General features: G+C 67.2%; 54 protein-coding genes (2 of these 54 cut by a window edge). 27 read left to right on the forward strand and 27 right to left on the reverse strand.

What is annotated here, in order from left to right; translation table 11 throughout:
- Positions 1-109, forward strand: the end of a protein-coding gene (locus tag ACSUZC_RS03895) for an anthrone oxygenase family protein (RefSeq protein WP_439031608.1). 365 nt of this gene lie to the left of the window's left edge; 109 of the gene's 474 nt are visible here — the last part of the coding sequence; its start codon lies off the left edge, out of view; it ends in the stop codon at positions 107-109.
- 7 nt (positions 110-116) lie between these two features.
- Here ACSUZC_RS03895 and ACSUZC_RS03900 read toward each other — a convergent pair whose 3' ends face one another.
- The 3 genes from ACSUZC_RS03900 to ACSUZC_RS03910 all read right to left on the reverse strand — a co-directional run bounded on the left by ACSUZC_RS03900 (position 117) and on the right by ACSUZC_RS03910 (position 2,974).
- A complete protein-coding gene (locus ACSUZC_RS03900; RefSeq protein WP_439031609.1) occupies positions 117-1,451 on the reverse strand; it encodes a VOC family protein in 1,335 nt (444 codons plus the stop codon).
- The gene (locus ACSUZC_RS03905) at positions 1,448-1,963 is read right to left on the reverse strand and encodes an RNA polymerase sigma factor (protein ID WP_439032986.1); all 516 of its coding nucleotides are present in this window, start codon (positions 1,961-1,963) and stop codon (positions 1,448-1,450) included. Before ACSUZC_RS03905 ends, ACSUZC_RS03900 begins: the two co-directional genes overlap by 4 nt.
- A 102-nt stretch (positions 1,964-2,065) precedes the next feature.
- On the reverse strand, positions 2,066-2,974 hold the full coding sequence (locus ACSUZC_RS03910) for an alpha/beta fold hydrolase (RefSeq protein WP_439031610.1): 909 nt from the start codon (positions 2,972-2,974) through the stop codon (positions 2,066-2,068).
- Between the two features lie 69 nt (positions 2,975-3,043).
- Here ACSUZC_RS03910 and ACSUZC_RS03915 point away from each other — a divergent pair, with 69 nt between their 5' ends.
- Entirely contained in the window at positions 3,044-3,640 is a 597-nt protein-coding gene (locus tag ACSUZC_RS03915) for a TetR/AcrR family transcriptional regulator (RefSeq protein WP_439031611.1), read from the forward strand.
- 3 nt (positions 3,641-3,643) lie between these two features.
- On the opposite strand, the gene ACSUZC_RS03920 is transcribed toward ACSUZC_RS03915, so the two are convergent.
- Genes ACSUZC_RS03920 through betT form a run of 3 tightly spaced genes read right to left on the reverse strand, consistent with a single transcriptional unit; the run spans position 3,644 to position 8,924 of the window.
- Entirely contained in the window at positions 3,644-5,224 is a 1,581-nt protein-coding gene (locus tag ACSUZC_RS03920; protein WP_439031612.1) for a GMC family oxidoreductase, read from the reverse strand.
- Positions 5,221-6,735, reverse strand: a complete 1,515-nt coding sequence (locus ACSUZC_RS03925) for an aldehyde dehydrogenase family protein (RefSeq protein ID WP_439031613.1) — start codon at positions 6,733-6,735, stop codon at positions 5,221-5,223. The genes ACSUZC_RS03920 and ACSUZC_RS03925 overlap by 4 nt, the downstream gene beginning before the upstream one ends.
- Entirely contained in the window at positions 6,732-8,924 is a 2,193-nt protein-coding gene (gene betT, locus ACSUZC_RS03930; RefSeq protein ID WP_439031614.1) for a choline BCCT transporter BetT, read from the reverse strand. Before betT ends, ACSUZC_RS03925 begins: the two co-directional genes overlap by 4 nt.
- Before the next feature lie 541 nt (positions 8,925-9,465).
- On the opposite strand from betT, the gene ACSUZC_RS03935 reads away from it, so the two are divergent.
- Positions 9,466-12,006: an ATP-dependent Clp protease ATP-binding subunit gene (locus ACSUZC_RS03935; protein WP_439031615.1), complete on the forward strand. Its 2,541-nt coding sequence runs from the start codon at positions 9,466-9,468 to the stop codon at positions 12,004-12,006.
- Between the two features lie 136 nt (positions 12,007-12,142).
- Complete coding sequence (locus tag ACSUZC_RS03940) at positions 12,143-13,009, forward strand: enoyl-CoA hydratase-related protein (RefSeq protein WP_439031616.1); 867 nt, start codon at positions 12,143-12,145, stop codon at positions 13,007-13,009.
- Between the two features lie 4 nt (positions 13,010-13,013).
- Here the strand turns inward: ACSUZC_RS03940 and ACSUZC_RS03945 are convergent, their stop codons facing one another.
- Positions 13,014-13,385, reverse strand: coding sequence for a hypothetical protein (locus tag ACSUZC_RS03945; RefSeq protein ID WP_439031617.1), 372 nt, complete (start codon positions 13,383-13,385; stop codon positions 13,014-13,016).
- Positions 13,386-13,754: 369 nt separating this feature from the next.
- On the opposite strand from ACSUZC_RS03945, the gene ACSUZC_RS03950 reads away from it, so the two are divergent.
- Positions 13,755-14,252: an HNH endonuclease gene (locus ACSUZC_RS03950; protein ID WP_238422178.1), complete on the forward strand. Its 498-nt coding sequence runs from the start codon at positions 13,755-13,757 to the stop codon at positions 14,250-14,252.
- A gap of 14 nt (positions 14,253-14,266) precedes the next feature.
- On the opposite strand, the gene ACSUZC_RS03955 is transcribed toward ACSUZC_RS03950, so the two are convergent.
- Together ACSUZC_RS03955 and ACSUZC_RS03960 are read right to left on the reverse strand one after the other, a co-directional pair.
- Positions 14,267-14,938 carry a DUF305 domain-containing protein gene (locus tag ACSUZC_RS03955; protein ID WP_439031618.1) on the reverse strand — a complete coding sequence of 224 codons (672 nt, stop codon included), beginning with the start codon at positions 14,936-14,938 and terminating at the stop codon, positions 14,267-14,269.
- The gene (locus tag ACSUZC_RS03960; RefSeq protein ID WP_439031619.1) at positions 14,935-16,521 is read right to left on the reverse strand and encodes an LVIVD repeat-containing protein; all 1,587 of its coding nucleotides are present in this window, start codon (positions 16,519-16,521) and stop codon (positions 14,935-14,937) included. The genes ACSUZC_RS03955 and ACSUZC_RS03960 overlap by 4 nt, the downstream gene beginning before the upstream one ends.
- 158 nt (positions 16,522-16,679) lie before the next feature.
- Between ACSUZC_RS03960 and ACSUZC_RS03965 the strand changes: the two genes are divergently transcribed.
- Entirely contained in the window at positions 16,680-17,525 is an 846-nt protein-coding gene (locus ACSUZC_RS03965; protein WP_439031620.1) for a 3-hydroxybutyryl-CoA dehydrogenase, read from the forward strand.
- A 150-nt stretch (positions 17,526-17,675) separates the two neighbouring features.
- Positions 17,676-18,542 carry an oxygenase MpaB family protein gene (locus tag ACSUZC_RS03970; RefSeq protein WP_439031621.1) on the forward strand — a complete coding sequence of 289 codons (867 nt, stop codon included), beginning with the start codon at positions 17,676-17,678 and terminating at the stop codon, positions 18,540-18,542.
- Here the strand turns inward: ACSUZC_RS03970 and ACSUZC_RS03975 are convergent.
- Entirely contained in the window at positions 18,539-19,825 is a 1,287-nt protein-coding gene (locus ACSUZC_RS03975; RefSeq protein WP_439031622.1) for an MFS transporter, read from the reverse strand. The two genes, ACSUZC_RS03970 and ACSUZC_RS03975, sit on opposite strands and share 4 nt — an antisense overlap.
- A 116-nt stretch (positions 19,826-19,941) precedes the next feature.
- On the opposite strand from ACSUZC_RS03975, the gene ACSUZC_RS03980 reads away from it, so the two are divergent.
- Positions 19,942-20,634: an SDR family NAD(P)-dependent oxidoreductase gene (locus ACSUZC_RS03980; RefSeq protein ID WP_439031623.1), complete on the forward strand. Its 693-nt coding sequence runs from the start codon at positions 19,942-19,944 to the stop codon at positions 20,632-20,634.
- Between the two features lie 40 nt (positions 20,635-20,674).
- Here the strand turns inward: ACSUZC_RS03980 and ACSUZC_RS03985 are convergent, their stop codons facing one another.
- The 3 genes from ACSUZC_RS03985 to kstR all read right to left on the reverse strand — a co-directional run bounded on the left by ACSUZC_RS03985 (position 20,675) and on the right by kstR (position 22,969).
- On the reverse strand, positions 20,675-21,100 hold the full coding sequence (locus tag ACSUZC_RS03985) for a MaoC/PaaZ C-terminal domain-containing protein (RefSeq protein WP_439031624.1): 426 nt from the start codon (positions 21,098-21,100) through the stop codon (positions 20,675-20,677).
- A 38-nt stretch (positions 21,101-21,138) separates the two neighbouring features.
- Positions 21,139-22,149: an alpha/beta hydrolase gene (locus ACSUZC_RS03990; protein WP_439031625.1), complete on the reverse strand. Its 1,011-nt coding sequence runs from the start codon at positions 22,147-22,149 to the stop codon at positions 21,139-21,141.
- 169 nt (positions 22,150-22,318) lie between these two features.
- Complete coding sequence (kstR, locus tag ACSUZC_RS03995; protein ID WP_238422186.1) at positions 22,319-22,969, reverse strand: cholesterol catabolism transcriptional regulator KstR; 651 nt, start codon at positions 22,967-22,969, stop codon at positions 22,319-22,321.
- A 132-nt stretch (positions 22,970-23,101) separates the two neighbouring features.
- Here kstR and ACSUZC_RS04000 point away from each other — a divergent pair, with 132 nt between their 5' ends.
- The 7 genes from ACSUZC_RS04000 to ACSUZC_RS04030 all read left to right on the forward strand — a co-directional run bounded on the left by ACSUZC_RS04000 (position 23,102) and on the right by ACSUZC_RS04030 (position 32,041).
- Entirely contained in the window at positions 23,102-25,294 is a 2,193-nt protein-coding gene (locus ACSUZC_RS04000) for an acyl-CoA dehydrogenase family protein (RefSeq protein WP_439031626.1), read from the forward strand.
- A 118-nt stretch (positions 25,295-25,412) separates the two neighbouring features.
- Complete coding sequence (locus ACSUZC_RS04005) at positions 25,413-26,540, forward strand: acyl-CoA dehydrogenase family protein (protein ID WP_439031627.1); 1,128 nt, start codon at positions 25,413-25,415, stop codon at positions 26,538-26,540.
- The gene (locus ACSUZC_RS04010) at positions 26,530-27,693 is read left to right on the forward strand and encodes an acyl-CoA dehydrogenase family protein (RefSeq protein WP_439031628.1); all 1,164 of its coding nucleotides are present in this window, start codon (positions 26,530-26,532) and stop codon (positions 27,691-27,693) included. Before ACSUZC_RS04005 ends, ACSUZC_RS04010 begins: the two co-directional genes overlap by 11 nt.
- On the forward strand, positions 27,690-28,739 hold the full coding sequence (locus ACSUZC_RS04015) for a bifunctional MaoC family dehydratase N-terminal/OB-fold nucleic acid binding domain-containing protein (protein ID WP_439031629.1): 1,050 nt from the start codon (positions 27,690-27,692) through the stop codon (positions 28,737-28,739). The genes ACSUZC_RS04010 and ACSUZC_RS04015 overlap by 4 nt, the downstream gene beginning before the upstream one ends.
- The gene (locus ACSUZC_RS04020) at positions 28,736-29,176 is read left to right on the forward strand and encodes a MaoC family dehydratase (protein WP_439031630.1); all 441 of its coding nucleotides are present in this window, start codon (positions 28,736-28,738) and stop codon (positions 29,174-29,176) included. The genes ACSUZC_RS04015 and ACSUZC_RS04020 overlap by 4 nt, the downstream gene beginning before the upstream one ends.
- A complete protein-coding gene (locus ACSUZC_RS04025; protein ID WP_439031631.1) occupies positions 29,176-30,348 on the forward strand; it encodes a lipid-transfer protein in 1,173 nt (390 codons plus the stop codon). The genes ACSUZC_RS04020 and ACSUZC_RS04025 overlap by 1 nt, the downstream gene beginning before the upstream one ends.
- A 58-nt stretch (positions 30,349-30,406) precedes the next feature.
- Positions 30,407-32,041: an acyl-CoA synthetase gene (locus ACSUZC_RS04030; RefSeq protein WP_439031632.1), complete on the forward strand. Its 1,635-nt coding sequence runs from the start codon at positions 30,407-30,409 to the stop codon at positions 32,039-32,041.
- Here ACSUZC_RS04030 and ACSUZC_RS04035 read toward each other — a convergent pair whose 3' ends face one another.
- The gene (locus ACSUZC_RS04035; protein WP_439031633.1) at positions 32,042-32,683 is read right to left on the reverse strand and encodes a LysE family translocator; all 642 of its coding nucleotides are present in this window, start codon (positions 32,681-32,683) and stop codon (positions 32,042-32,044) included.
- A 172-nt stretch (positions 32,684-32,855) separates the two neighbouring features.
- Between ACSUZC_RS04035 and ACSUZC_RS04040 the strand changes: the two genes are divergently transcribed.
- The 3 genes from ACSUZC_RS04040 (at position 32,856) to ACSUZC_RS04050 (ending at position 35,965) form a co-directional block, all read left to right on the forward strand.
- The gene (locus ACSUZC_RS04040; RefSeq protein WP_439031634.1) at positions 32,856-33,356 is read left to right on the forward strand and encodes a CGNR zinc finger domain-containing protein; all 501 of its coding nucleotides are present in this window, start codon (positions 32,856-32,858) and stop codon (positions 33,354-33,356) included.
- 131 nt (positions 33,357-33,487) lie between these two features.
- Positions 33,488-34,288 carry an EamA family transporter gene (locus tag ACSUZC_RS04045; protein ID WP_439031635.1) on the forward strand — a complete coding sequence of 267 codons (801 nt, stop codon included), beginning with the start codon at positions 33,488-33,490 and terminating at the stop codon, positions 34,286-34,288.
- Between the two features lie 87 nt (positions 34,289-34,375).
- On the forward strand, positions 34,376-35,965 hold the full coding sequence (locus tag ACSUZC_RS04050; protein ID WP_439031636.1) for a DUF222 domain-containing protein: 1,590 nt from the start codon (positions 34,376-34,378) through the stop codon (positions 35,963-35,965).
- Between the two features lie 53 nt (positions 35,966-36,018).
- Here the strand turns inward: ACSUZC_RS04050 and ACSUZC_RS04055 are convergent, their stop codons facing one another.
- Both ACSUZC_RS04055 and ACSUZC_RS04060 read right to left on the reverse strand, forming a co-directional pair.
- A complete protein-coding gene (locus tag ACSUZC_RS04055; RefSeq protein ID WP_439031637.1) occupies positions 36,019-37,311 on the reverse strand; it encodes an SLC13 family permease in 1,293 nt (430 codons plus the stop codon).
- A gap of 38 nt (positions 37,312-37,349) precedes the next feature.
- On the reverse strand, positions 37,350-39,005 hold the full coding sequence (locus ACSUZC_RS04060; RefSeq protein WP_439031638.1) for an MFS transporter: 1,656 nt from the start codon (positions 39,003-39,005) through the stop codon (positions 37,350-37,352).
- A 224-nt stretch (positions 39,006-39,229) separates the two neighbouring features.
- Between ACSUZC_RS04060 and ACSUZC_RS04065 the strand changes: the two genes are divergently transcribed.
- A complete protein-coding gene (locus tag ACSUZC_RS04065) occupies positions 39,230-39,415 on the forward strand; it encodes a hypothetical protein (RefSeq protein WP_439031639.1) in 186 nt (61 codons plus the stop codon).
- A 34-nt stretch (positions 39,416-39,449) separates the two neighbouring features.
- On the opposite strand, the gene ACSUZC_RS04070 is transcribed toward ACSUZC_RS04065, so the two are convergent.
- From ACSUZC_RS04070 to kstD, 3 genes are all read right to left on the reverse strand, one after another.
- Complete coding sequence (locus tag ACSUZC_RS04070) at positions 39,450-39,881, reverse strand: DUF6918 family protein (RefSeq protein WP_439031640.1); 432 nt, start codon at positions 39,879-39,881, stop codon at positions 39,450-39,452.
- 131 nt (positions 39,882-40,012) lie between these two features.
- The gene (locus ACSUZC_RS04075; RefSeq protein ID WP_439031641.1) at positions 40,013-40,873 is read right to left on the reverse strand and encodes a MaoC/PaaZ C-terminal domain-containing protein; all 861 of its coding nucleotides are present in this window, start codon (positions 40,871-40,873) and stop codon (positions 40,013-40,015) included.
- 3 nt (positions 40,874-40,876) lie between these two features.
- Positions 40,877-42,595 (reverse strand): 3-oxosteroid 1-dehydrogenase, encoded by a 1,719-nt coding sequence (kstD, locus tag ACSUZC_RS04080; protein ID WP_439031642.1) that lies wholly within the window; start codon positions 42,593-42,595, stop codon positions 40,877-40,879.
- Positions 42,596-42,902: 307 nt separating this feature from the next.
- Between kstD and ACSUZC_RS04085 the strand changes: the two genes are divergently transcribed.
- Together ACSUZC_RS04085 and ACSUZC_RS04090 are read left to right on the forward strand one after the other, a co-directional pair.
- Entirely contained in the window at positions 42,903-43,283 is a 381-nt protein-coding gene (locus ACSUZC_RS04085) for a nuclear transport factor 2 family protein (protein WP_439031643.1), read from the forward strand.
- A gap of 33 nt (positions 43,284-43,316) precedes the next feature.
- Positions 43,317-43,703, forward strand: coding sequence for an MMPL family transporter (locus tag ACSUZC_RS04090; RefSeq protein ID WP_439031644.1), 387 nt, complete (start codon positions 43,317-43,319; stop codon positions 43,701-43,703).
- Positions 43,704-43,760: 57 nt separating this feature from the next.
- Here the strand turns inward: ACSUZC_RS04090 and ACSUZC_RS04095 are convergent, their stop codons facing one another.
- From ACSUZC_RS04095 to ACSUZC_RS04105, 3 genes are read right to left on the reverse strand one after another with little or no spacing between them, the layout of a single operon-like run.
- Positions 43,761-44,564: a MaoC/PaaZ C-terminal domain-containing protein gene (locus ACSUZC_RS04095; protein WP_439031645.1), complete on the reverse strand. Its 804-nt coding sequence runs from the start codon at positions 44,562-44,564 to the stop codon at positions 43,761-43,763.
- 56 nt (positions 44,565-44,620) lie between these two features.
- The gene (locus ACSUZC_RS04100) at positions 44,621-45,073 is read right to left on the reverse strand and encodes a MaoC family dehydratase (protein ID WP_439031646.1); all 453 of its coding nucleotides are present in this window, start codon (positions 45,071-45,073) and stop codon (positions 44,621-44,623) included.
- 35 nt (positions 45,074-45,108) lie between these two features.
- A complete protein-coding gene (locus ACSUZC_RS04105) occupies positions 45,109-46,608 on the reverse strand; it encodes an MFS transporter (RefSeq protein ID WP_439031647.1) in 1,500 nt (499 codons plus the stop codon).
- A 214-nt stretch (positions 46,609-46,822) separates the two neighbouring features.
- Between ACSUZC_RS04105 and ACSUZC_RS04110 the strand changes: the two genes are divergently transcribed.
- The 6 genes from ACSUZC_RS04110 to ACSUZC_RS04135 all read left to right on the forward strand — a co-directional run bounded on the left by ACSUZC_RS04110 (position 46,823) and on the right by ACSUZC_RS04135 (position 52,464).
- Positions 46,823-47,338, forward strand: coding sequence for a nuclear transport factor 2 family protein (locus tag ACSUZC_RS04110; RefSeq protein ID WP_439031648.1), 516 nt, complete (start codon positions 46,823-46,825; stop codon positions 47,336-47,338).
- Between the two features lie 288 nt (positions 47,339-47,626).
- The gene (locus ACSUZC_RS04115) at positions 47,627-48,574 is read left to right on the forward strand and encodes an SMP-30/gluconolactonase/LRE family protein (RefSeq protein WP_388053778.1); all 948 of its coding nucleotides are present in this window, start codon (positions 47,627-47,629) and stop codon (positions 48,572-48,574) included.
- Between the two features lie 78 nt (positions 48,575-48,652).
- Positions 48,653-49,561 (forward strand): SDR family NAD(P)-dependent oxidoreductase, encoded by a 909-nt coding sequence (locus ACSUZC_RS04120; RefSeq protein ID WP_439031649.1) that lies wholly within the window; start codon positions 48,653-48,655, stop codon positions 49,559-49,561.
- A gap of 34 nt (positions 49,562-49,595) precedes the next feature.
- Positions 49,596-50,846: a cytochrome P450 gene (locus tag ACSUZC_RS04125; RefSeq protein WP_439031650.1), complete on the forward strand. Its 1,251-nt coding sequence runs from the start codon at positions 49,596-49,598 to the stop codon at positions 50,844-50,846.
- Between the two features lie 9 nt (positions 50,847-50,855).
- Positions 50,856-51,176, forward strand: a complete 321-nt coding sequence (locus ACSUZC_RS04130; protein WP_388053784.1) for a 2Fe-2S iron-sulfur cluster-binding protein — start codon at positions 50,856-50,858, stop codon at positions 51,174-51,176.
- Position 51,177: 1 nt separating this feature from the next.
- On the forward strand, positions 51,178-52,464 hold the full coding sequence (locus ACSUZC_RS04135) for an NAD(P)/FAD-dependent oxidoreductase (RefSeq protein WP_439031651.1): 1,287 nt from the start codon (positions 51,178-51,180) through the stop codon (positions 52,462-52,464).
- A gap of 49 nt (positions 52,465-52,513) precedes the next feature.
- Here the strand turns inward: ACSUZC_RS04135 and ACSUZC_RS04140 are convergent, their stop codons facing one another.
- The 5 genes from ACSUZC_RS04140 to ACSUZC_RS04160 form a co-directional block, all read right to left on the reverse strand.
- Positions 52,514-53,485 (reverse strand): alpha/beta hydrolase, encoded by a 972-nt coding sequence (locus ACSUZC_RS04140; RefSeq protein WP_439031652.1) that lies wholly within the window; start codon positions 53,483-53,485, stop codon positions 52,514-52,516.
- A gap of 79 nt (positions 53,486-53,564) precedes the next feature.
- Positions 53,565-54,275: a GntR family transcriptional regulator gene (locus ACSUZC_RS04145; protein ID WP_439031653.1), complete on the reverse strand. Its 711-nt coding sequence runs from the start codon at positions 54,273-54,275 to the stop codon at positions 53,565-53,567.
- Entirely contained in the window at positions 54,272-55,555 is a 1,284-nt protein-coding gene (locus ACSUZC_RS04150) for a CaiB/BaiF CoA transferase family protein (protein WP_439031654.1), read from the reverse strand. Before ACSUZC_RS04150 ends, ACSUZC_RS04145 begins: the two co-directional genes overlap by 4 nt.
- A complete protein-coding gene (locus ACSUZC_RS04155; protein ID WP_439031655.1) occupies positions 55,555-56,652 on the reverse strand; it encodes an acyl-CoA dehydrogenase family protein in 1,098 nt (365 codons plus the stop codon). Before ACSUZC_RS04155 ends, ACSUZC_RS04150 begins: the two co-directional genes overlap by 1 nt.
- Positions 56,649-57,053, reverse strand: partial view of an acyl-CoA dehydrogenase family protein gene (locus tag ACSUZC_RS04160; protein ID WP_439031656.1) — the 3' end only. 753 nt of this gene lie beyond the right edge of the window; only the last 405 of its 1,158 coding nucleotides appear in the window; the start codon falls outside the window, past its right edge; its stop codon occupies positions 56,649-56,651. Before ACSUZC_RS04160 ends, ACSUZC_RS04155 begins: the two co-directional genes overlap by 4 nt.

Consider the following 57,053-nt stretch of genomic DNA (forward strand, 5'->3'; position numbering starts at 1 on the left):
GCGCGTGTGGTCGCAGTTCACCGGGGTCTGGGTCCCGTGGAACGTCGTGCGGTCGGTTTTGACGACCGCCGCGGCCGTGGTGCTCGTCGTCGGGTTGCTGTCGGCCTGACCGACCCTCAGAACAGCTGACCGAGGTAGAACTCCGCGCCTTGGTCGTCGGTGCAGCGTGCCGAGATACCGTACGGCGCGGTTGTCGGCTCCTCGAGCACGGTGCCGCCTGCGGCACGCACCCGCTCGACGGCGGCCATCACATCGGCGGTGACCCACATCGGTACCGACACCGAGGCCTCGGCTCCGCCCGCGACACCGACCTGGGGGCGACTGTCGTCGACCTCCCAGCCGTCGTCGATGCGCCCGCCGTGGAACGACCACCCGAGCACGGCGCCGTAGAACTCGCGGAACCGGCCGCTGTCGGGGGTGAGCACCGTGAGGTAGGTCATCGCACCGGCCGCACGGGCATGTTGGTCCGGCCGGATGTCCGACGACCGCGCTTCGTACACCGCGAAGCGGACCCCCTGGTCGTCGACGGCGTCGACGACGCGGTGCCCGTCGGGACTCGACCCGAACTCGCCCCGCCCGCCCGCGGCGACGATGCGCTCGTGTGCGGCCTGCAGATCGTCGACCGCGTACGCGCAGAACATCGTCGGGGCGCCCTCGGTCTCGAAGATGCCGAGCCGGTGTCCGACATTCGTCACGCGACGGCCGTCGGCGTCGAACTCCCAGCCGAGGACGTCGCCGTAGAAGCGTCGGGCCCGCGAGGCGTCGGGGACGTTGAGCGACATGTAGCCGATGTCCCCCTGGTGCACACGCTCGGGCGCCGGTGCCGTCGACGGACCGCTCAGCATCCAGCGGTGTCCGAAGGGATCGACGATGACGGCGGTCCGTGAGCCGTGTGCCTCGTACGGCTCGCGGGTCACCGCCGCGCCGGCACGGGCTGCGGTCGCGACTGCGGCATCGGTGTCGTCGACGCCGAGCATCAGGCTCACCGAGACGTGTCCGGGAGCGGGTGCACGGAGTCCGAGGTCGCCGAATTCGGCCGCGAGATAGATTGCGCCGCCGCCCACTTCGAGTTCGGCGTGGCCGATCACCCCGTCCTCCATGACGACGGGCTGCCCGCGCAGCCGGGCACCGAACGCGTCGGTGTACCAGTCGATCGCCGCCTGTGGCTGTGCGACGACGAGATAGGGGAGTGCGCCGGGGCGTTCGACCGTGGCGGGTGTGGTTCGGGACACCGCGGAGGTCTCGGTGGTGGCCGGTTCGTCGAGCTGGGTGGCGGTGGACATGATGACTCCTTCGGGTAGTGACACCCCGCGTTCGAGACGGTCACGCAAGACGGCGGCGAAACCGCGGTCGGGAGCGACAGGGGCGTCGAAGCCGGGTGTCTCGGCAGCGCGCAGGGCGTGCAACGGATCCCGTGACGCGCCGACGTCGGTGCTGTTCCGGGTGTTCATGCGTGACCTCCTCTCCCGCTGGTCTGGGGTTGTGGTTCGGGATAGGCCGCGCGGAATGCGCGCTTGGCCCGCGTCAGCAGTGCCTCGGTGGCACCGACCGTGCGGCCGAGGATCTGCGCACAGTCGCCGACGGGAAGGTCGTCGACGTAGCGCAGTGTCAGGACCGCGCGGTGGATCGGCGAGAGCTGGCCGAGGGTGTGATGGGCGACCATCCGGTCGAGTTCGGTGTCCCACGGGTCGGTTCCCTGGTCGGGCACATCATCGACCGGTTCGGGCACGCGTTGGGCACGGCGCCAGTGGTCGGCGAGTTTGTGCCGGGCGATCCCGATGAGCCACGGCGTCGTCGGCTCGGTGTCACGCCGACGACGGACGGAGTCCATCGCGGCCAGAAACGTCTCCGAGGTGACGTCCTCGGCGGTCCGGCGATCAGTGCAGCGGCGGACCACGAATCCGTACACCTGGGGCAGTGCCTCGTCGTAGACCGCCAGCAATCCCTCAGGTCCCCGGGCCATCGAAACCGGTTGGTCGCTGCTCACGTCTCTATCGTCGTGTGCGGCCCGCGGAATCCGACGCCCAACGGCGAAGAATTCTCGGCGAGTTCTCGCCGGCCCCGGTCAGTCCTGTCCGTGCGCGGGTTCTTCCGGCGATGACGTCGCCGTGCGGCCCGGCGATGTGAGCGCGATGATCTCCTCGGCCAGCGCGGCCGGTTGATCCAGCGACACGAACGTCCGGGCATCGTCGATGCCGACGAACGGCGCACCGGAACCGTCGCCGAACACCGCGGCGAACCGACGCCCGTGGGCCGGCGTGAAGCAACGGTCGTCGCGTCCCCACACCACCCGGACCGGAAGGTCGAGACGAGCCATGCGCGGGGTCACCGCGGCCAGTTCGGCGGGACTGATGTTCCGGAGGAACGTTCTGAAGTCGTCGCGGATACGGGGATCGCGCTGTAGAGGCTCGAAGACCGAGCCGGTGAGGCCGGGGTCGGGCTCGTTGAGCAACAGGCCGACACCGAGCGGCGAGTGTCGCAGGACGCGCAACCGCATCGCCTCGACCAGTGGCTTCAGCAGGGCGCGCCGCTGCATCATCGCGAAATACAGCCGAAACGGCTGTGGGGGAAACAGATCGAATGCGTCGCAGTTGGTGAAGACCAGACGGCTCACGAACCGCGGGTCGTCGTCGAGGGCGAACTGGGTGACGGCGCCGCCGGTGTCGTTGGCCACGAGTGTCGCGGCCGACAGGTCGAACCGGTCGACGAACTCGCGCAGCAGACGGCTCGCGCCGCGTGGCGAACGATCGGCCTCCGGCCCCCAGGGGATGCGATGCGACCCGAGGGGGAGCAGCGGTACGTGGCACCGGTACCCGCGGTCGGCGAGCATCAAGGCCACGGGCTCCCACAGGCGGTGGTCGACGACGGCGCCGTGCACGAAGACGATGGGTGGGAGAGCGGAATCGGCCGGCCCGTACGTGGCGTGTTCCACCACTCCGGAGGGCAGGTCGACGGTCGGCAGTGCTGGTGTCATGGCGAGGTCCGCTTCTCGTAGACTGGTCGAACTTACGAACACTGAGTATGAAAGTTACGTGCAACCTGTATGAAAGTCAACCGTCGCACCCAGGCCGAGCGGACCGCGGCCACCCGCGCCGCGCTGATCGCCGCCGGCCGAACGCTCTTCGGCGCGCGCGGTTTCGCCGAGGTGGGCACACAGGAGATCGTGACGGAGGCCGGGGTCACGCGTGGCGCGCTGTACCACCAGTTCGGCGACAAGAAGGGCCTGTTCGTCGCGGTGTACGACGACACCGAACAGCGGGTCGTCGAGCAGATCGCGAATGCGGTGGCCGGTGTCGTCGACGACGATCCGATCGCCGCTCTCAAGGCGGGGATGCGCCTGTTCCTGGACCTGTGCACCGAACCCGAGGTCCACCGGATCACCCTCGTCGAGGCGCCCTCGGTAATGGGGTGGAGTGAATGGCGCGCTCGCGGCGAGGAATTCGGATTCTCGCTCGTCGAGGGACTGCTGGGCGCGGCCATGGCCGCCGGTCAGGTCACCGAGCAGCCGACCCGCCCTCTCGCACACGTCGCCATCGGCGCGCTCGACGAGGCGGCGCTGTATGCCGCCGCCGCGGAGGATCGCGGGACCGCCACCGAGCAGGTCGCCGCGGTCCTCGACCGGATCATCGACTCGTTCTGAGTCCTAGCGGTCGGCGGCGACCAGCTCGGCGCACCGCTCGCCGACGAGCATCACGGTGATGTTCGGGTTCACGGTCGTGTGTTCGGGGAACACCGACGCATCGGCGACCCGAAGTCCCACAATGCCTTTGACCCTCAATTCGGGATCGAGCGGCGACATGTCGTCGTCGGGGGGTCCCATGCGCACGGTGCCCACGGGGTGGTAGACGGTGTTGTGGGTGCGGGTGATGTAGTCGGCCAACTCGGCGTCGGATGTGGTGTCGGGACCCGGATACAACTCCCGCGCAATCCATTCCGCGAGCGGTGCGGCGGTGGCGATGTCGCGCGCCCGGCGCAGGCCCGCGATCATGATCCGCATGTCGTAACCCTCGGCGTCGGTGAAGTAGCGCGGATCCACCCGCGGTTTGTCGCGGAAGTCGCGGGAGCGCAGGCGGACCGTCCCGCGGGAACGCGCGTGGGTCACGTTCGGCGTCAGGCAGAAGGTGTTGTCGCTGGTCGGGTAACCCTGCCGCAGCGTGTGCATGTCGAACGGAACACTGCCGTAATGCATCATGAGATCCGGGCGGTCCAGGCCGTCGTCGATCGTGGTGAAGATGCCTGCCTCCCACCACTGGGTGGATTGCCGCGTCATTGGTCGCGTCGTCTCGAAGCCGATGACCCCTTCGGGATGGTCCTGGAGATGTTCGCCGACCCCGGGTGCGTCCACGAGAACGTCGATCTCGTGCCGGCGGAGGTCGTCGGCCGGGCCGATCCCGGAGAGCATGAGCAACTTCGGGGAGTCGATGGCCCCGGCCGAGACGATCACCTCTCGCGCGGCGCCGATCCTGGTGGTCCGTCCGAAGGCGTTGTCGGTGATGTCCACACCGACCGCGCGCAGCTCCCCGTCGACCTTCTCGACGGCCACTCGCTTGGCCCACGAACCCGTGCGAACCGTCAGGTTCGGTCGATCGAGGTGAGGGTGCAGGTAGCTGACCGACGACGACGCCCGCGTACCGTCGGGGCGCCGGTTGATCTGGAAGAAGTTCGCGCCGTTGACGACCGTCGAACCGCTGTTGAACTCGGCGCGTGGGATGCCGACCGCCTCGCAGGCGTCGAGTACCGCGACGCCGCAGGGGTCGTTCGGGGGCACCGTCATGATGTGGACGGGCCCGCTGCGACCGTGATGATCGCCCGGGGCGTCATTCGTCTCGATCTGCGGGTAGAGGCGATACAGTTCCTCGGAACCCCATCCGGCACAACCGAAATCGCGCTCCCAGGCATCGAGGTCCTGCCGGGGCGCCCAGAAGGCGATGCAACTGTTGTGCGAACTGCACCCGCCCAGGACCTTGGCGCGCGCATGCCGCATGAAGTCGTTGCCGTTCTCCTGCGACTCGATGGGATAGTCCCAGTCATAACCGGATTCGAGTAGCTCCATCCAGCGGTCGAGCCGCAGGATCGCGTCGTCGCCGACATCCGACGGTCCCGCCTCCAGCAGGCACACCGTCACCGAGGCGTCCTCGGAGAGTCGCGACGCCACCGCAGCACCGGCCGAGCCTCCGCCGACCACCACATAGTCGTAGACCTCGGTGTCGTGGGTCCCGGTCACCGCTGATCCTCCCGGTCGGCGAACCAGCCGGTGACGCCCGGCCGGAGGTTCTCGTACACGTGCTTGGCCTCGCGGTACTCGGCCAGGCCCGTCGGACCGAGCTCGCGGCCGAAGCCCGACTGGCCGTAACCACCCCACTCGGCTTCGGGGAGGTACGGACCGAAGTCGTTGACCCACACGGTGCCTGCCCGGATGCGTCGAGCGATGCGGCGGGCGCGGGCGGCGTCGGCCGACCACACCGCACCGGCCAGGCCGTAGACGGTGTCGTTGGCGAGGGTCACCGCCTCGTCCTCGGAGGTGAACGTCTCGACGGTGACCGTGGGGCCGAACGCCTCGTCGTGCACACAGGCCATCGAACGATCGGCGCGGTCGATGACGGTCGGCAGATAGAACCAGCCGTCATCGAGGCTGCCCGACCCGTGGTCGCCGGTCGCGAATGCGCCGCCGGTCACGACGACCGCCCCATCCGAGCGCGCCTGTTCCACATACGCATGCACCTTGTCGCGGTGCGCGCTCGAGATCAGAGGCCCCGTCTCGGTCCCCTCGGCGTAGGGGAGACCCAGACGGATCTGCTCGGCACGGCGAACCAGTTCGTCCACGAACCGGTCATGTGCCGACTCCTCGACGATGAGCCGCGCCCCGGCCGAACAGACCTGCCCCGAATGCAGAAATGCCGCGTTCAAGGCGTTGTCGACGGCCGCCGCGAGCAGGTCCTCGGTGGCGCACGCATCGGCGAACACCACATTGGGGTTCTTGCCGCCGAGTTCGAGGGCCACCTTCTTCACGGTCGCGGCCGCCTCGCGGGCGATGATCCGTCCGGTCACCAGGCCGCCCGTGAACGAGACCAGGTCGACATCGGGATGCGACGACAGTGGGGCCCCGGCGTCGGCGCCCGCGCCGAGGACGAGGTTGGCGACGCCCGCGGGCAGTCCGAGGTCGTGCAGGACCTCCATCAGCAGGATCGACGTGTGCGGGGTCAGCTCGGCCGGTTTGAGGACGAAGGTGTTGCCCGCGGCCAGGGCGGGGGCGACCTTCCACGCCGCCTGCAGAAGCGGGTAGTTCCACGGTGTGACGAGTCCACACACGCCGACCGGTTCGTACACGATCCGTGAGTCGGCGTCCGGCGAGCCGGTGTCGACGACACGTCCGGCGTCGGCGGCCGCGAGCTTCCCGAAGTAGCGGAAGCAGTTCGCGATGTCGGTCATGTCGATGTCCGACTCGTAGGGCCGTTTACCGGTGTCGAGGGTTTCAGCGCGGACGAACTCCTCTCGGCGCGAGTCGATCTGATCGGCGATGCGCAGTAAGAGGTCGCCGCGCCGGGCGGCCGGGGTCTCGCTCCACTGTCCGGAGTCGAAGGCGCGGCGCGCGGCGGCGATGGCGGTCTCGGTGTCGGCGGCGGTCGCCTCGGCCACCGTGCCCACCACCGAATTGTCGGCCGGACAATGAATCTCACGTGTGCCGCCCGCGATCGCCGAACACCATCGGCCGTCGATGTAGAGGGTGTCGCTCATCGAGCGGGAGCTCCTTCGGGGTCGATGTCGGGGATGTCCGTGTCGCTGTCGGGCACGGTACCGTCGCCGGCGCCCGGCTCGGGGGCGGGGTCGTGGTGGTCCGCGGCGGCGTCTCGGAGATGGAGGTAGCCGAGGTGTCGCTCGTACTGGTCGAGGATGTCCCCGATGATCTGATCGCGGGTGTAGCCGACGAGCGAATACCCCTGGGAGCCTTCGGTGAGATAGACCTCGCATCGGAAGTACCGGTCATCGGATCGTTGTGTCCGGACCGCGTAGGTCGGCGTCGGCGCGGACACCGGCCACACGCAGTAGTCGAAACATGCGACATCCGCGAGCTCGACCCGCAGACGCGGCGAAGGCAGACCCTCGTTGGTCCCCGACTCGTCGACCGTCGCGGTGATTCCCTCCCGGGTGAACTGGTCGGCGACCTCGGACATCGCGGGGATCACCGTCGTGGTGATGAATTTCCGCGTGGCGACCGGGCCGGGGAAGCGCAGGGTCCCGATGAGTCGCTGCCGCCAGCTGCCGTGTTCGGTGGGCCCGCGCCCGACGGCGATCACCTTCGGCAGGGTGGTCCGGAAGCTGTCGAGTTTCACCGACTCGTTGCGGACCGCGCGTAGCAGCGAGATGCCGATCAGCCCCAGGACGAAGGAGAACGGCAGGCCCATGATCACCGTCGCGGCCTGCAGGGTGAGGATGGACCCGTCGCCGCCCCCGGCGAACAGCATCGACAGGGTCAGCAGGCCGATGGCCACCGACCAGAAGATACGAAGGGAGCGAGCGCAATCGGCCATCGGGTCGTCGAGGCGACTGGTGAAGTTGCCCATGACCAGAGAGCCGGAGTCGGCACTGGTCACATAGAACAGCAGGCCGGTGATCGTCGCGATCCCGATGAGGAGCGTCGAACCCGGATATTGCTCGAGCAGGGAATAGAAGCCGGCTTCGGGTGTGGAGGCGGTGGTCTCGGCGAAATCCTTGTCACCGCGGGCCACCTGGAGGGCGCTGTTGCCGAAGATCGAGATCCACACCAGGATGAAGCTGAACGGGACGACCAGGACGCCGAAGATGAACTGCCGCAACGTACGTCCGCGCGAGATGCGCGCGAGGAACAGTCCGACGAACGGCGCCCAGGCCACCCACCAGGCCCAGAAGAACAGGGTCCAACCGTCGACGAAGCCGCGGGCGTCGTTGCCCGGCTGCGGATTCACCTGATCCCAGGCGAAGGTGTCGAGAGTGCGGTCGGCGAACGTGGAGACGTAATCGCCTGCGTTCTGGACGAGACCGTTGAGCAGGAAGTCCGCATCCTTGGCGACCGTGATGTAGACCAGCAGGCAGATCGCCAGGATCACGTTGATCTCGGAGAGTCGGCGGATCCCCTTGTCCACACCCGATGTCGCCGATGCGGTGGCGATGACGACCGCCAGCACGATCAGGCCGATCTGGGCGGCCTTGCCCTGCTGGATGCCGAAGATCTCGTTCAGGCCGAAGTTGAGTTGCACCACGCCGATGCCCAGGGACGTCGCGATACCGAAGATCGTGCCGAGAACCGCGGCGACGTCGATCGCGTCACCCCAGCGTCCTTCCACACGCTTGCCGAAGATCGGGTAGAGCGCGGCGCGGATGGTGAGCGGGAGGTTGTGCCGGAAGGCGAAGTAGGCGAGTGCGCCACCCATCAGCGCGTACATGGCCCAGCCCGTGACGCCGTAGTGGAAGACGGTCCATGTCACCGCTTCCCGCGCCGCCGCGTTGGTCTCCGCCGCACCGGACGGCGGGTTCAGGAAGTGCGTGACCGGCTCGGCGACGGAGAAGAACATCAGGTCGATACCGATGCCGGCGGCGAACAGCATCGAGGTCCACGTGAAGAGGCTGTACTCCGGACGCGACTCCTCCGGCCCCAGTCGGTAGCGCCCGTACTTGCTGAGGCCGAGGAACACCACGAGACCGACGATCGCGGTGGCGAGGACGAAGTACCACCAACCGAACCAGCGGCTGATGAAATCGCGTACGTCGTTGATCGTCGACTCGGCCGCCGCCGGAGTCGCCAGCGCCCAGACGGCGAAGGCGACCACGATGACAGCCGAGGCGATGAAGACCGTCAGGTTGACCCTGCCTGAGCGGGGCGATGGCTCGCTCACCGAGTCGGGGTCGGCCGGAGCGGAGAAGGACAGACGACGGGCGCCGTGACTCATGGGCTACGACGCTAGTCCGATCACTGGTGAAGCGGGCGGTTTGGGCGAATCACCGGACGTGGCGATGAGTTCGTGATCCGCGCCCGGTCTGTATCGGCAGGGCCACCGCAACCAGCAGTTCGGTACTTCTGTCCGGCGACGACCCGGGACGCCGACGGCAACTGGGTCCAGATCATCTGGCTCTCCGACGAGGAAGAGATCGGGATGGGCCCTCCGGCGCCTGGTTCACCGATCCCTCCGGCAACATCCTCTCCGTGCTGCGGTCATGACGAGGGAATGCCGCTGGAGACGGGGTTGCCGGGCCTGTTCGCTCTCGGCGTAGCGACCCGGGAACACAGCCCCGGCCAGCGCAGTTGTACAGGGCACATCCCCGCCGCATCGGTGGATCCATGCACTCTGCGCAGGCGTTAACTGCAGGTGCACCCGAGACGACCTCTAGAGTGGAAGCAGGCTGGTCGTCGTCTATCCGCACCGGTTGTCCTCCGGGACCTCCGTGGTGGTCTCCGCGGCGGCCGGGGCGCTAGCAATGTGAGGGAGAACAATGTTCGAACGGTTCACCGACCGCGCGCGTCGGGTTGTGGTTCTGGCCCAAGAAGAAGCGCGCATGCTCAACCACAACTACATCGGTACCGAGCACATCCTCCTCGGCCTCATCCACGAGGGCGAGGGCGTGGCCGCCAAGGCACTCGAGTCGCTCGGGATCTCCCTGGAAGGTGTCCGCAGTCAGGTCGAAGAGATCATCGGCCAGGGACAGCAGGCACCGTCGGGGCACATCCCGTTCACCCCGCGCGCCAAGAAGGTGCTGGAGCTCTCGCTGCGCGAGGCCCTGCAGCTCGGCCACAACTACATCGGCACCGAGCACATCCTGCTCGGCCTCATCCGCGAGGGCGAGGGCGTTGCCGCCCAGGTGCTGGTCAAGCTCGGCGCCGACCTCAACCGGGTCCGCCAGCAGGTCATCCAGCTGCTCAGCGGATACCAGGGCAAGGAGCCGCAGGAAGCCGGCACCGGCGGCCGGAGCAGCGAGTCCGGTACGCCGTCGACCTCGCTCGTCCTCGACCAGTTCGGCCGCAACCTGACGGCCGCTGCCTCCGAGGGCAAGCTCGACCCGGTCATCGGGCGCGAGAAGGAAATCGAGCGGGTCATGCAGGTCCTGAGCCGTCGCACCAAGAACAACCCGGTGCTGATCGGCGAGCCCGGCGTGGGTAAGACCGCCGTGGTCGAGGGCCTCGCGCAGGCCATCGTCAACGGTCAGGTCCCCGAGACGCTCAAGGACAAGCAGCTCTACACCCTCGACCTCGGTTCGCTGGTCGCGGGCAGCCGCTACCGCGGTGATTTCGAGGAACGCCTGAAGAAGGTGCTCAAGGAGATCAACACCCGCGGCGACATCATCCTGTTCATCGACGAGCTGCACACGCTCGTCGGCGCAGGTGCGGCCGAGGGCGCGATCGACGCCGCCAGCATCCTCAAGCCGAAGCTGGCCCGTGGAGAGCTGCAGACCATCGGTGCGACGACCCTCGACGAGTACCGCAAGTACATCGAGAAGGACGCCGCCCTCGAGCGTCGTTTCCAGCCCGTGCAGGTGGGCGAGCCGTCGGTCGAGCACACCATCGAGATCCTCAAGGGTCTGCGCGACCGCTACGAGTCGCACCACCGCGTGTCGATCACCGACGGTGCGCTGGTCGCGGCTGCCACGCTGGCCGACCGCTACATCAATGACCGGTTCCTGCCGGACAAGGCGATCGACCTCATCGACGAGGCCGGTGCGCGCATGCGCATCCGTCGCATGACCGCACCGCCAGACCTGCGCGAGTTCGACGAGCGCATCGCCGACGCCCGCAAGGAGAAGGAAAGCGCGATCGACGCGCAGGACTTCGAGAAGGCCGCCAGCCTCCGCGACAAGGAGAAGCAGCTGGTCGCCGAGCGGGCCGAGCGTGAGAAGCAATGGCGCAGCGGCGACATGGACGTCGTGGCCGAGGTCGACGACGAGCAGATCGCCGAGGTCCTGGGTAACTGGACCGGCATCCCGGTGTTCAAGCTCACCGAGGAGGAGACCACCCGTCTGCTCCGCATGGAGGACGAGCTGCACAAGCGGATCATCGGCCAGGAAGACGCCGTCAGGGCGGTGTCCAAGGCGATCCGCCGCACCCGTGCTGGTTTGAAGGATCCGAAGCGTCCGTCGGGCTCGTTCATCTTCGCCGGCCCGTCCGGTGTCGGTAAGACCGAGCTCTCCAAGGCGCTGGCGAACTTCCTGTTCGGCGAGGACGACGCCCTGATCCAGATCGACATGGGTGAGTTCCACGACCGCTTCACCGCCTCGCGTCTGTTCGGTGCCCCTCCCGGGTACGTCGGGTACGAAGAGGGTGGCCAGCTCACCGAGAAGGTGCGCCGCAAGCCGTTCTCCGTGGTGCTGTTCGACGAGATCGAGAAGGCCCACTCGGAGATCTACAACACCCTGTTGCAGGTCCTCGAAGACGGTCGGCTCACCGACGGTCAGGGTCGCACGGTCGACTTCAAGAACACCGTGCTGATCTTCACCTCGAACCTCGGCACGAGCGACATCTCGAAGGCCGTGGGCATGGGCTTCTCGTCGAGCGACGGCACCAAGTCGAACTACGACCGGATGAAGCAGAAGGTCAACGACGAGCTCAAGAAGCACTTCCGCCCCGAGTTCCTCAACCGCATCGACGACATCGTCGTCTTCCACCAGCTGACGCGAGAGGAGATCATCCAGATGGTCGACCTCATGCTCACGCGCGTGGAGGGTGCACTGAAGAACAAGGACATGGCACTCGAGGTGACCGACCGGGCGAAGTCGCTGCTGGCCAAGCGCGGATTCGATCCGGTGCTCGGTGCACGTCCGCTGCGTCGTACGATCCAGCGCGAGATCGAGGACCAGCTGTCGGAGAAGATCCTGTTCGGCGACATCGCTCCCGGACAGATCGTGCTCGTCGACGTGGAGAACTGGGACGGCGAGGGTGAGGGCGAGGACGCCAAGTTCACCTTCGCGGGTTCGGAGAAGCCTCGTATGGTTCCCGACGCCCCGATCGAGCTCACCAAGGCCGGCGAGGCCGACGCGAGTTGAGAAACAAGCCCGTCTGAGCTGATCTGACACCACGGCGGCGTCACCCGATGAGGGTGGCGCCGCCGTTGTCGTCGTGGCCGCCCGAGGAGTGACACAGTCGACGCGGAGTGTCCCAGCGCCGGATAGCATCGGTCCTGTGACGAGCGATACATCAGAGGTCGGGCGCAAGTCCCGACAGGACCAGCCCACCATCACCGTCGAGCGGGACGGGGAGATCGCGATCTTCCGGCTCGACCGGCCCGATCGGCTCAACGCCTTCACCCTGCAGATGGGGGAAGAGCTGCGAGCCGCGTTCGACGACACCGACGCCGACGATTCCGTGCGCGCCGTGGTGATCACGGGCAACGGACGCGCGTTCTGTGCGGGCGCTGATCTCGAGGCGGGCGGGTCGTCGTTCGATGCCTCGTCTGCAGTCACCTCCGGTGAGGTGCCCGCGGACGAGGGCGGCAAGTTGACGCTGCGGATGTTCGCCTCGCTCAAACCGATCGTGGTGGCCGTGAACGGACCGTCGGCCGGTGTCGGGGTGACGATGACGCTGCCCGCCGACGTCCGGATCGCCTCGGAGGATGCGAAGTTCGGGTTCGTCTTCGCGGCGCGAGGCCTCGTTCCCGAAGCCGCGTCGAGCTGGTTCCTCCCGCGTCTGGTCGGACTGCCGACGGCCCTGCAGTGGACGATCGGAGCCAAGATGGTGCAGGCCGACGAGGCCCTGGAGCGCGGGCTGATCCAGCAGATCGTTCCCAAGGACCAGGTCGTCGACGCCGCCATCGCCATCGCGCGCGAGATGACCGCGAACAGCGCACCGGTGTCGGCGGCTCTCACGCGACAGCTGTTGTGGCGTATGGCCGGGGCGCCCAGCCCACTGGAGGCCCATCACGCCGACTCGAAAGCGATCTTCTACCGCGGTCAGTCCGGCGACGTCTACGAAGGCGTCATGTCGTTCCTCGAGAAGCGACCTGCGACATACCCGAACACGGTGTCGCAGGATCTGCCGGAGATCTTCTGAGCGGTCAGTCGAGAGTGCCGGCCTGACCGCCGATGGCCAGCACGATCGGGATCATCACGAGCTGGGCAAAGCAGCCCCAGGCGGCGATCGGCAGCGCCGGCCGCCGCCGTCTCATCCGACGGATGCCGACGACCACCGAGCCCACGAGGAGTACGCACCCCGACGCCATCGCGGTGACGATGGCGACCTCGACCCACTCGGGGTTGCCGCACGCCTCATAGGCGCACACGTCGGTGCCGAAAGCGGTCAGCATGGCGGCGACGAACGTGGCGAACCCCAAGGCGGCATGCACGAGCCACAGGAGGATCGCCAGAGCGATGTCGCCGTCTCGAACCGCAGGAGGCGGTTCGTCGTGCGGGGCGTGCTGGGTGGACACCGTCCGACGGTAGCGCGCGACGGCGTCCGCCCGGCGGTGCCCGACAGCGATTACGACGAACGGTGGACGTGGAAACGGCCCGTGTGAACTGGGTGAACTTCCGAACACGCCGCGGATAAACGGTGGCAGGGTGTGCTGCACGCGGTTATCGTGGCGAAAGAGCAGGCCAGAGAGAACGTGAGGAGGTGACGCAGATGTCGATGGGTGTCAGGGCATTCGCTTGCGAGTGGCGGATGACCGAATCCGACTACCGATACGGGCCACGGGCCCTTGGTCGGTCGGGACCGATCACATCCAGCGTCACCAGTTCCTGAGGTCATGAACCTCGATGGTCGGCGCATTCACTCGCCAACGCATCGAGGAGCTGCCATGACCATCTTCGTCACCAATGCCGGACTACAGATACTGGCGCGCGTCACCTGGCGCCGCGCCGCGGTGCTGTTGACCACCGAGGTCGCGCGGAACGTCGAGGGCACCCCGCTGGTTCGTGTCGTGCATTCGCCGACGGTGTCGCTGCCCATCCACAAGGTGGTGGCGATCAAACGCGACGCCTACCGCCCGTTCGCGGGCAAGACGATGGACTCCTATGCCTCGAACGCGACGATCCTGCGCCGCGACCAGTGGATCTGTGCCTATTGCGACGGCCCGGCCGACACGGTCGACCACATCGTGCCGGTGTCTCAGGGCGGGCCGAGCACATTCGGGAACCAGGTCGCGGCGTGCAAGTCCTGCAACGGTTTCAAGGCCGATCGCACACCGCGGAAGGCCGGGATGGCCATGCGGCACGCCCCGTTCGTCTATGACCCGTGGGCAGCCGACCAGAAAGAGGTCTGGGAGATGTTCATGCTGCATCCGAAGACCGACTAGCGTCGAACGGTCGGTCAGGTCGGCAGTGGCTCGGCCCCGCGCTCTTTGAGCAGCATCGTCATCTGGCCGATCTCGTCTCCCTGGTCGCCGATCATCATGAGTGCGAGATCCTTTGTCGTGGAACGGGTCCGCGCGTCGTTGTATGCAGACCGGGCCATCTCCATCCCGCCGCGGTGGTGCCGGATCATCAGCTGTAGGAACAGGATTTCTGCCTCGGCAGGCGGCAGGGCGCTCAAGCGGCCGATCTCGTCGACACTCGCCATGCCCGGCATCGGCGGGTCGGCATGGTCGACTCCGCCTCCGCGATGGCCGTCACCGTGGGTGTCGCCGCCGGGCATCCAGGCCATCGGTTGCGCCGGGGTCATCGGCTCGTCGAAGAACTGCAGCCAGCCGCGCATGGTGGCGGTCTCGGCGGTCTGCGTGTGGACGATCCGGTCGGCGACACCGCGGATCTGCGGGGAGACGCCGGGTATCGCGCCGATCGTCCGCGACATGAGGATCGCCTGGTCGTGGTGGGTCGACATGTCCTGCGCGAATCCGATGTCGGAGACACTCATCGACGGCGAGTCCGGACCGCGACCCTGCCACACCGCGCCCGCGACGAAGCCCATGACGACGAGCAAGGCCGCGGTCACGGTGAGAACGGCGACCCGGACCAGCGGAGCGCCGGGGCGGAGCACGCTCACCCGATCGTCGAATCCTGGTCCGGGGGCGGGGTGTACACCGCCGAACTCAATCGCAAGACCTGGAAACCGCCGTCGGAACAGGTGACCCGCAGCTCGTTGCCCCGGAACTCCGGCGGGGACATGCACCAGTCCGTCGACATGTCGCCGCCGACGACCATTCCGCTTCGGGGGCCGACCATCTCGTTCAACCTGACCTTGCCGTTCGCGATCGACATCCCCAGACTGAGGAATTCGACGGCGGGCACGCCCAGCAGCGAGCCGACGACATGCGGTGAGTTGGGTGTCTCCAGCAAGGTGGTGCCCGTGCGCGCCGGTGGGTTGTAGTAGGCGACCTCGCGGATTCGATCGAGATCGCGGATGTCGAACACGCGGATGCCCGAGGACTCCCAGCCGCAGGCGAGCGCAGTGGGATCGTTCGGCCGGTCGACTGCGCAGTAGTGCGGATTGCTGCTGAACAACGACCCGCCGGTCGACGACCGCACGTTGGTGTCGAGATGCTCGGGCAGATTGATCTCGAGCTTGATCTGCGCTGCGTAGCGGGGTTGGTTGACCCTTGTCACGTCGAAGATCTTGACCCCGCCCGAACCCGCTTCGTCGGAGGTGACGATGTGGGGCCGTCCGCGATAGGTGATCGGGATCGAGTGCTGGTTGAGCTGGCCGTCGGGCCACAGGTAGGCGGCGACATGCGGGACCTGGGGGTGCGGGCGACGCTTCTGGACGTCGCTGATGTCGAGCACCGTGACACCCGCCATGTTCGACAGGTACATCCGGTTGCCGTCCGGTGAGACGCCGAATCCGTGCCCGAGGAAGGAGTGCAGCCCCTGCCAGATCACCCGGGGTGACCGGGGATCGGAGATGTCGATGGCACTGAGGTGCCCCGGGAACACCCCGGAGGCCCAGTAGGTGCGGCCGTCGGGTGAGAAGCCGCCCTCATGCGAGGTGAACGGCAGCGGGGTCGAGGTGCCCGGGCCCTTGTTGAGGAGCTTGGGGCGGGCGCAGTCGGAGATGTCGTACACGGCGAAGAAGCCGCCACCCCACAGCAACGGGACCGACGTGGCGGCCAGGAGCTTTCGCTCCTTGTTGACCTTCAACGTCTCCCATGTGCCGCCGCGCATCGCCGGATCGGTCAGCGAACCGACCACTCGCGGCGCGCGCGGGTTCGAGGCGTCGATCACCTGAACCCCGGGCGGGTTCACCCAGTTGTTGCCGGGGAACAGACTGCCGGTGTAGCTGCAGTGTTCGAAGCTCGCCGACACGATGCCGCCGCCCGCCCCGCGAACGCCGCCGAGTCGGGTGATGTTGCACCGGTAGCCGCGCATGCTGCGTCCGGACAGGCGATCCTCGGCGCTGACATCGCCCTGCAGTCCGGGTTCGGGCAGCGACCCGGGACCACATTCCGCCTGGGGCACGGACACCTCGGAGATGTCGGGGAACAGATGGTTGGCGGCGCCGGCGGGTGCCGCCACCAGCATTGTCGAGGCGAGCGTGGCACCGGCGGCCAGGCACACGGCGACACGGAATCGTCGGCGCCATCGCGGTCCTGGACCGGCCGCTCGTGACACATCGAACCCAGGTGGCATCATCGCATCCCCCGATCGTGATCTGAGTCACGCTAGCGGGCGGCGTGATGCGGCACGGCTCAATCCGCGAAATCGCCTTTCACGGCGACCACCGGCCCGGGTTCGCGGCTCGGCCGCGACCGACTACCGTTTGTCGTATCACTCGAATCGGAGGTTTCACTGTGCAACAGATCGGCGTCATCGGCGGAGGCACCATGGGAGCGGGCATCGCGGAGGTGTGCGCCAAGGCCGGTAGCGATGTGGTGATCGTCGAGGTCAAGCTGGAGTTCGCCGATGCCGCGCGCTCCCGCGTGGAGAAGTCGTTGGCGAAGGCCGTCAGCAAGAACAAGCTCGGTCAGGACGACGCGGACGCGGCCCTCGCCCGTCTGCGGGTGACCACCGACTATGCCGACCTCGCCGACCGTGAGCTCGTCATCGAGGCCGCCCCGGAGATCGAGGAGCTCAAGCGCCAGATCTTCGCCGACCTCGAAGCGGCGACAGGCCCGAACACGATCTTGGCGACCAATACGTCATCGATCCCGATCATCAAGGTCGCGACCGCCACCAAGACCCCCGAGCGCGTCGTGGGTGTGCACTTCTTCAACCCGGTGCCGGTGATGCCGCTGGTCGAGATCATCTCCACACTCACCACCGCTCCCGAGACAGCCGACGCGGTCACCGCGTACGTCCGCGACACCCTGGGCAAGAACCCGGTGAACGCGGGGGACCGGTCGGGTTTCATCGTCAATGCGCTGCTCATCCCATACCTGTGCCAGGCCATCCGCATGTTCGACTCGGGCTACGCCTCCGCCGAGGACATCGACACCGCGATGAAGGGTGGCTGCGGTTACCCGATGGGACCGCTGACCCTGCTGGACACGATCGGCCTCGACGTCACGCTGTCGGCGGCGGAATCTCTCTACGAGGAGTTCGCCGAGCCGCACTACGCACCGCCGGCCCTGCTGCGTCGCATGGTCGACGCCGGCCGCCTCGGTCGCAAGACCGGTCGCGGGTTCTACACCTACTGACCCCTGCGGGACGTCCGCTGCCGAACCCCGGCTCACCGTCGTGTGAGCCGGGGTTCGTCGTGTCGGGCGAGGCCGCTCCGCCCATGTTGTCGACCGGCGCGGCGACTCGCGCTAAGCTGATGCGAATATCAGACAACGTGCGTTATCAGAATGGGGCGGGTCATGACGCAACGCGAGAACCGGATGTCGCGAGCCGAGATGGACAATCTCGACAGCAGCTTCTTCGCGAGGTCGCTGCTGTCGATGGGGCAGACGATGAGTACGACCAACGTCATCATGCAGCTCGCCAACCCGGCGGTCGGGTACGGCGTGGCACACAGCAAGGTGGAGAACGGCCGGCTGGACAAGCACCCGGTCAAGCGGGCCCGAACCACCGCCTCGTATCTCGCGGTGGCCATGCTCGGCAACGCCGACGATCGGCGCCGCTACCGTCAGGCGGTCAACGGCCAGCATGCGCAGGTGCGCTCCGACGAGAACAGTCCCGTGCAGTACAACGCGATGAATCCCGACCTCCAACTCTGGGTGGCGGCATGCCTCTACTACGGCTGGGAAGACATCTACGAGCGCGTCCACGGACCGCTTCGCGGCACCGACCGGGAGACGTTCTACCAGCAGGGCAAGGTGTGCGGCACCACGCTGCAGATGCCCGCGGAGGCATGGCCCGCGACCCGCGACGAGTTCACGGCCTACTGGGACGATCAGGTCTCCCGCATCGAGATCAGTGACGAGATCAGGGATTTCCTGCTCGACATCGCGAACTTCGGCTACGCGCCCACCGCGATCCAGGAGAAGTACGGACCGGTCAAGCTACGACGGACCATCGGGTACCTGCCCGAGCCGTTCCGTGTCGCGCTGCGAGTGGAGTGGACCGACGACGACCAGCGCTGGTTCGACGACTACGTCGGGCGTCTGGTCGAGCAGGAACGTCGAAAGCCCCTGTGGCTGTCCCAGATCGGCTTCCGGATGCTGCTCTGGGATGTCCGGGCGAGGGTGCGGACGGGCCGCCCGCTCGTCTAGGCGGCGCGCTCACGGGTGCGCCGGCTCGCGACGAAGGCGAGCAGGGCCGCGAGGAAGCACGCCACCGAGCCCACCGCGAGACCCACACGCGCGTCGGATGTCTCGATGATCGCGCCGATGATGGGACCGCCGATGGGCGTCGATCCCATGAACGCCACCGACCAGAGCGCCATGACCCGGCCCCGCATGTGTGGTTCGGAGTTGAGCTGCAGCGTGGCGTTGCCGGTCGACATGAACGCGACGCTGAGCCAGCCGACGAGAAACAGGGCACAGATCACCGTCGGTAGGTTCGGCGCGAGCGCCGCGGCCGCAACGGTGACACCGAAACCGAACGCCGCCAACGTGAGTGGTCGTAGGCCGGTGGTGCCGCGGGCTGCGACCACCAGTCCGCCGACGACCGCGCCGACGCCCATCGCGGAGGTCATGAAGCCGAGGGCCTGCGGGCCGCCGTCGAACACGAAGTCGGCCGCGGCGGGCAGGGTGACCGGGAAGTTGTAGGTGAGCGTGCCGACCAGCGCCATCGTGACCAGCGGGATCCACAGCGCGGGGTGCGCGCGGACGTATCGGAGACCCTCGCGTAGTTGGCCTCTGGCACGCGGAATCGGTGTCTCGGAGGTGATCCCGGCGGCGTCCAGGGCGACGAGAGCGGCGACCACGGCCACAAAACTCACTGCGTTGATCGCGAAGCACAGGCCGGACCCGACGAGGCCGAGGACGACCCCGGCGACCGCGGGACCCACCGCCCGGGCGGCGTTCACCATCACCGAGTTCAGCGTGACGGCGTTGCGGATCAGGTCCTTGCCGACGATCTGGTGGATGAAAGCCTGGCGTGCGGGTTGTTCGAAGGCATGCCCGAATCCCAGCAACACCGCGAGAACCCCGACGTGCCAGACCTGTACGACGCCGGTGAGGGTGACGACGGCGAGGACCGCCGCCAGCAACCCCATCATCGACTGCAGGATGATCAGCAGGCGCCGGCGGTCGACACGATCGGCGATCACGCCCGCATACGGGCCGATCAGCAGGACGGGCAGTGCCTGCAGCGCGACGATCAGTCCGAGGACCGAGGCCGATCCGCTGAGCGACAGCACCAGCCAGGCCTGGGCCGTAGCCTGCATCCACGAGCCCGTCATCGAGACGGCCATACCGCCGAAGAACAGGCGGTAGTTGGGGATGCGCAGCGACGCGAACATCCCGGCATCGGCAGGGCTTCCAGGGGATGTGCCGGGTGTGTCGTGGTCCCGCGGACTCTCGTCGCTCACGGGAACACGGTCGTCGGTCATCGAGGTCCATCGTAGGCTCGTCCCGACGGGAGCCTGCGGCCGCGCGGGTGAAGTAGGGTCGGCGGCACGCCGGCGGGTGTCGTGCGGTGTCGGACCGGTGAGATGGGATGTGTCGGATGGCGAAGACGGTGATCGTGTCGGGCGGGACCGGCGGGCTCGGCTCGGCGGTGACGCGTCGGCTGCTCGACGACGGATGGCGGGTGGTGGTGCCGTGGGTCGCCGAGAGTGAACTGTCGCGGCTGCCCGAGTCCGACCGACTGGTCACCCTGCGCGCCGATCTGTTCGACGAGAACTCGGTCGACGAGGTGGTGGAGAGGGCGGCGAGCGATCCCGCGGCTCCGGTCACCGCGGTCGTCAACCTGGTCGGCGGGTTCGCGATGGGGGAGCGTGTCGACGCGACCCCGGTCGACGAGTTCGAACGCCTCCTGCGCCTCAATCTGCGGCCGCTGTATCTGCTCTCGGCCGCGACGATCCCGAAACTCGTGGCGGCGGGCGGCGGTTCGATCGTCGGGGTCTCGGCGAAGGCGGCCTTCGCGCCGTTCTCCGGCGCGGCCGGATACCTCACCTCGAAGGCGGCGGTGTGGGCGTTCATCAGCGCTCTCGCTGCCGAGTACAAGTCCGACGGTGTCCGCGCGAACGCGATCCTGCCGTCGGTGATCGACACCCCGGGCAACCGGGCGAGTCAGCCGGACTCGTCGAGATCCGGGTGGGTCTCACCCGAAGCGATCGCGGACACCATCGCGTTCCTCGTGTCCGACGCCTCGAGTGCGGTGACCGGAGCGCAGGTACCGGTGCCGGGAGTGGGCTGACCCGAAGGTCGAAAACCACTCCGCCGCACAGGGTCAGAGGTCAGGTGTGCGTGCGACCCGGCCGTGCATGCACATAGGCTTCGACGACGGTCCGCATCACCGGCTTGCCGTCGGTGTTGCGCAGTTCGGCCGACGAGGTGACCAGAGCGCGGTCGCGGTCGTCGAACTCGATCGCGTCGATGACGGTCGATCCGGTCAGGGTGTCACCGGGACGGACCGGGCGGAGGAACTCCACGTCTCCGAGCCTCTTGCCCGCGATCACCCGCCAATTGTCGAGCACCCCGGTGACGTTGAGCTTCTGGTAGATCGACATGGTGTGCAGCCCACTGGCGATGAGTCCGCCGTAGGGGCCACGCTCGGCAACGGCCTTGTCCACGTGGAAATCCTGCGGATCCCATGCGCGGGCGAAGTCGAGTAGCTCATCTTCGGTGACGTGGTGCGTGCCGAACGCGAAGGTCTGGCCCACCGTCAGATCGTCGGCCCAGAGTCTCGTCGTCCCATCGGTCACTTCAGGTCTGCCGCGATCATCGGCCAGGTGGTCTCGAGGTCGCGCTCCCAGTACCCCCACGAGTGGGTTCCGCTCGGGCGGAAGGTGACCTTGTGCGGTACCTTGAGCGCCCGCATCCGGGAGGCCATCTGCTTGGTGCACTCGTTGACCGCGGCCTCGATGATCCCGCCGATGACCATCTGGTTGGCGAGGGTGAGCGGGTCGCCGGCGACGAGTGGGGCCTCGAGTCGGTCGAACTGACCGGGCGTACCGGTGCCGCTGGTCATGTAGACCTTGGTGCCGCGGAGCTTCGCGGCGTTGATGTACGGATCGTTGTCGCGCCAGCCCGACGAGTTGACGGGTCCCCACATGTTGTTGAGGTTGCCCTGCCCGCGGTCGGCCACGACCATCCGGATGTAGGCCTGTCCCAGCGGATCACTGGTCCGCGCACATCCGCTGTAAGCGGCCGCGGCCCGGTAGAGCTTCGGGGCTGCGATCGCGAGATTGAGGACCGAGGTGCCCGCCATCGAGATGCCGGCGATCGCGTTGACTCCGGTGGTGTCGAATTCCTTGTCCACCAACGGCGGTAGTTCCTTGGTGAGGAAGGTCGTCCACTTGTTGCGGCCCAGGACCGGGTCGTCGTGCTGCCAGTCGGTGTAGTAGGAGAAGGCTCCCCCGATGGGGGTCACGACGTTGACGGCCTTGTCGGAGAAGAACTTCGCGTACTGCGTCTTGGCGGCCCACGTCGCCGAGTCCTCGCCGCCACCGGCTCCGTTGAGCAAATACAGTGTGGGACGGGGCTTCGTGGTGTCTTTGGGCCGAAGGACGTTGACCGGAATGAGCTTTCGCATCGCCGCCGAGTACACGATGAGCGTCGACTGCTGTGCCGAATCGTGGATGACGGTGTCGACACGGGCGCGGTCTGGGTCCGGTGCGGGGTCGGCGAGGGCGGCGGGTGCCCATCCGGTGACCGCGACAGCTACCGCACACCCGACGACACTCAGTCGCTTCATCCAGGAGGATCGCACCTCTAGCCCCTTTACTTAACAATAGTCTCAGACTTAACAAAGGTAACCGAGATGGCCCGAAGCCCCCAACCGAGACGATCCGTCGTTAGATAGTTGTGACGTCAGATGGTTCGTGACGCGCCGATGCGCACGGACCGTCGAGCGTCCGTGCGAGTCGGGATGTCGCGGTCTAGTGCAGGCGATCTTTGAGCAGCAGACGAACCGTCAGCTCGAGTCGGTTGGTGACATCGGTGGCCGACGCGCGACGCGTGAGCCACTGCACGAGGTTCGACATCCAGACGTCGGACAGCACACGGGCGATAGCGAGATCTTCCTCGGTCGGTTCGCCGTTGTCGACGATGGCGCCCGCGAGTAGGCGGTCGATGATGCCCGCCACCTGATCGACCTCGGCGGTGGCCGAGGCGTCGGCGAACATGAACGCCCGGGTCATCGCCTCGGTCAGCAGGGGATCGCGCTGCATGGCGAACGTGATCATGTCGAGGACGTGGCGCAATCGGTCGATCGGGGTGTCGCCTCGCAGCTGGGAGCGGTCGACCTTGGACTCGACCCGCTCGAACTCGCGGGCGAGTGCGGTCACCAGCAGGTGCACCTTCGACGGGAAGTAGCGGTAGAGCGTGCCGACGGCGACATCGGCCTTGTCGGCGACGGTGCGCATCTGCACGGCGTCGTATCCGCCCTTGGAGGCCAGCGCGAGTGTCGCGTCGAGGATGCGGCGGCGGCGTTCGCGCTGCGCGGTGGAGCCGGCTTCGGGCGAGGCGGCGGACGCCGCGGCCCCGTTGGGGGCCTCGACCGCGGCATTGCCGGGTGCAGAACGGGCCATGTGCTCTCGAACATCCTCACGTGATCAGGGTCGGGCGGGTGGATCCAGGTGGCTACCCGATCGCGATCCACCCATGGCATATTAGAACAGGTTCTAATTATTCGTCACAACTCGACATACAGAGGATTCGTCGTGACAATCGCCACCTCGTCCGAGCAAGTAGCCGTCTGCCAGAGTATCGAGTCGTGGGCGCGTAGCGCGCAGGTGACCGAGCTCGTCCGCTCCGACATCGACAAACCCCGCGATCAGTGGACCGGCCTGTTCGGCCGGCTGGCCGAGTTCGGAGTGTTCGCCGCCGCGGTTCCCGAAGACGCCGACGGGCTCGGCGCGAGTTTCGTCGACGTTGCGTCAATGGTCGAGAAATGCGGTGCCGAGCTCGTTCCCGGTCCCGTCGGACCCACCGTGACGGCCGCGATCGCACTCGGCACGAGCGGCGATGCCGTTGCCCGCCAACTCCTCGGCGATGTGCTCTCCGGGCAGGTGCCGGTGGTGACGCCCGCGACGAGCTGGTCGCCGGCGGGCGAGGTGCCACCGTTCGCCGACTCCCTCGACCTCGGGCTGGTGAGCGGCTACGTCGACGGGGCTGCGGTGCTGGTCCGGTTGGACGTTCCCGGCCGGGACGCCCGCTGGTGGGTGGTGCCCCCGGGCGTAGGCACGGTCGAGGCGCAACCGCAGGGCGCGCTGGACGGGACCGCGTCGGTCAGCCGGGTGCGGCTTGCCGGGGTTTCGGCGGAGACACTCGTCGAGGTGCCCGACGCCCACCTCGTCGAGGGCCTGCTGTCGGCCACCCTGGCCGCCTATCAGAGCGGCGTCGCGCGTTGGGCACTCGACACCGCGGTCGACTACGCGAAGGTTCGTACCCAGTTCGGGGTCGCGATCGGGTCCTTCCAGGCGATCAAGCACATCTGCGCCGAGATGCTGTGCCGGAGCGAGCGGGTCACCGCCGTGGCGTGGGACGCGGCTCGCGCCGTCGACGACCTGCTCGCCGCCACGACAGAGGAAGAGCGGGCCACCGCGCACGATCAGCTCGAGATCAGCCGATTGGCCGCCGAGGTGATCGTCGGCAAGGACGCCGTCGCCAACGCCAAAGACTGCATCCAGGTGCTCGGCGGCATCGGTTTCACCTTCGAGCACGACGCCCATCTGTACCTGCGTTCCGCACTCGCGGCCGCGTCGACACTGCAGAACGCGCGTTCCCATGCGGTGGAGCTCGCGCAGCTCGGTGTCGCGGGGATGCGTCGCCGGTTCCGCTTGGATCTCTCGCAGGTCGAGGACCGGCGCGACGAGGTCCAGACCACCGTCGCGCGGATCGCCGAGGCCGACGCAGGGGATCGTCGCCGGCTGCTGGCCGAGACCGGGTACCTGACCCCGCACTGGCCGTCGCCCCACGGGCTGGGAGCCGACGCGGCGCTGCAGTTGCTCATCGACACCGAACTCGACCGTGCGGAGGTCGAGCGTCCGGACCTGGTGATCGGGGCCTGGGCGATCCCCACCATCCTGCAGCACGGCACCGACGCCCAACGCGAACGTTTCGTCGCCCCGACGCTGGCCGGCGACATCGTGTGGTGCCAGCTGTTCAGTGAACCGGAAGCGGGGTCGGACCTCGCGGCTCTGCGCACCCGCGCCGAACGGGTCGACGGCGGCTGGAAACTCGACGGCCAGAAGATCTGGACGTCGCAGGCGCACAACGCCCAGTGGGCCATCTGCCTGGCCCGCACCGATCCCCAGGCGCCGAAGAACAAGGGCATCACCTATTTCCTCGTCGACATGAGCTCGCCCGGCATCGACATCCGGCCCCTTCGCGAGCTGACCGGCCGAGCCAACTTCAACGAGGTCTTCCTCGACGGCGTCGTGGTTCCCGACGACTGCGTCGTCGGCGAGGTGAACAACGGCTGGCGGCTGGCCCGCACAACCCTCGCCAACGAGCGGGTCGCGATGGGCGGTACCGGCCTCGGCAAGGAGATGGAGGCGCTGCTCGCGCAGGTGCAGGGAATGTCGAGGCCGCTGACCGACGACGAGCTGGCAGCGCTCGGCGCCCAGCTCGCCGATGCGCATGTCGGCCGCGTGCTCGATGCCCGCGCCGCGACACGACAGCTCGCCGGTCTCGACCCCGGTGCGCTGTCGAGCGTGCGCAAGCTGATCGGCGTCGAGCACCGTCAGTCCGTGCCGGATCTGGCCCTGCAGCTGGTCGGCATCGACGGTGTGGCGGCGACCGAGGCCGCCGAATCCGTGCTGCAGAACCGTTGCCTGTCGATCGCCGGCGGCACGACGCAGATCCTGCGGACCGCAGCTGCGGAACGCATTCTCGGTTTGCCGCGGGGCTGACCGAACCCGGGGAGGAGAAAGCGCAGATAAGCGACGATTCCGACCCCCTTGCGCGAGGACTCTGATACAACTAGAACAGGTTCTAGTTCTCGACGGTTTCTGGTGAGGGAGGCACAGGGTGGACTTTGCCCTGGACGGCACGGCGATCGCGGTCCGCGACGTCGCCGAAGACGTGTTCGCACGACGACAGCCGGACTGGGAGTCGACGTTCGGCGGTCGCGGTTCCGGCTCCGAACAGACGACCAGGGGCGGCTTCGACGAAGACGGGTGGCGAGCACTCGTCGACGCGGGGTTGCTGGCGCTGCCGCTCCCGGCTGCGCTCGACGGAGACGAGGTCGACGAGTCGGGCCTCCTCCCGCTGCTGCGTCGGATGGGCCGCGCCGCGGCGGTGACACCGGCGCTCGGGTCGCTCACCGCTGCCCTGGTGTTCGCCAAGGCCGACGCGGAGTCGGTGTGGGCGCGTCATGGTGCGGCCCTCACCGGTGGCAACTGGGTGTCGGTCGCCATCGGCGAGCACGGCGACGCCCTGACCGCCACGCCCTCGACGACCGTCCGCGGCGGACGGCTCACCGGAACCAAGGTCGGCGTCCTGCACGCCGACGGGGCGGCGCTCTTGCTGGTCGCCACGGATGCCGGAGTGGTGGCCGTGTCGCCAGATGCTCAGGGGATCACCGTCACCCGCACCCCGGCGTCGAGTGGATGGGGTGAGTACACCGTCACCTTCGATGACGTACCCGTCGACGACGCCGACATCGTCGTCCGCGACCTGTCGGTCCTGCGCGATCGGTACCGGCTCGCACTCTGTGCCTACGGGGATGGCCTGGTCGCCGGCGCCACCCGTCTGACCGCCGATCACGTCTCCACCCGCGAACAGTTCGGCAAACCGATCGCGCTGTTCCAGGCCGTCGGCCAGCAACTGGCCGACATCTACGTGGTGGGCCGGTCGATGGAACTGTCGACCACCGCGGCCGCGTGGCGTCTGTCCGAAGGATTGGACGCGGCAACGGATCTCGCGATCGCCGCGTACTGGCTGGCCGAGGAGATCCCGCCGACGATGCGCACCATGACGCACCTGCACGGTGGGATCGGCGTCGACATCACCTATCCGCTGCACCGTTACTTCTCGCTCGCCAAGGATCTCGCCCGGCTCGTCGGAGGCGCCGGCGTGCGGCTCGACGAACTGGCCGACATCACCGACGTCCCCGCAGACGACACCCGTATCGCAGAGGTGCCCGATGTTCATTGATCTTACTCCCGAACAGCGCGCGCTGCGCGCCGAACTACGCGAGTACTTCGCCGATCTCGTCACCCCCGACGAGGCTGCGGCGATGCTCACCGAGCGCCACGGGCCCACGTACCGCAAGGTGATCAAGCGGATGGGCGACGACGGACGGCTCGGCGTGGGCTGGCCGAAGGAATTCGGCGGCAAGGGTTTCGGCGAGATCGAACAGCAGATCTTCACCAACGAGGCCGTGCGCGCGGACGTTCCGCTCCCGTCGGTCACGCTGCAGACCGTCGGTCCGACGCTGCAGGTGCACGGCACCGAGGAGCAGAAGAAGAAGTTCCTGCCTGCGATCCTCGCCGGCGAGGTGCATTTCGCGATCGGTTACACCGAGCCCGAGGCCGGGACGGATCTCGCCTCCCTGGCCACGACCGCCGTCCGCGACGGCGATCACTACATCGTCAACGGGCAGAAGATCTTCACGACCGGTGGTCACGACGCCGACTACATCTGGCTGGCCGTGCGAACGGACAAAGACGCCCCGAAACACAAGGGCATCTCCATCCTCATCGTCGACACCTCCGATCCGGGATTCAGCTGGACGCCGATCATCACGGCGGACGGCGCCCATCACGTGAACGCGACGTACTACAACGACGTCAAGGTCCCGGTGTCGATGCGGGTGGGCGAGGAGGGTGACGGCTGGAAGTTGATCACCACCCAGCTCAACCACGAACGCGTCATGCTCGGGCCTGCCGGTCGTATCGACGGCCTGGCCGCGCGGGTGCGCCAGTGGGCGCAACGGCCCGGACCCGACGGCACGGTGATCGCCAAACACTCGGATGTGCGCCGCGCGCTGGCGGTCATCGACGCCTACGGGCGCATCAACGAGTTGCTGAACTGGCAGGTGGCGTCCACCGGTGAGGCGATCTCGATGGCCGATGCCGCGGCAACCAAGGTGTTCTCCACCGAACGCATCCAGTCGGTCTGCCGGATGGTCAACGAGATCGTCGGGCGTTACGGCGATTTCACCGACCCGGAGACGGCGGCGCTGGTGGAATGGCTCGACGTCCAGCAGAAGCGGCACGTGGTGATCACCTTCGGCGGCGGCGTCAACGAGGTCATGCGCGACATGATCGCGACCGCGGGTCTCGGACTCCCTCGGGCCAAGCGGTGAGCGCCCCCGAGCTCGGTGGCGACGCCGCGATCCGTGCTGCCGCCCAGGCGATCATGGATGCCGGGCCCAGTGCCCCGGTGACGGGACGCGACCCGATCAATCAGCCGATGATCAACAACTGGGTCGAGGCGATGGGTGACGCGAATCCCATCTACACCGACGATGCGGCCGCACGGGGAGCCGGTCACCCGGGCGTCGTGGCGCCGCCGGCCATGGCGCAGGTGTGGACCATGCGCGGTCTGCACGGTATCCGGACCGCCGACGACCCGCTCGGCCGGGCGAGCGAGTTGTTCGACGAAGCCGGGTTCACCTCGGTCGTCGCCACCAACTGCGACACCGTCTATCACCGTTACACCCGTCCGGGGGAGAAGGTCGCGCTCTCGGCCGAACTCGTCGAGGTCGTCGGGCCGAAGAACACCGCGCTCGGCGAGGGCTGGTTCTTCACCACGCGCAACGTCTGGACGGTGGATGGTGACGAGCGACCCGGCGAGGTCGTCGCCGAGATGCGGTTTCGCATCCTCAAGTTCCGGCCACCGACCAAAGATGATGATTCGCAACAGGAATCGTCGGGCAACGTGCCCGCCGACCTCGACCCGGCGAAGCTGCTCACACCCAGCGTGTCGCGAGACACGGCCTTCTTCTGGGAGGGTGTGGCCGCGCACGAGCTGCGTATCCAGCGAGACGGCGACGGTGCGCTCCGCCATCCGCCGGTGCCGGCCACCTGGAAACCACGCCAACCCGACGGCACCTTTCCTGCAACCGATTACGTCACCGCCACCGGAACGGGCACGGTCTACAGCTATGTCGTGCACCGGGCACCCAAGGTGCCCGGCCGTCAACTGCCGTTCGTCGTCGCCCTGGTCGAACTCGACGAGGGTGTGCGGATGCTGGGCGAATTGCGCGGTGTCGACCCGGATGCCGTCTCGATCGGCATGCCGGTGCGAGCCACCTTCATCGACTTCCCGGCCGACGACGCCGCGGGCACCGGGGCCTGGACGCTTCACGCGTGGGAGCCAGCCCCCAGCACGGAAGGACAACCCGCATGACGAGCGTCGCCACCGATCCGGTTGCGGTCGGAACAGTGCTGCCCCCGTTGGTCATCGAGGCCACGCCGACCTTCGTGGTCGCGACCGCCCTGGCGACCCGGGATTTCCAGGACGTGCATCACGACCGTGACCTCGCACAGGCCAAGGGTTCCAAAGACATCTTCGTCAACATCCTCACCGACACCGGCCTGGTGGAGCGGTTCGTGACGGACTGGGCCGGCCCGAACGCGCGTATCCGGTCGATCTCACTCAAGCTCGGGGTGCCCTGGTACGCCTACGACACCGTCACGTTCGCCGGTGAGGTCACCGAGGTGAATGACGGAGTGGTGTCGGTTGCCGTGACCGGAACCAATTCGCTGGGCAAGCATGTCATCTCGACGGTCACGCTGACCGTCGACGACGCGGCTGCCTCCACGAGCCGAGGGGAGGCCGTCTGATGGGGTCCCTGTCCGGTCAGGCCGTCATCGCCGGGATCGGTGCCACCGAGTTCTCCAAGGACTCGGGTCGAAGTGAGCTCAGGCTCGCCGCCGAGGCGGTGAGCGCGGCAATCGCCGATGCCGGCCTCACACCCGCCGACGTCGACGGCCTCGTGACCTTCACGATGGACACCAACAGCGAGATCTCGGTGGCCCGTGCCGTCGGCATCGGTGATCTGACCTACTTCTCCCGAATCCACTACGGCGGCGGGGCCGCCTGCGCGACGGTGCAGCAGGCGGCGATGGCGGTGGCCACCGGGGTGGCCGACGTCGTGGTGGCCTATCGCGCGTTCAATGAACGATCCGGACTACGGTTCGGGCAGGTGAACTCGGCGGTCGCCAACCAGGAGAACTCATCCGGCACGGAGAACGCGTTCACCTACCCGCACGGTTTGTCGACCCCGGCCGCGTTCGTCGCGATGATCGCACAGCGATACATGCACGACTTCGGCGCGACCAGTGAGGATTTCGGCCGCATCGCGGTCGTCGACCGCAAGCACGCCGCCGTCAACCCGGCCGCGTTCTTCTACGACAAGCCCATCACACTCGACGACCACCAGAACTCGCGGTACATCGCCGAACCCCTACACCTGCTGGACTGTTGCCAGGAATCCGACGGCGGTGTCGCACTGGTGATCATGTCCCCAGAACGTGCGAAGGACCTGCCGCACAGGCCTGCGGTGATCGCAGCCGCGGCAGCCGGTAGCGCGGCCGATCAATACATCATGACCAGCTACTACCGCGACGAGCTGGCCGGTCTGCCCGAGATGGGACTCGTCGGCCGGCAGCTCTGGTCGCAGTCGGGCCTAGGTCCCGACGACATGGACATGGCCATCCTGTACGACCATTTCACCCCCTACACACTGCTGCAGCTCGAGGAGCTCGGTTTCTGTGGGCGGGGCGAGGCCAAGGACTTCGTCCGCGAGCCGGGGGCACTCGAGGTCGGCGGACGGTTGCCGCTCAACACCCACGGCGGCCAGCTGGGTGAGGCCTACATCCACGGGATGAACGGCATCGCCGAAGGCGTCCGTCAGATCCGCGGGACCTCGGTCAACCAGGTCGACGGCGCCGAGAAGATCGTCGTCACCGCCGGGACCGGCGTCCCCACAAGCGGATTGGTTCTGACGGCATGAGTAGACCGGTACGGCACACGACCCCCAACCCACTCCGCATCAACAAGGAGCGCGCACGATGAAGTTCAACCTCGCCGATGTCTTCGAGACCGTCGCCGACTCGGTGCCCGAGCGGATCGCGCTCAGCTACCAGGGCAGGCAGATCAGCTACGCCGAACTCGACACCCTGTCCAACCAGGTGGCCCACCTGTTCGCCGGATCGGGTATCGGCGCGTTCGACAACGTCGCGCTCTTCTTGAAGAACAGCGTCGAACACGTGACGAGTCTGCTCGGCCTGCTGAAGGTCCGCGCGGTCCCGGTCAACGTCAACTACCGCTACACCAACGCCGAGTTGCAGTACATCTTCGACAACTCTGATTCGCGCGCGATCATCGTCGAACTACCCGAGCATCAGCGCAGTGTCGCCGAACTGCTCGCCGAGATCCCCACCGTGCGCACGGTATTCGTGATCGGTGACATCGTCGAGGAGCTGGCGACAGCGGCGGCTGCGCTGCCCGATGGACGCACCGTGGAGATCGTCTCCTTCGCCGATGCCGAGTCCAAGCCCGACGCCCGGGACTTCGAGGCGCGCAACGGCGAAGAGCTGTACCTGCTCTACACCGGCGGCACCACGGGTTACCCCAAGGGGGTCATGTGGCAGCACGACGATTTCTTCCGCAAACCCCTCTCCGGCGGCAATCCCTACGGTGAGGCGCGGAAGGATCTCGACGAGATCGGTACAGCGGTCAAGGATTTCCCGCCCATTGCCTTCTTGCTTGCGGCTCCGCTCATGCACGGCGCCGCGTCGTACTCGCTGTTCACCTTCTTCACTCTCGGTGGGCGACTGGTCATCCAGCGGGACTTCGACCCGGAGGCCATCGTCACCGAGGTCGAGAAGGAGAAGGTGAACATCATCCTCATCGTCGGCGACGCCATGGGTATGCCGCTCGTCGAGGAACTCGAGAAGCGCAAGGACTCGGTCGACCTGTCGTCGATGTTCTCGATCACCTCCGGCGGTGCGATCTGGTCTCAGCACGTGCGCGATCGCATGCTCGCGGTGAAGCCGGATCTGGTGCTGCGGGACAACTTCGGCGCGTCGGAGTCAGGCAACGACGGCGAGATCATGATGGACGAGAACGGGAACCTGAAGGTCCCGCCGACCGACCGGATGATGGTGGTCGACGAGCGGCACAACAAGATCGAGCCCGGCTCGGGCGAGGTCGGTTACATCGCGCGCATCGGCAACGTTCCGCTCGGCTACTACAAGGACGAGGAGAAGACGGCGAAGACCTTCCCGACGCTTGCCGACGGAACCCGGATCTCCATCCTGGGTGACATGGGCACGGTGGAGGCCGACGGGTCGATCGTGTTCCTCGGACGCGGTTCGCAGTGCATCAACACCGGCGGGGAAAAGGTCTACGCCGAGGAGGTCGAGGCGACCCTGCACGGGCATCCCGCGATCGCCGACGCGCTGGTGGTTCCGGTCCCCGACGAGAGATACGGGCAACGCGTTGCCGCGGTGATCAAGGTCGCCGACGGCGCTGACGAGCCGTCGCTCGAGGAGATCCAGGACCACTGCCGCGAGAGTCTCGCCCGCTACAAGGTCCCGCGCACCGTCGTCTTCGTCGACGAGGTCAAGCGGACCCCGGCCGGCAAGGCCGACTACCGCTGGGCCAAGGCCGCGGCCGCGGCGCACGAGACCGCCCCGGTCTGATCAACCCTCGAGTGCGAGGCGCACTCCGAGCCCGATCAACGCGACTCCGCCGATCGCTTCGACGCGACGGCGGATTCGTGCGCTCTGGAGCCATTTCGCGATACGCCCGGCGGCGCCGACCAGCACGGTGAAGTACGCCGCGGTCAGCGCGATGTAGATCGCCCCCAGCCCGAGAGTCGTCCATCCCATCGAGTACCCGTCCGGGACGAAGCCGGGCAGGAGACTGATGAACAGGATGCCGATCTTCGGATTGAGGATGTTGGTGAGCAGTCCGGCAGTGAAACCGGAGAACATCAGACCGGCTGACCGGCCCGTCGGCGGCACGGTCTCATGTGCCGCGGCGAGGTCGGGCGCGGCCCGGAGGAGCGCGCGGACCGAGCTGATGCCCATCCACACCAGGTAGCAGGCACCGACGATCTTGAGGATCTCGTACCCGGTCTCGCTGGCCTGCAGCAACGCCGACAAGCCCAGTACGGCCGCGGTGACCCAGACCACCAGACCGCACACGATGCCGGCGGCGGTGCGCAGTGCCTCCGAGCGTCCACCGCGCACCACCCCGCGCAAGACCACCAGGGTGTCCGGACCCGGAAGCAGCACGATCAGCGTCGCGGTGACGACGAAGGACAACAGTGCGGCGAGCATGTGGTCATGGTAGGAAACGGCGCGCATCAGTGTGCGTGGGCCGTCGTAGGAGTCCGGGTGCGTGCTGTTCGACTGCGTAACCTGTTAGTGTCATTTAATGGTTACGGAACGTCCTGCCGATTGGGACCCATCAGCCAGGGCGCCCGACGGACTGGAGCGCGTGCGCCGCTTCATGAACTCTCTGGATCTGTACCGCGACCGCGACCGGTTGTCCGATGTCGAACAGGCGCAACAACTACTTCACGGCCTACCCGACGTCGGCGGTGAGGTCAGTGTCGACAAGTCAGCGCTGGCCGAGATGCGTCTGGTCCGCGCGGCGATGCGGCAGCTCGTCGGTTGCGCCACACTGTGGGCTCTGCCCGAACACGACTCGACCCCAGAAGCGACGCCGGAATGGAGCACGAGCCTGCGACTCCTTCTCGGCGCGAACGGTTTCACCCGCGACGGGCACGATCTGCACACGCTCTTGGCGGAGATGGCCCTCGACCTGTACGTCGCTCAACGCGCGGGCTCGGTTGCTCGACTCAAGCCTTGCGCCAACCCTTCCTGCCAATGGGTCTTCTGGGACACCTCGCGACCGGGCACGGGGCGCTGGTGCTCGATGCGCCTGTGCGGCGGTCAACACAAGTCGAGGCAGTTCCGCGCACGACGCGCCTCAGCAAGTCCGGAATGAGTGACCCGGCAGTCGGATCCGCCGGCGCCCGCGGTTCCGAACCGCCACCTACCACGCATCGAACGCGTGCCCGAGCCCTCGGTGCGATTGCAGTGTTCGGCTCCTGCTTGGCCATCCAGGGTTCGGCGGCAATGGCCTCGCCGCTCTTCACCGACATGGGTCCGACAGGCGTTGCCGCGTGGCGGCAAGTCATCGGCGGCCTGGCTCTGCTCGTACTACTGCGGCCCACTCTGTCCCACCGCCCTCCGAGAACCTGGCTACTCATCGTCGGCCTCGGAACCGCAATGGCCGGCATGAACGTGCTCTACTACTCGGCCGTGGACCGCCTTCCGCTGGGCGTGGCGGCCTCCCTGCTCTATCTCGGGCCATTCGTCCTGGCGACGGTGGCAATCCGAGACCGCCGCCAACTCATATGGCCGGTTTTCGCCCTTGCCGGCGTCCTGGCAGTGACACGACCCGACCAGGCGATCGCGGGAACACTCTGGGGCGTCCTGGCCGGAGCTCTCGCAGCGGCCGCGCTTGCGCTCTACACACTGCTCTCGCACAACCTCGGGTCTCGTGCCGGCTACGGAGAACTGGCACTGGCCGTAGCGTTTTCCGGCCTGATACTCACCCCCGTCGCCATCACCCACACCCCACCGGCTTCGAGCACTACATGGCTGACGCTGACTGCCATCGGAGTCATCGGTGTCGGCGTCGCATTCCTGCTCGACTTCATCGGCCTGCGACTCGCCGGCCCAGTCGTCGTCGCCACACTCTTCGCCTTCGATCCGGCGATCGGCGCGATACTCGGCAGTCTCGTACTGGGAGAACGCCTCACAGCGATCACCCTCGCCGGCATAGGACTGATCGTTGCAGCGGGGATCGGGCTGACTCGGCCCACCACATCACGCCTTGGACCCCGCCGCCCAAATGAAACGGATGTGCAGTGACACAGGCACGTTGGGTGCCGCAGGCGTGTGCCGGGCGTGCATCGAAAGGACCCTTGACTCGAACAGATGTTCGAGTACTCTTGGAGTATGTCATCGGGGGCGGGGGCCGGATCCACTACTTCAGTGGGCTCACTGAGTGAGTCTGTCGAACCTCGCCTGCGTGCCGATGACGAACTCTCCGCCTCCGAACTCATCGAGGTCCTGAATCACTGCGCCGGACTGGCAGCGTCGGCGGCTCATCGGATGATGATGGTCGCCAGCCTCATTCACGACGAGCGCGAGATGGACTACGCGCAGCGGCGCGCCGAGGTGCACAGCGGTGAGCTCGACTCCATCGAGGCCTTCGAGAACCTGTCGGCGCGGGTGGCGGCCGGGGAGAACCCCTACGAACAGTTCGGGCCGGACGGGCTCGAACAGGCCATCGCCGAAGTCGGTGCCACCCTGACGGTGACATCAGCCGAGGCGAAAGAACTCATCGAGGCCGGTGACGCGCTGCGCTACCGGCTGTCGTTCACCGGGCACGCGCTGGCGTGCGGCCGGATCGACAAGCGTCGCTTCCTGATCGCGCTCAAACGCACCGACCTGATCACCGATGCCGACGAGATGCAGACCGTGGATGCCCATCTGGCCGAGGCGATCTTCGCCCGAGCACCGATGTCGACGGCACGGTTCACCGCTCTGGTCGACGCCATCGTCGCGAAGTGGGCGCCCGAGGCGGTCCGTCGACGCAAGGAGCGGGTGAAGACCGACCGGAAGGTGACGGTCACCCCTGATCGGTTCACGCCCGGGCAGTCCCGGATCTCCGGCACGCTGCCGGTCGCCGATGCGGCCGAGTTCGACGCCCGCCTGTCGTCGATGGCCGCCGCAGTACACGCCGATGACCCGCGGAACTTCCCTCAGCGCCGCGCCGACGCCCTCAAAGCACTAGCCCGCGGTGAAGCCGCGCTGGCATGCCGGTGCGACGACTGCACTGCTGCCGCAACCAAATCCGGTTCGGAACAAGACCTCGAGGCACTGACTGCGGATGCCTCAACGTCTCCATCGCACGCTCCGCGCGCGACCTTCCACATCGTGGTGAACCTGTCGACGCTGATCGGACTCGACGACGACCCCGCGTTCCTCGACCGCCACGGCATCATCGACGCAGACACGGCCAGATCCTTGCTCGCCGAGGCCCGACGCACCTACATCGGGCCCGCCGGCGCCGGCCCGCCAGTGGCAACTACCGATCCCGCGACGCGGTACGCCCCGTCGAGAAAGCTCCAGGCGCTGGTGCGTGCGGGAGAATTGTGCTGCACCTTCCCCGGCTGCAACGCGCCGGTCTGGCAGATCGATCTCGACCACACCGATCCGTTCGACCACTCCGACCCGCGTCGGGGTGGTCCGACCGATGCGCGCAACCTCAAACCGTTGTGCCGGTTTCACCATCGCATCAAGACCTTCACCAGCTGGCAGGACTACCAGGACGAGTTCCTCACGGCCTGGTTCACCACACCCACCGGCCACATGTTCGTCGGCAACGCTTACAACGGGCGCGACCTGTTCAACCGGCTCACCCCGAGCCGGCCACCCGATCATCCAGCACGTGACAAACTGAAAGAGCTGCGCGACAACGTCTTCCGACGCAATCGACGCGCCGAAAAGCGCTGGGACGACGCCAACCCACCGCCTTTCTAGAGACGGACCGGGCTGACGATGCTGCGCGGCTCCGCGGCCTGCCCACCTGCCGACTACGTCAGCCGCAGCGCGGCCCAGAGAGCGACCACCGCGACGACGAGCGTCGCCGGCACGGTGAGGGCGCCGAGGCGTACGTACTCGCGTGAGGTCGGGGCGCCCCTGCCCTCGTGCGACCCGTCGCGATGCATGATGTCGCGCCACAGGAGGTTGGCGAGCGATCCGAAGTAGGCGAGGTTGGGGCCCAGGTTGACGCCGAGGAGCGTCGCGAGAACCAGGCCGGGGTCGTGGGCGACGAGCGGGATGAGCAGCAGGGTCGCCGGCAGGTTGTTGACCAGGTTGGCGAGGATCGCGGCCAACGCGGCGACCGCCAGCAGCGCGACCAATGTGGATTCGCCCGGGATCAGCCCGCCGATCCAGTCGCCGATCGGGCCGGTCCGGACCGGGAGGATGACGACACCGAGCACGGCCACGAACCCGAGGAACGGGATGTTCAGGGCGGTCAGGGTCTCCCGCAGGGTGGGCAGCGGGGCGTCGAGCAGTCGCGGCACCGTGAACGCGACCGCACCGACGCCGGCCACCGCGGCCAGTGGGATGCCCAGCGGTTCGGTCACGACGAAGGCGACCAGCAGCAGACCGAGCATCACCAGCATCAGGGTGGGGCGAGGAGGATCCTCCGCCGGTTGTTCGTCGAGGCTCGAACCGGACGCGGGACCCGTGCGCGCGAGTGAGTCGGTGAAGTAGACCCGGAAGATGAGGTACTCGACGACGATCGCGGCCACCCACGGCGCCAGCATCACGCCCGTGAATCCGAGAAAGCTCAGCCCGGTCGCGGAGAACGCCAGGAGATTGGTCAGGTTCGACACCGGCATGAGCGTGGACGCCGTGTTGGCCAGGTGAGCGTTCGCGAACGCCACCGGGGTCACCCGCGCACCGATCCGCCGCGCGGTGGCCACGGCAACCGGCGTCAGCAACACGATCGTGGTGTCGAGGCTGAGCACCGCCGTCGTCACCGCCGCCGCGAGGAAGACGATGCGCAACAGCCGATGAGGTGAGGCCCGGCTCCAGCGCGCCAGGAGTGACCCGATCCAGGTGAACACCCCGGCCCGGGCGCAGGCGTCGGCGATCACGAGCATCGCCGCCAGGAACCCGATGGTCGGCGCCATCGTGGTGATCTCGTCCGCGGCCTGCCCGATGTCGGCGAGCCCGAGCACGATGAGCAGCGCGGCGACCGGCGCTGCCACCACGACCGCCGGAATGCGCTGAGCGACAACGGTCGCGACGATCACCACGAGCAGGGCGGCGACGCCCACCACCGTGCCGGCGACGCTGTCCGCGGTCAGTACCACCGGGACAGGCTACGTGACCCGGTAGACCGACGTCGGTGTCAGTCGCGGGCGAAGGTGTCGTCGCGCTCCTGGCCGGTTTCGTCGACAGTCGGCGGCACCTCGACCACGCGCCGGGGCGTCAGCCACAGCAGGGCCACCGAGCTGACGAGCATGATCCCGCCCAGGACGAGCGACGCCGTCTCGAAGGGCTGGTAAAACGCCTCCCGGCTGCCCTCCGCGATCTTGTCGGCGAGTTCGGCGGCCTGACCCGACAACCGGTCGACGACGACGGTGGCCTCGGCCAGGGACCGCTCGATCAGGGTGCCGGCCTGTCCGGCCTGCTCGATCATGGCCTGACCGCCCGCGGTGTCACCGGCCGCGATCCGCTGCTGACCAGCCGCGGTCAGCTGTTCGCGCGCCAGCTGCGCCGTGTCGCCGATCCGCGACTGATATCCGGCGGCGACGATGCTCCCGGCGATCGCGATGCCGATCGCGGCGCCGATCTCGCGTGCGGTGTCGTTGACCGCCGAGCCGATCCCCTGGTTGTCGAGGGGAGTGTTGGACATGATGGCCGTCGTCGCGGGAGCCGAGGCCAGACCGATGCCGACGGCGATCACCGCGACCACCCCGGCCAGCGTCCAGTAGGTCTCGTACCGGAACGACCCGAGCAGGATCAGACCGATTCCCGAGAGGACGGCGCCGCCGGCGATCACGAACTTGAGTGAATCGAGCCGCACGGCGATCCAGTTCGCGATCAGGGTGGTGATACCGACCCCGGCGACGAAGGGCATCAGTGCGACGGCCGATTGCAGGGGGCTGTAGTCGAACACGAGCTGCAGCAGCTGCAGAAGCAGGTAGAACATGCCGAACGACGCGAGGAACTGGACCGCGACCGACAGCGCCCCCGATCCGAAGGCGCGGTTGCCGAGCAGCCGGACGTCGAAGAGCGGTGAGGCCGAGCGCAACTCGACGAAGACGAATGCTGCGCCGAGCAGCACTCCGCCGATCAGGCAGGTCAGGACGACGACGTCGGCCCAGCCCCGGTGCGGGGCCTCGAGGAGCCCGAGGACGACGCCGGTGATCGCCAGGACCGAGCACAGGGTTCCCGGGATGTCGAAACGGCCGGGGTCACTGTCTTTCGAGGTCCCGATGGTCAGGCACAGCGCCGCCGCGACGGCCGACGACGCGGCGAAAGTGATGAAGATCGAGTGCCAGGAGAAGAACTCGAGGAGCAATCCGGTCACGAGGAAGCCGGCGATCGCGCCACCGCCCGCGATGGCCGACCAGATGCTGATCCCGACGGCGCGCTTGCTCTCCGGCATGCCCGAGGTGATGAGCGACAACGTCGTCGGCATGATGAGGGCGGCCGCGGCACCGGCGAAGCATCGCGCGAGGATGAGCTGCGTCGGGCTGTCGACCCAGATGGCGACGAGGGACGCGAGACCGAAGAGCAACAGTCCCGCGATGAGGACCTCGCGCCGACCGAGCCGGTCGCCGATCGCCCCGGCCGGCAGCAGCAGGGCTGCGAGGGCGAGCGTGTACCCGTCGACGATCCAGGTCATCTCACCCGCGTCGGCGCCCGTGTCGATGGCGATGTCGGGCAGCGCGGTGTTGAGAGCGGCCATGGCGGCGACCACCATGCTGACCGACAGGCAGGCGATGAGGACGAGCCAGGCGGACCTGGCGTCGAGGCGTATGGCGTTCGGCAGTTTCATCAGGCGTCCTGCGCTTTCCGGGTCTGCGAAGGGACTCGCTCGGTCAGGACGACGATCGGTTCTGGATCGTCCGTGTTGCGATTTCGTTATCGCGACACGCTAGGTGCGCGACGACGCAACGCGAGTAACTTGTGACACATTTATCACTGCAGTATCTAAACCGGGTGAACGCGAGACCGCGCCGGTCCATGTTCGCCCCGGACGACCGAAAGTGGTGACAGGTCATGGCCTCACCCCGAATCGCTTCTACTCCAGCCGCGTCGACCCCGGCCGGATCGACCACAGCCGCGGCGCCCGCCGCCACCGACATCTCGCCCGCCCGCGTCCACGTGTGGCGGGTGCTGTCGATGCTGGCTGCCCTGATCGGCGTCGTCGTGGCCCTGGTGGCCATCGCGTCGTCGGCGGTCTGAGACTCCTGACCGCCGACGACGCGCGCACCGACTCCTAGGCGGCGTGCCGCTCGACGGCGGCACCGAGCCGGGGGAGTGCCGCGACGACGTAGTTCTTCGCCTTGCCGCGCAGCGAGTTGTACGCCTTGGCAAGCGAGGGCTTGGCTGTCTTCGCCTGATCGTCGGTGACCGAGAGCAGGGCCTCGGCCGCGGCATCGCCGTTGGCCGAGAGATGATCGCCGAAGGCGACACCGGCGGGCTTCGAATCCCAGAACGGCGCGAGCGCCCGCAGGAAATCCTCGGCCATCTGGTCCGTGGCGCTGTGCACGACACCCGGCTTCACCTTCTGCACCGCGGAGTAGGCGGTCTTCACAGCGGCGCCGCTCAGACCCGACTGGTCGGCCACCTCCGCGTCGATGACACCGACGAGGTCGGTCACCAGGGCGCTGCGGTTGTCGGCAAGTAGGGGCGTAAGCGAATCGCTCATGGGCGTCTCCTCGGGGTATGCGACGTGGAACATGCGGACCGCCTCCCGGTCCGCGTGAGTAGCGTACTGTCCCCGCGCCGAGACGTCGCCCGCCTGCGCCCGGATGTGTGCGGGCTGCGCCCGGGGTCCGGTCAGCGCCGGGCGAGGACCACATTGCCGAGGGCCTTGGCACCGTCCCGATCGACGACGGTCGCGGTGGCCAACAGCCGGGAGTCGTCCTCCCAGACCTCGACTGCGAGGGTCTCGCCGGGGAACACCACGCCCGCGAACGATGCCGAGTAGTCGGCGACCGCGGCCACGTCGCCACCGAGGACGTCGTCGACGATCGCTCGGCAGACGGTGCCGTAGGTGCACAGACCGTGCAGGATCGGCCGGGGAAAGCCCGCGCGCGAGGCGAATTCGGGATCGGAGTGCAGCGGATTGCGATCGCCGCACAATCGGTAGAGCAGCGCCTGCTGGGGCAAGGTCGTCACCGACAGGCGATGATCGGGTTCGCGGTCGGGGTAGTCCACCTTGGCCGACGAGCCGCGTTCGCCCCCGAAACCGCCCTCGCCCTTGGCGAAGATCGACGAGCGTGCGGTCCACAACGTCTGGCCCTCGTCGTCGGAGGTCACCGACTCCTGCACGATGACGGCGGCCGAGCCCTTGTCCTGGATCTCGGCGATCCGGGTGCGAGTGGTCGCCTTTCCGCTGGGCGGTAGCGGCCGATAGGCGGTCACCTGCTGGCTGCCGTGGACGACCTTCGCGAGGTCGATGTCGACGCCGGGGAACGAGACCTTCGGGGGCTCGGTGGTGTGGAACCCGGCGGCCACGGTCGCGAAGGTGGGCAACACCTTCGGCGTCGAGTCATGGATGTACTCGAGCCCGGTGGTGTCCATCGGGTCCGAGGCGGCGCCCACCGCGAGGTTGTACAGGGCGGCGTCCGACGCCGACCATTCGAAGCTCACCTCGGGCAGTTCGGCACCGAGGGCGACGGAGGGATCGATCGGCATGGCTCAGGCTCCTGTGGTCGCGGTCGCCTTGGCGGCGATGTCGGTGGCGGCGAGGTAACCGAAGACCATCGCGGGTCCGATGGTCGCTCCCGGGCCGGCGTAGGTGTGCCCCATGACCGGCGCGCTGGTGTTGCCCGCTGCGTACAGACCTTCGATGACCGAACCGTCGGGCCGCAGCGCGCGACCGGAGGCGTCGGCGTTGATGCCGCCCTTGGTGCCGAGGTCGCCGGGCACCATCTTGACCGCGTAGAACGGGCCCTTGCTGACCTCGCCGAGGCTCGGGTTGGGCTTATTGGTGATGTCGCCGTAGTAGTGGTCGTAGCCGCTTGTGCCACGACCGAAGTCCTCGTCGACACCCTTGCGGGCGAAGCCGTTGAACCGCTCGGTGGTCGCGGTGAGCGCGTCGACCGGTACGCCGATCTTCTCGGCTAGTTCGGCGATGCTGTCGGCCTTGACGACGACACCGGACTCGAACCACTTCTTGGGCAACGGTTGTCGGGCGTTGATGCCGGCGAACAGGTAGCGGTTGCGGCAACGCTGATCGAAGATGAGCCACGACGGCACGTTCTCTCCGGGCCCCTCGCCCTGGCCGAACTCGCCGCCGTACATCTGGTGCACCGCTTCGACATACGGCAACGACTCGTTCATGTAGCGCTGACCGCGCGTGTTCACCATGAACGTGCCGGGAACCGCTCGTTCCGACAGCGCGAACCACGGGCCACGCGGCAGCGGGATGGTCGGGCCCCACCATGCATCGTCCATGAGCGAAACCGCGGCGCCGATCTTGAGGCCGGCGTTGATGCCGTCGCCGGTGTTGCTCGGAGCGCCGGTGGTCCACTCGGAGCCGATCGGGTCGCGCTGGTACTTCTTGCGCATCTCGTCGTTGTGTTCGAACCCGCCGCACGCCAGGATCACGCCGTGTCGCGCGCGGATCTCGACCCGCTTGCCGTCGGATTCGGCGATCACGCCGACCACGCGGCCGTCCTCGGTGATGAGGTCGGCCAGGCCGGTGTTCAACCGCACCGGGACGCCGGCCTGGCGGACGCCGATGAGGAGTTCGGCGGCCAGTGCGGCGCCCATGGCGATCAGCTTCTTGCCGCGGCTGCGCGCCCAGAAGAACCGGCTGCCGACCTTCGCCATCCGCAGCGGACCGCGCCAGTGACGCAGGCCGGTGTTGAGCCAGCGGTAATCCGACTGCAGCACGACCATGTTCAGCGGCGCCTTGGTGTACTGCGGGTGCAGGGTCTTCAGGTCGTCGCCGAGGCGGCGCGCGTCGAAAGGCCGGGGCTCCACCGAGCGGCCGCCGATTCGGCCCCCGGGCGCCTCCGGGTAGTAGTCCGAGTAGTTCTTCACCCACTCGAGGTCGAGGGGCGCGTGTGCCATCAGGAAGTCGAGGGCCTCGGGCCCGCGGTCGATGTAGGCGTCGATGCGATCAGCGGGTGCGTGTTCGCCGATGATCGCGTGCACGTACTCGCGTGCCTTGTCGGGGGTGTCGGTCACGCCGTCACGACGCAGCACCGAGTTGTTGGGGATCCACACGCCGCCGCCGGAGCGTGAGGTGGAGCCGCCCCAGTAGGGTGACTTCTCGATCAGAACGGTCGACAAGCCCTTCTGAGCTGCGGTGATCGCCGCGCTCAGGCCCGCACCGCCGGCGCCCACGACGACGACGTCGAAGGTCTCGGGTTCGGTACTGGTCTGTTCTGGTTCGGTCGAGCCGGCCATGGGGTCCCCTTCGTGCGCGCAGGTGGAACGTGTTCTACCTGAATTAGAACACGTTTCAGAAATGGGGCGCCAGGGGTGCACCCCGTTCCCGTCGACCGTGCACCCGATTCCGTCGACCGTGCGTCGGTTTGCCTCGACTGTGCGCCGTAGATCATCCAGTGTGCGTTGGGAGGGGCCGGCGGTGATGTCCCGCCCAGCGGACGACGGTATGTCGCCGTGCCGAACCCGCTGATTCGATGACGTGAGCCCTTCTATGGGGTCGCGCAGAGGCCGTGGTGGATGCGCGAAACGATTCGACAGGAGTTTCATGTCTCCCTCAACCAACCAGATCCGTGATGCTGTTGCCGGGTACATAGCAACAGTCAGCACTGGTACGTCGGCCGAGATCGCCGCGTTGTATGCCGAGGATGCGACGCTCGAGGATCCGGTCGGCTCCGAGATCAAAGTCGGTCGAGCGCAGATCGAGAAGTTCTACAGCGCGCTGGACTCCATCGATTCGACTGCGGAGTTGCTGACCGTCCGATCTGGCGGGTCGACCGCGGCCTTCCACTTCCGCGTCACCTCGCATCTGCCCGACCAGACGGTTGTCGTCGAGCCCATCGATGTCATGACCTTTGATGACGACCTCAAGATCACGAGCATGCGCGCGGTCTGGGCGCCCGAGGACGTCATCGCCAGCCAGCGGTGACGATCCCCGCCGGTCCGTTGCCGTACATCGCCAGTGCCGGGCTCCAGGATCCACGAGGCACACTCCCGTGGTCTGGACACCAAGGAAGCAATCATCGAGGGCTTCTCGCGGTCGGGTCCGGTCGTCGTCGCAGCGGCGGCGATCATGGCCGCAGTTTTCGCGGGATTCTGCTTGAGCGGCGACAGCCTCGTCGGCTCCATCGCTCTCGCGCTGACCGTCGGTGTACTCACCGACGCATTCGTCGTGCGGATGCTGATCATGCCCGCAACGCTCGCGCTGTTCGGCAACCGGTCGTGGTGGCTGCCGGCCAAGCTCGACCGATTGCTCCCGAGGATTGATGCAGAAGGTCTGTCGATCGAGGACTCCGACACAGGTGACAGACTCCGAAAGAACCCGTTGGACTCGACAATTGGTGGATAGACCGATTCGTCATCATGGCTTGGGTCGGCGATCGCATCGCCGGCCCAAGCCCTCCGGTCAGCGCCCGAAGGTGGCGACCGCGTTGTCGATGACGACTCCCTGAGGTCCGGACACGACGAATCCACCTGTCAGCGAGTCGGTGACGTCGATTCGAAGCTCGTCGCCCGGAAGAACCACAGACCGGAAACGTCCCGAGAGCGAGGCCAGATCGGCGGGATGAGCGCCACGATGCCGCGCCAGTGCCACGACCGAGGTGGAGAGGGTGGCCAGGCCGTGCAGGATCGGACGGTCCTGGCCGATCGCACGTGCGGCCGCCGGGTCGATATGGATTGCGTGACGATCCCCGCACAGTCGGTAGAGCGCCGCTGCGTTCTCTGCGGTGCGCACCGAGGTTGCGGGCGAGAGCGCCTCGGCGACAGCCACACCCGGTCCGCGGTCGCCTTCGAAACCGCCGCAACCCGGGGCGAAGATGGACCACACGGCGGTGAAGTGATCACAGCTCACCCTGACGTCGAAGATCGCCGCCGAACCCTTGTCCCACACGTTGTCGACTCGTGCGGAAAGCGTCGCCTGACCCGCGGGCGGCAGCTCGTCGTGGACGATGAGCTGCTGGGAGCCGTGAAGCGACGTCCCGACGGGAAACGCTCCCTGTGAGCCGAGCTCGTCCGGGGCCCACTGACCGAGGGTGAGTCCGAAGGTCGGGAGCACGCGGAGCTCCCGCTCGTACACGAGGTCGAGATCATCGGCGCGCGCACCGACAGCCAATGCGAACAAGATCGCGTCGCGTTCGTCCCAGTGCACGGTGCGCGAGCCCAGATCGCGACCTATCCAGTCGACTGCCGAGTGTGTCGAAGTTGTCATCACGGTCCCTTTTCGTTGTCCTAGAGCGCTATTCGCCTACGGTCTCGTCGATTCCCTCAGAAGATCAGGAGCCGCAGATTCTGGGCTACACAGGCCGGTTCGGTCTCACCCTCGATCTCAACCCTGGTGGTGATGATCAGTCGGACGCCCTTCGGTGTTTCCTCGACCGAGGTGAACACCGCGTTCGCGCGGACACGAGCACCCACTCTGACCGGGTTCGGAAACCGAAGGCTGTTGATTCCGTAATTCAGTGTCAGCCTCGGACCTTCGATCGCGAAGATGCCTCCGATCAGCGACGACAGCAACGACATGGTCAGATTGTCGTGTGCAATGGTGGTCCCGAATGGGCCCGCCGCCGCCCTGTCTGGATCGACATGAGGCCATTGGTGATCGCCGGTCGCGTTCGCGAACGCATCGATGCGTTCCTGCGAGATCTCCAGCCAGGCGGTGGGACCGAGTTCTTCCCCGATGGCCGATCTCATCTCGTCGAGGCTGGTGAACGTTCGCATGGGCGGGTCACCCTTCGATCCCGAGCTGTTGCTGGTCAGTTGTCAGCGTGATTCGAAGCGAGATCACGGTGGGCAGCGCCTACCGGTCTCGGCAATGTCAGCGCCATCAGCAGCCCTGCCACCGCGACTGCGGCGATGAAGAGGTAAACCGTGGTGAATCCGGACGAGTCGTAGAAACTCGCGCCCTCGGCCACCACGGCTATGTGAGAGTTGTTCAGTACCGCGAATACCACCACGGTGATGACGGCAGTGAACACTCCTTGGTTCACCGACATCACGCTTGCCGTTGTCGCCTGGTGTCTGGGATCGACGAATTCGATGAGGAGATTGGGGACGGATGCGTATCCCATTCCCTGCCCGAATCCGCATAGTCCGGCGCCGATCACGATGGTCAGCAACGAGTGATGGTCGACAGCCAACAATCCGAATCCGCACGCGCTGAGCGCAAGCCCGACAACAACAGTGAGGCGCGGACGAAGGCCGCGCGTCACCAGCCAGCCGACGAGTAGACCGCCCACCACAATCGCGATGACGACGGGAAGTTTGTAGATGCCGTAGGTCGTGGTGTCGTAACCCCAGCCATATCCCAGTTGGAGGGACGGTGGAGTCATGATCAACAGCGGTAGCAACACGCCGGTGAGTCCGGAGACGCCATAAACCACACCGGCGATCAACGTCGTCAGCAGCACAGGTCGTCGCGCGAGCACGTATGTGTCGATCAGCGGCTCGGGCAGCACGCGGGAGGAGACGAACCATCCGCACAGAAGGGCGATTCCGCCGAGCAGGAACGCCAGCGTCGAGCCCGATGCCCAACCCCACGAAGGGCCGAAACTCACTGCAACGAGAACGCCCGCGATACCGGCGCCGAGCAGGGCGGCCCCAGCCGTGTCGACTCGAGCGTGCACGCGCACCGGAGATTCCGGGACCAGAAGGCGCACCAGGGCGGCGAACGGCACCATTGCGCACAACATGAACCAGAAGATGCTGCGAAAACCGAAGGTGTCTATCAGCCAACCGGTCAGAAACGGTGCGGGAATCGCTACGAGTCCCAGGCCGCTGGTGACGATACTGATGGCAAGCGGAACGGTGCGGGCCGGGAACACATCGCGGATGAGTAGGTAGCTCAGGAACATGCACGGGACGAAGAAGCCGAAGAGGGTACGTCCGGCAACCATCATCGCGTAGTTCACCGCCATCGCCGAAACCAGTGCGCCCAGCGCGGCGATCGCCACAGAGACAAGCAACATCAATCGTTTGCCATGGAGGTCCGCGAGCTTGGCCACGATGGGCGAGACAACTGCGCCGGCCAGCATGAACGCTGTCACCATCCACGCTGTTTGCGTGGTCTGGAAGCTGCGACTGATGGCGGGTAGCGCTGTCGAGACCATCATGTAGGAAATGGAGCAGACCTCGAGGAGTGCCACGATCGCGGCGAGCCCGAAGCAGACTCGAGGCGACCATCCCGGAGCTCGCCAGGAATCAACGACTTCGGGTTGAATCTGACTGTTGTTGTCTGAGTGGGAAAGTGACGACACGGATTGGCCCTCTGCTGTTGTCGGATGAGGAGATTGACATCGTGTGAAGTCCACTGCATTCGATCGCGGGGGGCGGTCGGCGTCGAGCGACACTTCCGCTGACCGGGACAGGACCCGATGCCGAAGTCTGCGCTGCGAAAACGTCGTTCGTTTTCTCCCGGTGACCGGACACCGGGGCCGCGGCGAGCGGACCTCCGGAAATAGCGTCCGACGTATGGCAAACACATGGACAAGACAGGAACTCGAAGACGCGTATCAGACGTGGTTCGCCACCATCAATCGTGCGGGTTCGGGGGAGGGGAGCTGGCGGGACTTCCTCGACCTGTTCACCGACGATGTCGTCTATCACGAGCAGATGGCGGGGGAACTGAAGGGCAAGGAGGGAATCTGGGCGTGGGCCGAACCGAGCCTGGCGACGTTCCCGGGCTCACACACCGAGAGCTTCCCCGAGTACTGGCACGTCATCGACGAGACCAACGGGACGATCGTGGCACGGCTGGACAACGTCATGAGCGATCCCGGTGACGGGAGTCGATTCGGAGCCCCGCACATCAGCGTTCTCACCTACGCGGGAGACGGGAAGTTCTCGCAACAGCAGGATGTCTATGACGTCACGAGTTTCCTGGATCTGATCAAGGCCTGGGGCCGGCGGGCGATGGAACTCGGCACCTTCGACGACGAACAGCGAGCGTGGTTTGCGCAGGTCTACCCCGAGACCGTCCCCGACTGAACGGTTCCAAGCGGCGCGGGGCGGCGGTCGGCGTCCACTGAATGGGACGCCCCCGACCGCCCCGCCGCCAAGCACCTAGTGTTCGTCCCGTGCGCATCCCTGTGACCCAGTTCACGGTTTCCGGCGACGAGCCGGGCGGGGGATGGACGACGCAAACCGAACGTCGAGAGCAGCCGGGGCGGCGGAAACGGATCACGCCGTGACGGCCCGCGCCGCCGACCGCCGGGACGCTCGTACCGACTCTCGCACAACAGTTGTCAACAGTTCGACCCCACGGAAGGTTCACCGATGACCAGTCCCGTCGATACCGTCGCAGCGGCCGTTGCCGCCGCGGACGCGCCCACCTTCGAGGCCCGCAAGATCTCGACCGGGTACTCCTGGCCGGAATGCCCGCGCTGGCACGACGGTGCCTTCTGGTTCTCGGACATGTACACCGGGACGCTCAAGACCCTCGACGCCGAGGGCAACGCGACCGTGGTCGTCGACGCCACCGGGCGGGCCGCGAACACCGACGTCCCCATCGTCCTGGGCGGGTTCGGATGGCTGCCGGACGGACGCCTCATCGTGAACTCGATGCACGAGCAGAAGGTCCTCGTCCACGGCGGCAACGGGCCGGACGATCTCACCGAGTACGCCGACGTCAGCGAGTTCGCGATCAAGGCTGTCAACGACATGGTCGTCGACGCCGAGGGCCGGGCGTACATCACCCAACTCGGCTTCGACATCTTCCAGGGGGAGACCCCGATCACCTCGCCGCTGATCGTCGTCGACCCCGACGGCACCGTCTCGAAACCCGCGGGCATCCCGGAGATGAACTGCGGCAACGGTATCGCGATCAGCGCCGACGGCACCAAGCTCTTCGTGGCCGAGGTGATGGCGCAGAAGATCACCGTGATCGACCGCACCTCCGACGGAACCCTATCGAATGCACGGGATTTCGCCACCTGCCCGTTCATGCCGGACGGCATCGGGCTCGACGAGGAAGGCGGGGTCTGGGCAGCCATGCCGGGTGGCGGTTACGTCGCCCGCTTCACCGAGGACGGTCTGACCGACGCAGTCCCGATGCCCCTCGAGGGGGGTATTGCGTCCGCGTGCCTGCTCGGCGGACCCGATCGCAGCACGCTCTACATGACGGTCGGGTACGAGGTCTTCGACTTCGAGAAGTCCGCCCGTGAAGCTCTCGGCGGGATCTTCGTCGCCGACGTCAAGAACCACGGCGGCCAGACGCGCCCGTGACCCGGGCACCCCGGCAGGGAACTCTCATAGCTTCGACCCCACCGATCTCCACCGTTTCGACCCAGGCAAGGACGACAAATGACAGCACAACTCGACTTCACCGATCGCGTCGTGATCGTGACCGGCGCGGGCCGCGGCATCGGCCGCGCTCATGCGCTCCTGCTGGCCTCGCGCGGCGCCTCGGTCGTGGTCGGCGACCTCGGCTCGACCACCGACGGCTCCGGGGTGGAATCGGGTGACCCGGCCGCCGACGTCGTCGCGGAGATCACCGCAGCCGGTGGAAAGGCGGTCGCGGTGAACTCCGACATCACGACCGACGAGGGTGCAACCGCGCTCGTCGACGCCGCGATCTCGAACTTCGGCCGGCTCGACGCCGTGATCAACAACGCGGGAATCGTGCGGGCGGCACCATTCCGTGACGTGCCCGACGAGGAGTACCAGCGCCACCTCGACGTGCACTACCTCGGACCGATGCGGCTGCTGCGCGCCGCGTGGCCGCATCTGCTCGAGTCGCCGGCCCCGCGCGTGGTCAACACGATCTCGCAGGCGATGCTGGGAAACCCCGGCATGTCGCATTACGGCGGGTCGAAGGGCGCGTTGTTCGGCCTCACCCGCAACCTCGCGCTCGAGGGCCTCGAAGCGAACGTCAAGGTGAATGCCATTGCCCCCGGCGCAGGTACCCGGATGGCCGAAGCCGCCGCTGACACGCTCTCGCCGGAAATCATGGAGTACATGCGAACTCAGCTGCTCCCAGAGCACGTCGCCCCGGTGGCCGCGTTCCTGGTGCACCCGTCGTGCGAGACGACCGGAGAGGTGTTCAACGTCGCAGGCGGCATCGTGAACCGGCTCGCCCTCGTGAACACCGTGGGCATCCACGATCCTTCGCTCACGGTCGAGACCGTCGCCGAGCAGTGGGAACAGATCATGGCCGTCACCCCCGACGCGATCCCGCAGATCGTCGCACCCGCCCAGATGCCGGTCTCCTGACCGTCCGAACAGCCCCGATTTCTGGAGTACCGACATGAGCACAACCGAAGCCACCCCGACGACGAACACCGAGTATCCGTTCGCCGCCGTTCCGCCGAACGAGGCCGCCGCGCGGTACCGGGCGATCGCCGCCGATCGCCCGATGACGAAGATGACGATGCCCTACGGCGGGGACGTCTGGGTCATCCACCGCAACGCAGCTGCCCGCGAGATGCTCGGTGACGGACGGTTCGTCCGCAAGCCGTTCCGCACCGGCGAGCGGGTGGTCCCGTACTTCGTCGAATTTCCCGACTTCCTGAAGTCGACCCTTCAGTTCGAGGACCCGCCCCACCACACCAAGTTGCGAAAGCTGGTGCAGCGGTCCATCTCCCCGAAGCGGGTCAAGGCCATGCGGGATTCGGCGATCGAGTATGCCAACCAGCTGATCGATGCGATGATCGACAAGAGGGGCGAGAACCTCGACCCCGTCAATCTCGTCTCCGAATACGCTGTCGCGCTCCCGATCCAGATGATCTCGAACCTGCTCGGGGTGCCCCCGGAGGACCGGGCGAAGTTCCAGAAGTGGAGTTCGGCGAGTTTGTCCACCTCGAACATGTCCGAGGACGAGGTCATGTCGAACATGGCCGAGCTGTTCGGATACATCGTCGAGCTGATCGAGAAACGCCGACAGGACCCGCGCGAGGATCTGATCAGCGACCTCGCGAATGCCCGCGACAAGGACGACAGCCTCACCGACGGCGAAATCCTGCCCATCGCGATGCTTCTCGTGATCGCCGGATTCGACAACACCGCGAACTTCATCTGCTTGGGCGTACTGACGTTGTTGCGTAACCCCGATCAGCTCAACGTCTTCTTGGGTGACCCGGACGGTTTGGCACCCACGACCGTCGAAGAGGTGCTTCGTTTCGGTCGCTTCGCCATCGACGACAAGATCGCCGGGGGGAGCGGTTTGGTACCGTTCGTCGCCACCGAGGATGTGGAGATCGACGGGCACCTCATCGCCGAAGGCGAGGCCGTCCTGGTCGACCCGGCATCCACCAATCACGACGGGATCGTGATCGAGAGTGATGCTGAGCCCTTCGACGTCACCCGCCCCAACAATCCCCATCTGACCCTGAGTTACGGACTGCACCACTGCCTCGGCGCGCCGCTGGCACGGATGGAGATGCAGGTGGGTCTCGCCGAACTGTTCAAGCGCTTCCCGGAGTTGAGACTCGCCGGCGAGGTCGTCGTCGACGACACCAACCTCACTCAGCCGGTCACCAACCTCCCCGTCACCTGGTAGGAGGACCTCGTGCCCAAGGTGTTCTACACACAACCAGACGGCGCCGAGAAGATCATCGACGCATCGGTTGGTGACTCGGTGATGGCGACAGCAGTCCGTCACGGCGTCACCGGGATCGTCGGTCAATGCGGCGGGACGCTGTCGTGTGCGACCTGTCACGTCTACCTCGACGCGGCCGAGATGGACAACTTCGCCGCACCGGGTGAGGACGAGGACGACATGCTGGAGTGCACGGCCTCGGATCGGGAGGAGAACTCGCGACTCTCTTGTCAGCTCATCCTGTCCGAGGGCGTCGATGTTCATGTCACCATTCCGGACGAGCAGGTCTGACGTGACCGTCGGACCTGACCACTCCACCGGTTCCGAGGCGTCGACCCCGCGCAGTGTTGCGGTGGTCGGCGCCTCGCACGCCGCGGTGCACCTCGCCGACCGGTTACGGGCGGTCGGATTCACCGGAGAGATCACGCTGATCTCGCAGGAGACCCACCTGCCGTACCAGCGGCCGCCGCTGTCCAAGGCGATGCTCACGGGGGAGGTCTCCGCGGACTCGGTGCTGCTGCGAGATCCCGCGTACTACCGTGCCAACCGGATCGAGCTCCGCACCGGGACCGAGGTCACCGGGGCCGCGCGCGCCGAGGGCGGGTACATGCTCGAGATGATCCGCGAGAACCGTAGGGAGACACTCTCGGTCGACCGACTGGTCCTGGCGACCGGGGCGCGCGCACGAACCCTCGACCTGCCGGGGGCGGACCATCCCGACGTCTTGGTGCTCCGAGAGATGGACGACGCGCATCGCCTGCTGTCGCGAGTGGCACGGGGTCCGGTTGCGGTGATCGGCGGGGGTTTCATCGGGCTCGAGGTCGCCGCCACCGCCCGCGGTCTCGGTGCCGACGTCACGGTGATCGAAGCAGGCGACCGTCTGCTTGCACGGGCGGTCGGGCCGTCGACAGCCGAGACCCTGCTCTCCGCCCACCGGGCGATGGCGACCGACGTCGAACTGGGAGCCGTGCCGGTCGAGATCGTCGCCGACGGCGGACGTCTGATCGGGGTTCGCCTCGACGACGGTCGGTTGATCCGAGCTGCAACGGTTCTCGTCGGCGTAGGAGCGTGTCCGCGCACCGAGATCGCCGATCAGCTCGGTCTCGACACCGATGGCGGTGTCGTGGTCGACGGCAACTGCCTTGCGTCGGACGGACAGACACTCGCCATCGGCGACTGCACCATCCATGTCTCCGAGAGCGGTCGGCGGTTCCGACTGGAATCGGTCGACAACGCCACCGAACAGGCAGCCGCCGCGGCGAGCGTGATCGCCGGCACGGAGGTCCCGCCGCGCGGCGCGCCGTGGTTCTGGTCGGATCAGGGCGATCAGAAACTGCAGATCGTGGGACTCATCGGCGGGCACACATTGGTGCTCGTACGGGTCGATCCCGAACGTCCGCGTCGCCGCGTAGCGCTGTACTTCACCGACGACGCGTTGGTCGCGGCCGAGTGTCTGAACTCGCCGGCCGACTTCGTCGCGCTCCGGTCGGCTCTTGCTCGGGGGTTCCGTCCGTCCGCGGCGATGCTGGCCGATACGTCGGTGCCACTCAAGAAGCTGCTGGCGCCGGTTCGGGCCTGACCCTCCTCGCTGCCACCGGCTCTGCGCGGCACCGATTCGCCTCCCGACGTCAGGACGTCTGGGAGGCGAATCGCGCGGCGACCAGTGCGCCGACCTCGGCCATCGCCAGGCGAGCCCGCGCCACCGACGCGGTCTGCATCGCAAACCCATGTCCGACACCGGGATACCGCAGTTGTGCGACCTGGACTCCCGCACCGCGCAGCCGGTCGCCGTAGCGCTCGACGCTGTCGCGGATCGGGTCGCCGTGTCCGACGGCGATGATCGCCGGCGGGAGACCGGCCAGGCTCTCGGCGATGGCCGGCGTGCCGTATTCGTCGTCCTGTGAGGGGTCCTCACCCAGGTACATGTTCTTCATCCAGTCGATGTCCTCGGCGGTGAGGAACACGCTGTCGCCGAACTCTCGCATCGACGCGGTGTCGTCGCGGCGTGCGATACCCGGATAGAACATCACCTGCTGGGCGATTCGCGGGCCACCGGTGTTCCGGCTGCGTAGCGCGGTGGATGCGGCGAGTCCGCCTCCGGCGCTGTCGCCACCGACCCCGATTCGCGATGGGTCAACGCCGAGATCCTCCGAGCGGCGGTGTGTCCATTCGAGTGCCTCATAGGCATCGTCATTGCCTGCGGGATAACGATGTTCGGGAGCGAGGCGATAGTCGACGTTGATCAGGACCGCGCCGGTGGCATGGGCCACATCGCGAGCGAGTCGGTCGAAGGAGTCGAGCGAACCCATGATCATGCCGCCGCCGTGATACCAGACCAGCGCGGCCGCACCGACGGCCGGCGCGGCGTGGGGGCGGTAGATCCGCAACGGAATCGGCCCGTGTGGGCCGTCGGCGGTCGCGTCCTCCACCGAGGCCATGTCCGGACCCGGTGGCCGCACTATCGATTCGAGCATCTCCCGGGTCTTCTCGACGCCGCGCTGCCATGACGCGGGGGCGCCTGCCGCGATCATCCGGTCAACGATCACGGCGACGTCCGGATCCCAGGGCGGGCCGGCGTCGTGCGGTGTACTCGCGATCATCTCTGGTGTCACCTCGGTCATGTTGTGCAGCAGGTTGCCCGGCGACTGCGGGGGTTCGGGTGTGGTCGTCGACGGGGCGTCACAGGTTCGGTCGCTCGCCCGTGTGTCTCGGTGACGTGGCGTTCAGCATCACGCCCGTGCTCGTCTCACCGCCCTTGCGGTGGACGTTCATCAGCTCGATCAATCGGTTGTTGTCACCGGCGACGAGTGCCTCGACCATGTCGTCGTGCTCGGCGCACACCTTGCGGCGTACGTCGGCGTCGTAGAGGTAGGCGGCGTGATAGGGCATGGCCAGGTTCCAGAGCCGCCGCAGCTCCGCGACCACCAGGGACAGGGGCGACCGTTCGAAGACCGCGAAGTGGAACGTCTGGTTGCGCAGTCGCATCTCGAGGATGTCGGCGGCCTCGGCCGCTTCAGCGACGAGGTCGCGGAGTTCGCTGATCTCGTCGAGCGCGGCATCGTCGAGTCTGGGCAGCACGGCCAGGACCTCACGCTCGAGAGCGGCTCGCATGAGGTAGATCTGGTCGAACTCCGACTGGTTCAGCCGCGCGACGGTGTAGCCGACATTGTGCTCATGTTGAACGAGTCCTTCGGAGGTGAGCTGGCGGAGTCCTTCACGGACGGGCAGCCGGCTGACACCGAGGCGCTCGGCCATCAATTCTTGTCGGATCGGTTGTCCGGGAGGCAGTTCGCCGGTGACGATCATCCGCTCGAGTTCGGCGACCACGCGAGTGGCCGCGCGTGACACCGCGGGCTTGCCCGAGCCGTCGCCCATCGCAACTCCGGTCATGCGTCGCCGAACACCCCCGCCGTGCGGAGCATCGACAACCGCTCGGCGTCGTATCCCATGGCTTCGAGGACCTCACCGGTGTGCGCGCCCCTGGCCGCTGCCGGACGTGGTGACCGGTGACCTGCGTCGCTCAACGAGATCGGCACGCCGACACCGCGATAGTCGTCGGTCTCGAGGAACAGGCCACGGTGCCGGACCTGTGCCGAGGTGAGGGCTTCGTCGATGGTGTTCACCGAACTGGCGGGTACCCCGGCGGCTTCGAGGCGGGCGGCGAGGTCGGCGCGATCGTACTCGGCGATGCGTCCTCCCAATGTGGCAGCGAGGATCTTACGGTGGGCATAGCGGTCCTTGTTCGAGGCGAAGCGCGGGTCGTCGGCGAGATGTGCGACGCCGAGTGTCTCGACCAGCGACCGGAACTGGCGGTCGTTGGCGGCGCTGACGAAGAAATCGCCGTCGCGGGCGGGAAAGACCTGATACGGCACGACGGTGGGATGGAAGTCCCCGGTGCGCTGCGGGACTCCGCCGCCGGCAATCCAGTTCGCCGCATGGGGATGGAGAAGCGAGATGACCGAGTCGAGCAGGGTCATGTCGATGAGTTGTCCGCGCCCGCTGCGTTCGCGCGCGAGCAGAGCCAGCAGGATGCCGCTCACCGCCATGTTCGCCGCGACGATGTCGACGATGGGGACGCCGACGCGCAGCGGACTGCCGTCGGGGTAACCGTTGATGCTCATCAGGCCGCCGAACGACTGGAGTACCGCATCGTAACCGGGAAGGCCGCCCATAGGTCCGTCCACGCCGAAGCCGGTGATGCGGCAGTACACCAGGCCGGGATGCCGCTCGGCGAGGACCGTCTCGTAATCGAAGCCCCAGCGGGTCATGGTGCCCGCCTTGAAGTTCTCGATCACCACGTCGGCCCCCGCGAGAAGGTCGGCGAGGATCGCGCGTCCTTCCTCGGTCCGCAGATCCAGGCAGATGTTCTCTTTGCTGTGGTTCAGGCTGTTGTAGTAGGCGCTGCTGGTGCCGTCGTCGACGAACGGCGGTCCCCAACCGCGGGTCTCGTCACCGCTGGGAGCCTCGACCTTGATCACCTCGGCACCGTGGTCGGCGAGCGTCTGCGCGCAGTAGGGCCCGGCGAGCACCCGGCTCAGATCGAGGACGCGGACGCCGGTCAGTACACCGTTGTCCTCGGCGGTGTCGGCGGTTCGCCACGCCCCCCGCGGGTCGACCGCGGGCGTCGGCTCGGGCGCGGTGTCGTCGCCGACCGAAATCGTCGTGCTCACTACGAAGTCCGTTCTGTCGATACGGGTTCGGTGCCCGAAGTAGTTGCGGTTCCCGTGATCAGGTCCCACGGGTCGGAATCGTCGTCGAGGATCTGTGCGGCGATCACGTCCGCCCACTCGTGCTCGGTGCCGTAGCGGTCGCGCCACGCCCACAACGCGGTGGTCGAGCGTCCGAGCGGGTGCTCGGAGGTGAAGCCGATGGCACCGTGGATCTGATGGCCCGCCGCGGCGACCTCGTGGCTGTAGAGCGATGTGACGACTTTCGCTGCCGCGGTGGCGGTTCGCGCGACGCGTGGATCACCCGAATCGGCCGCGACGGCCCTGCGGGACGCGATCTGCATCATCGTCGTCGATGCGGCCATCGAAGCGAGTCGTTGCTGGATCGCTTGGAACTTGGCCAGCGGCCTGCCGAACTGGGTTCGCTCGGACGCGTAGTGCACGGTCCGGTCGCGGACCGTTCCGGCAGCTGCCGCCATCGCGGCGGCATAGACGAGCGCACCGCGCTGTCTCAGGTCGGCGGCGGTGACCAGGCAGTCCGCAGTGGTCGCCGGGACAGAGCCCAGGGCGACGGTGCCGATCGAGGCGCCCAGGAGGTCGCTCCCTCCGGTCACCGACACGCCGTCGTGGGCCAGCGAGATGGTCGCCACGCGGGCGCCGGAGTTCTCGGTCTCGGGGACAAGGATGACGAGCGATGACGCCGGGGACACGTGGACGACGTCGCGGACGGTGCCGGTCACGCGCAGTGGCTCGAAGGATTCGTCGACGACGAATCCGGCGTCGGCCACCCCGAGCGTGGCGGTGTCCGGGCCGAGATCTTGTCCGGTCGTGCCGGACAGCCACGCGGCGAGCATCGCATGTTCGATGAACGGGACGAGCGCGCCGCTCCCGATCACCGTGGACAGCACCGCGATCGCGTCGGCGGTGTCGCACCCGTGACCGCCGGCCTCGGTCGGGACGTCCACCGAGGTGAAACCCGCCTCGACGAGCGCAGCCCAGAGTGCGTCCGACACCCCCCGAGCGGGGGTCTCGGTGTCGATGTCGATGCGGTCCAGCATCGAGCGGGTCGCCGCGATCAACTCATCTGCCAGGTCGCTCATCGAATCCCCAATCCACGCGCGACGATCCCGCGCAAGATCTCGTTCGTTCCGCCCCGCAGGGTGAACGCCGGTGTGTGTAGGACACTCTGCGCGAGCAGGCGCTCGAACGGGGTGCCTCCGTCGCGGCGGGCGATGGTCCCGGAGGAGCTGCGGATCGCATTGACCAGATCACCCTCGAAGGTGGAGCCCAGGTCCTTGACCATCGCGGCGAGGACATCTGGCTTGCCCCCCGCGGACAGCTCATCGGCCACCTGCAGCGACATTCCGCGCAGTGCCCACGCCACGGCAGTGAGCGTTCCGAGTGTCGTGCGCTGCTCCGGTGTCGCGCCATGTGCACGCAGTTGGCCGGCCCAGGCGCGGAGCAGGGGCATCGTGCTCAGGTACCGCTCCGGTCCGGAACG

The sequence above is a fragment of the Gordonia terrae genome (genome assembly GCF_051789125.1).
Classification (GTDB): Bacteria; Actinomycetota; Actinomycetes; order Mycobacteriales; family Mycobacteriaceae; genus Gordonia; species Gordonia terrae_A.

Coding starts and splice junctions, on each gene's coding strand:
- ACSUZC_RS03900 (WP_439031609.1), bottom strand. CDS start 1,451: ATGAACACCCGGAACAGCACCGACGTCGGCGCGTCACGGGATCCGTTG.
- ACSUZC_RS03905 (WP_439032986.1), bottom strand. CDS start 1,963: ATGGCCCGGGGACCTGAGGGATTGCTGGCGGTCTACGACGAGGCACTG.
- ACSUZC_RS03910 (WP_439031610.1), bottom strand. CDS start 2,974: ATGACACCAGCACTGCCGACCGTCGACCTGCCCTCCGGAGTGGTGGAA.
- ACSUZC_RS03915 (WP_439031611.1), top strand. CDS start 3,044: ATGAAAGTCAACCGTCGCACCCAGGCCGAGCGGACCGCGGCCACCCGC.
- ACSUZC_RS03925 (WP_439031613.1), bottom strand. CDS start 6,735: ATGAGCGACACCCTCTACATCGACGGCCGATGGTGTTCGGCGATCGCG.
- betT (WP_439031614.1), bottom strand. CDS start 8,924: ATGAGTCACGGCGCCCGTCGTCTGTCCTTCTCCGCTCCGGCCGACCCC.
- ACSUZC_RS03935 (WP_439031615.1), top strand. CDS start 9,466: ATGTTCGAACGGTTCACCGACCGCGCGCGTCGGGTTGTGGTTCTGGCC.
- ACSUZC_RS03950 (WP_238422178.1), top strand. CDS start 13,755: ATGACCATCTTCGTCACCAATGCCGGACTACAGATACTGGCGCGCGTC.
- ACSUZC_RS03960 (WP_439031619.1), bottom strand. CDS start 16,521: ATGATGCCACCTGGGTTCGATGTGTCACGAGCGGCCGGTCCAGGACCG.
- ACSUZC_RS03970 (WP_439031621.1), top strand. CDS start 17,676: ATGGGGCGGGTCATGACGCAACGCGAGAACCGGATGTCGCGAGCCGAG.
- ACSUZC_RS03975 (WP_439031622.1), bottom strand. CDS start 19,825: ATGACCGACGACCGTGTTCCCGTGAGCGACGAGAGTCCGCGGGACCAC.
- ACSUZC_RS03980 (WP_439031623.1), top strand. CDS start 19,942: ATGGCGAAGACGGTGATCGTGTCGGGCGGGACCGGCGGGCTCGGCTCG.
- kstR (WP_238422186.1), bottom strand. CDS start 22,969: ATGGCCCGTTCTGCACCCGGCAATGCCGCGGTCGAGGCCCCCAACGGG.
- ACSUZC_RS04010 (WP_439031628.1), top strand. CDS start 26,530: ATGTTCATTGATCTTACTCCCGAACAGCGCGCGCTGCGCGCCGAACTA.
- ACSUZC_RS04020 (WP_439031630.1), top strand. CDS start 28,736: ATGACGAGCGTCGCCACCGATCCGGTTGCGGTCGGAACAGTGCTGCCC.
- ACSUZC_RS04025 (WP_439031631.1), top strand. CDS start 29,176: ATGGGGTCCCTGTCCGGTCAGGCCGTCATCGCCGGGATCGGTGCCACC.
- ACSUZC_RS04030 (WP_439031632.1), top strand. CDS start 30,407: ATGAAGTTCAACCTCGCCGATGTCTTCGAGACCGTCGCCGACTCGGTG.
- ACSUZC_RS04035 (WP_439031633.1), bottom strand. CDS start 32,683: ATGCTCGCCGCACTGTTGTCCTTCGTCGTCACCGCGACGCTGATCGTG.
- ACSUZC_RS04040 (WP_439031634.1), top strand. CDS start 32,856: ATGAACTCTCTGGATCTGTACCGCGACCGCGACCGGTTGTCCGATGTC.
- ACSUZC_RS04045 (WP_439031635.1), top strand. CDS start 33,488: ATGGCCTCGCCGCTCTTCACCGACATGGGTCCGACAGGCGTTGCCGCG.
- ACSUZC_RS04050 (WP_439031636.1), top strand. CDS start 34,376: ATGTCATCGGGGGCGGGGGCCGGATCCACTACTTCAGTGGGCTCACTG.
- ACSUZC_RS04060 (WP_439031638.1), bottom strand. CDS start 39,005: ATGAAACTGCCGAACGCCATACGCCTCGACGCCAGGTCCGCCTGGCTC.
- ACSUZC_RS04065 (WP_439031639.1), top strand. CDS start 39,230: ATGGCCTCACCCCGAATCGCTTCTACTCCAGCCGCGTCGACCCCGGCC.
- ACSUZC_RS04070 (WP_439031640.1), bottom strand. CDS start 39,881: ATGAGCGATTCGCTTACGCCCCTACTTGCCGACAACCGCAGCGCCCTG.
- ACSUZC_RS04075 (WP_439031641.1), bottom strand. CDS start 40,873: ATGCCGATCGATCCCTCCGTCGCCCTCGGTGCCGAACTGCCCGAGGTG.
- kstD (WP_439031642.1), bottom strand. CDS start 42,595: ATGGCCGGCTCGACCGAACCAGAACAGACCAGTACCGAACCCGAGACC.
- ACSUZC_RS04085 (WP_439031643.1), top strand. CDS start 42,903: ATGTCTCCCTCAACCAACCAGATCCGTGATGCTGTTGCCGGGTACATA.
- ACSUZC_RS04095 (WP_439031645.1), bottom strand. CDS start 44,564: ATGACAACTTCGACACACTCGGCAGTCGACTGGATAGGTCGCGATCTG.
- ACSUZC_RS04100 (WP_439031646.1), bottom strand. CDS start 45,073: ATGCGAACGTTCACCAGCCTCGACGAGATGAGATCGGCCATCGGGGAA.
- ACSUZC_RS04110 (WP_439031648.1), top strand. CDS start 46,823: ATGGCAAACACATGGACAAGACAGGAACTCGAAGACGCGTATCAGACG.
- ACSUZC_RS04115 (WP_388053778.1), top strand. CDS start 47,627: ATGACCAGTCCCGTCGATACCGTCGCAGCGGCCGTTGCCGCCGCGGAC.
- ACSUZC_RS04120 (WP_439031649.1), top strand. CDS start 48,653: ATGACAGCACAACTCGACTTCACCGATCGCGTCGTGATCGTGACCGGC.
- ACSUZC_RS04125 (WP_439031650.1), top strand. CDS start 49,596: ATGAGCACAACCGAAGCCACCCCGACGACGAACACCGAGTATCCGTTC.
- ACSUZC_RS04140 (WP_439031652.1), bottom strand. CDS start 53,485: ATGATCGCGAGTACACCGCACGACGCCGGCCCGCCCTGGGATCCGGAC.
- ACSUZC_RS04145 (WP_439031653.1), bottom strand. CDS start 54,275: ATGACCGGAGTTGCGATGGGCGACGGCTCGGGCAAGCCCGCGGTGTCA.
- ACSUZC_RS04155 (WP_439031655.1), bottom strand. CDS start 56,652: ATGAGCGACCTGGCAGATGAGTTGATCGCGGCGACCCGCTCGATGCTG.